Genomic DNA, 54,511 nt, shown 5'->3' with positions numbered 1-54,511 from the left:
GCCGCCGCTGACCGGATCGAGCTCGGCGCTGGACCGGCTGGTCGGCGACTCGGCGCCGATGCGCCAGGTGCGCGAGCTGATCGAGAAGGTCGCGCGCAGCATGGCGCCGGTGCTGCTCAACGGCGAGTCCGGCACCGGCAAGGAGCTGGTCGCCCGCGCGATCCACGACGTCAGCGCGCGCCGTCCGCAGCCCTTCATCGCCGTCAACTGCGGCGCGATCCCGGAACAGCTGCTCGAGGCCGAGTTCTTCGGCTACCGCAAGGGCGCCTTCACCGGCGCGACCGAGGACCGCGAGGGCTTCTTCCAGGCCGCGCAGGGCGGCACGCTGTTCCTGGACGAGATCGGCGACCTGCCGCTGGCGATGCAGTCCAAGCTGCTGCGCGCGCTGCAGGAGCGCTCGGTGCGGCCGGTCGGCGCGGTGGCGGAAATGCCGGTCAACGTCCGGCTGCTGAGCGCCACGCACAAGGACCTCGCCGCCGAGGTGGCGGGCGGGCGCTTCCGGCAGGACTTGTATTACCGGCTCAACGTGATCCAGATCCGCGTGCCGCCGCTGCGCGAGCGCATGGAGGACCTGGCGCCGATCAGCGCGCGCATCCTGCAGCGCATCGCCGCCGACGCCGGCGTGGCGCCGGTCCCGGTGCTGACGCCGGCGGCGCTGGCCACGCTGGCCCGCTACAGCTTCCCGGGCAACGTGCGCGAGCTGGAGAACCTGCTGCACCGCGCGCTGGCGCTGTCCAGCGGCGACGGCATCGACCTGGCCGACCTGGGCCTGCCCGACAGCGTGCTGGGCCCGGACGACGCGCCGGGGGAGGCCGCCTATGGCGCGCTGGACCCGGCGCTGGGCGCGGCGCTGCCGGCCGAGGCGCGCGGCGACGCGCCGCTGCCGCCGGACCTGGCCGTCTACCTGGACGAGGTCGAGAAGCAGATCCTGCTGCGGGCGCTGGAGCAGCACCGCAACAACCGCACCGCCGCCGGCGCGAGCCTGGGCCTGTCGCTGCGCCAGATGCGCTACCGGATGGCCCGGCTCGAGATCTCGATCGGCGGCGACGAGGCCTGACGGCCTCATCCCGGTCGCCTGCCGGCCGCCCGCGAAGCGCACGCGCCGCGCGCATTGCGACCATGACCCCACCGCCGGTGGCGACTACGGGAAGGTCCTAGGCGGTAGTTGTCCTAGCCGTCCGGGACAGGGCGCCGGACTGTCATCGAACCGCCATCGCCGCGAGCGCAGCAACCATCGGCGATTGCGGCGCAAACCCGCCGGGAACCCGCGCCGATGCTCGCGCTCGCGATGCGATGCGCCAATCCATCGGCATCGTGCGGCGCCGGGTCTCCGGGCTAGCCCAGCGCGTGGCGGGCGTCAAGCGGTGACGCCACTAGCGGTAGTTCCTTGAAGGTGCCGCGACCACTAGATATAGTGTTTTGCATGCTATCCTGCTGACTTCGCAAACACGGCGATGAATGCTCCTTCAGAAGTCTTGTCCGCGGTGCCGGCCCCCCAGCCGGAGGAGCGGAATCACCAAGCCAAGGCGCATCTTCAGCATCGCGAGCACCACCTGACCCCCTGATCGTTTGGCCCTTCGGAAAAGCCGGGCCGGGCGCAGCTTTTTTGTTTTTCGACACCAGAACAGACGAGGATCCCATGCAGACAGTCGCCACAACGACCGCTGAAACGGGCCTGGCGCAGGCTCCGCGCGAGTCCGCCGCCGCCGCTCAGGCCAGCTTCCCGCAGCACCAGATCATCCGCCGCAACGGCGCGGTGGTGCACTTCGAGCCGAGCAAGGTGGCCGTGGCGATGATGAAGGCGTTCCTGGCGGTGCATGGCACCAGCGGCGCTGCCTCCGCGTCCGTGCGCGAGACCGTCGACGCGCTGACCGACGCCGTGACGCGCGGCCTGCTGCGCTCGCGTCCGGCCGGCGGCACCTTCCACATCGAGGACGTGCAGGACCACGTCGAGCTGGCGCTGATGCGCGGCGGCCACCATGAAGTGGCGCGCGCCTACGTGCTGTACCGCGAGCGCCGCTCGCAGGAGCGCGCGCGCCAGGGCGAGCAGCAGCAGGCCGCCGTGCTGGAGTCCGGCATCTCGGTGACCGAGAACGGCGTGCGGGTCCCGCTCGACCTGAACAAGCTGGCCGCGCTGATCTCGTCGAGCTGCGAGAACCTGGGCGCCGACGTCAAGCCCGAGCCGATCCTGGCCGAGACCAAGCGCAACCTGTACGACGGCGTCCCGATGGACGAGGTCTACAAGGCCGCGATCCTGGCCGCGCGCACGCTGATCGAGAAGGACCCGGGCTACACCCGCGCGACCGCCCGGCTGCTGATGCACACGATCCGCAAGGAGATCCTGGGCGCCGAGTACACGCAGGCCGAGATGGCCACGCAGTACGCCGACTACTTCCCCGGCTTCATCAAGAAGGGCGTGCAGGCCGAGCTGCTCGACGAGAAGCTGCAGCAGTACGACCTGGCCCGCCTGGGCGCGGCGCTGAAGGCCGAACGCGACCTGCAGTTCGACTACCTGGGCCTGCAGACGCTGTTCGACCGCTACTTCCTGCACGTCGACGGCACCCGCATCGAGATGCCGCAGGCCTTCTTCATGCGCGTGGCCATGGGCCTGGCGCTGGGCGAGATCGACCGCGAGGCGCGCGCCATCGAGTTCTACGAAGTCCTGTCGACCTTCGACTTCATGAGCTCCACGCCGACGCTGTTCAACTCCGGCACGCGCCGCTCGCAGCTGTCGAGCTGCTACCTGACGACGGTGGCCGACGACCTGGACGGCATCTATGAAGCGCTGAAGGAAAACGCGCTGCTGTCGAAGTTCGCCGGCGGCCTGGGCAACGACTGGACGCCGGTGCGCGCGCTGGGCTCGCACATCAAGGGCACGAACGGCAAGTCGCAGGGCGTGGTCCCCTTCCTGAAGGTGGTCAACGACACGGCCGTCGCGGTGAACCAGGGCGGCAAGCGCAAGGGCGCGGTCTGCGCCTACCTGGAGACGTGGCACCTGGACATCGAGGAATTCCTCGAGCTGCGCAAGAACACCGGCGACGACCGCCGCCGCACGCACGACATGAACACGGCGAACTGGATTCCCGACCTGTTCATGAAGCGCGTCATCGAGGGCGGCGACTGGACGCTGTTCAGCCCGTCGACCTGCCCGGACCTGCACGACCTGTTCGGCAAGGCCTTCGAGGTCGCCTACACCGCCTACGAGGCCAAGGTCGACCGCGGCGAACTCAAGCTCTACAAGCGCATGCCGGCCCGCGACCTGTGGCGCAAGATGCTGACGATGCTGTTCGAGACGGGCCATCCCTGGATCACGTTCAAGGACGCCTGCAACGTGCGCAGCCCGCAGCAGCACGTCGGTGTCGTGCACTCGTCCAACCTGTGCACCGAGATCACGCTCAACACCAACGACAACGAGATCGCCGTCTGCAACCTGGGCTCGGTCAACCTGGCCCAGCATCTGAAGGACGGCAAGATCGACCAGGAGAAGCTGAAGAAGACGGTGTCGACGGCGATGCGCATGCTCGACAACGTCATCGACATCAACTACTACGCGGTCAAGAAGGCGCGCGACTCGAACCTGCGCCACCGTCCGGTGGGCCTGGGCATCATGGGCTTCCAGGACGCGCTGTACCAGCTGCGCGTGCCGTACGCCTCGGACGCCGCGGTGGAGTTCGCGGACCGCTCGATGGAAGCCGTCTGCTACCACGCCTACTGGGCGTCGACCGAGCTGTCCGCCGAGCGCGGCCGCTACAGCAGCTATCGCGGCTCGCTGTGGGACCGCGGCATCCTGCCGATGGACTCGCTGGACCTGCTGGCCGAGGCCCGCGGCGGCTACGTCGAGGTGGACCGCTCGTCGTCGCTGGACTGGGACGCGCTGCGCGCCAAGATCGCCCGTGACGGCATGCGCAACAGCAATTGCGTGGCGATCGCGCCGACGGCGACGATCTCCAACATCATCGGCGTGGACGCGTCGATCGAGCCCTGCTTCGGCAACCTGTCGGTGAAGTCCAACCTGTCGGGCGAGTTCACCGTGGTCAACGAGCACCTGGTCCGCGACCTGAAGAAGCTGGGCCTGTGGGACGACGTGATGGTCATGGACCTCAAGCACTTCGACGGTTCGCTGCGCCGCATCGACCGCGTGCCCGAGGACCTGAAGCAGCTGTACGCGACCGCCTTCGAAGTCGACACCGTGTGGCTGGTGGAGGCCGCCGCGCGCCGCCAGAAGTGGATCGACCAGGCGCAGAGCCTGAACATCTACATGGCCGGCGCGTCGGGCAAGCGCCTGGACGACACCTACAAGCTGGCGTGGCAGCGCGGTCTGAAGACCACCTACTACCTCCGCACGATGGGCGCGACGCATGCCGAGAAGAGCACCGTGCAGAACGCCGGCCAGCTCAACGCGGTGAGCAGCGGCGGCGGTGGCCTGAGCGCCGCGCCGGTCGCTTCGGCGCCGATCGCGGTCGCTCCGATCGCGGCATCGGCGGCGCCGGAACTCGGCGACGCGACGCCGGCGACCGACGTCGCGTTCTGCGCGATCGACGACCCCGGTTGCGAGGCCTGCCAGTAATCGAAACAGGTGGTGTCGGCGTCATGCGCCGACACCACCGACGCTCGCGATGCGAGTGTTCATCGATGTTTGCGGCGATCGGCGGATTTTTCCGCAACGCTTGCAAGCGATCGATGAACGCTTGATCCGACGCCCCGCCGCGCTCATCGAGAGGCGCGCAGCACACGGTCCCACGCGTCGAATGCGATGCGGACCAGCAACAGCGAAGCGGCGTCAAAGTCAAGAAGTCCTTTGTGTTTGAACACAACACTCCGATAATCCGCGACCATAGGAAGACCACCATGCTGGTTTGGGAAGAAGACCGTAAGCCTTCGAGCAACGCGCCGCAGTCGGGCGCATCGATCCACGCAGCGACGCAGCCCGTCGCGCGTGATGCCGCCGCCTCCGCGGCCGGCGCGGTGTCCTCTTCTTCGCCGTCGATCGCCGATGCCGCCGAGCGCCGCGTCAACGTCGCCGACAAGCGCATCATCAACGGCCAGACCGACGTCAACCAGCTGGTCCCGTTCAAGTACAAGTGGGCGTGGGAGAAGTACCTCGCCACCTGCGCGAATCACTGGATGCCGCAGGAAGTGAACATGTCCCGCGACATCGCGCTGTGGAAGGACCCGAACGGTCTGACCGAGGACGAGCGCCGCGTCATCAAGCGCAACCTCGGCTTCTTCGTCACCGCCGATTCGCTGGCCGCCAACAACATCGTGCTGGGCACCTACCGCCACATCACGGCGCCCGAAGCCCGCCAGTTTCTGCTGCGCCAGGCCTTCGAGGAAGCGATCCACACGCACGCGTACCAGTACATCGTCGAGTCGCTGGGCCTGGACGAGAGCGAGATCTTCAACGCCTATCACGAGGTGAAGTCGATCCGCGACAAGGACGAATTCCTGATCCCGTTCATCGACGCGATCATGGATCCGAACTTCGTCACCGGCACGCCGGAGAACGACCAGACGCTGCTGAAGTCGCTGATCGTCTTCGCGTGCCTGATGGAAGGCCTGTTCTTCTACGTCGGCTTCACGCAGATCCTGGCGCTGGGCCGCCAGAACAAGATGACCGGCGCCGCGGAGCAGTACCAGTACATCCTGCGCGACGAGTCGATGCACTGCAATTTCGGCATCGACCTGATCAACCAGATCAAGCTCGAGAACCCGCACCTGTGGACGCCGGAGTTCCGCGCGGAAATCAAGGCGCTGTTCCAGAAGGCCGTGGAGCTCGAGTACCGCTACGCCGAGGACACCATGCCGCGCGGCGTGCTGGGTCTGAACGCGGCCATGTTCAAGGGCTACCTGCGCTACATCGCCAACCGGCGCGCGACGCAGATCGGCCTCGAGGCGCTCTTCCCGAACGAGGAAAACCCGTTCCCGTGGATGAGCGAAATGATCGACCTGAAGAAGGAACGCAACTTCTTCGAGACGCGAGTGATCGAATACCAATCGGGCGGCGCCCTGTCCTGGGACTGATGAAGTCCGAGGCGGAGCGACCCTCGAGCATTGTTTGTTGAAGAAGAGATCAAGCTTGGCGATGCGCCGACCGACCGACATAGAAGCGGCGGAGACGCACCGCAACCCGATTCACCGCACCGCGGAGCGCAACTCCCGCGCGTCGTGGGTGGTGAATACCTGCACCGGCATCAACCGGTTGATGACGGGCAGGGCTATTTCCACTTGATCAAGGAGAACTGAAATGGCAACTGCGAAGAAGGCCGCTCCGGCCAAGAAGGCGGCTCCGGCCAAGAAGGCCGCTGCGAAGAAGGCTCCGGCCGCGAAGAAGGCCGCTCCGGCCAAGAAGGCGCCGGCCGCGAAGAAGGCCGCTCCGGCGAAGAAGGCCGCCCCGGCGAAGAAGGCTGCGCCGGCGAAGAAGGCCGCTGCCGCCAAGAAGGCTGCGCCGGCGAAGAAGGCCGCTCCGGCCAAGAAGACCGTGGCCGCGAAGAAGGCTGCTCCGGCGAAGAAGGTCGCTGCCGCCAAGAAGGCTGCTCCGGCCAAGAAGGTCGCCGCGAAGAAGGCTCCGGCCGCCAAGAAGGCTGCTGTCGCCAAGAAGCCGCCGATCAAGGCCACCGCTGCCAAGGCTGCGAAGCCCGCCGCGAAGAAGGCTGCGCCGGCCAAGAAGGCCGCTGCCCCGAAGAAGGCCGCTGCCAAGCCGGCCGCCAAGCCTGCTGCGAAGCCGGCCGCCAAGAAGGCTGCCGCTCCGAAGAAGGCTGCTGCCAAGCCTGCCGCTGCCCCTGCCGCCAAACCGGCCGCTGCTCCGGCGCCTGCCGCGAAGACCGCGCTGAGCCCGCAAGCCGCGTGGCCCTTCCCGACCGGCAACAAGCCCTGAGCTTGAACGATGACCGGGCCTTCGGGCCCGGTACATCGAAGCCCTCACAAACCCGGCTCCGGCCGGGTTTTTTCTTTTCCGGAGCCTCCAGGGCTTCCGGGGCGATCAGGGATAGAAGAGTTCGACCGAGTAGCCGCTGATCTTCAGCGCGCCACTGTCGAAGACCAGCTGCAGCTGCTGGTCGGCGCCGGCCGGCAGCGCGGCGCGGTCCGCCTGCATCTCCGCCGGCGACAGCATCCGGCGCACGACGAGCGTCCCGCTCGCGTCCGTCAGGCTGAGGTCCACCCACGGCTGCGCGACGTCCCAGTTGCTGCGGTTGCGCAGGCTGATGCTGAAGCGGTAGTGGTTGGCGGCGCCGGCCGGATTGAGGCTGCTGCTCTCGACGCTGAGCGCCTCGATGTGCTGCCAGGGCTTGAGCTCCTGGCCCATCGCCTGCGCGACCGACGCGAGCATCGGCTTCGTCGCCGGGTACTGCGCGGCGATGGCCTCGCGCGCATGCCACAGCAGCTGGCCCATCAGGCCGAGCGCGAGCAGCGTGGTCGCGCTGCCCAGTGCCAGGCGCACGCCGGGGCGGTTCCAGCGGCGCGCCGATTCGGCCTGGCGCATGAAGCTGGGCAACTGGTCCGGCAGCACGCTGGGCGCGCCGGGCGCGGAGGCCGCTTCGGCGGCGGCGCGCAGGGCCATCAACTCGGACTCTGCGGCGAGCACCGTCATCGTCGTCTCGGGGCTCGCCTCGGGCGCCCGCTCGCGGGGCTTGCGCCGGAACGGGTTCCACGAGCGCTTCGGCTTCGCGGCCTTGGCGGCGCGGCGGGCCTCGGCGATCGTGTCCTCGTCGGCCGGCATCATCGAGGAGGTCGGCTCGAGCGCCGGGTCCATCGACGGCTCGTTCGCGCGCAGTTGCGCCGCGGTGGCCGGGCTCAGCGCGAGCGTCACGTCGGGCCGCTCGTCGTCGTCGATCATCGGCGGCGGCAGCTCGTCTTCCTCGAAGCGCATGCCCTTGGGTTCGGGCAGGTGCGCGCGGGCGTCGGGTTCGGGCGGCTGCTCGAGGAAAGGCTCGCGGCGATCCTCGAGCGACGACTCGGCGAAGCTGGAGCCTTGGAAGCGCGCGGGCACGGGCTCGTCGATCGGGAGCTCGTCGTCGGGCACGCGCCGAGGCGGCGCGAACGGATTCAGCGCGTTGTCGTCGGCGGCGATCCAGCCGCTGTCGCGATGCGTGGGCGGCGGCTCGGGCGTGAAGGCCGGTGCCTGCGGCGGCATCGTCATCGGCGCCGGCGGCATCGGGGGCGGCAGCGGAGCGGGCTGGCTCGGCTGGAATTCGCCGTGATACGGCTGATAGGGCGGGGCCGGCACCGGAGCGGGCGGCGGCGGCGGCGCCTGACGGCGCTCGACCGGCGCGGGCTCGGCCGGCGCGCCGATCGGCGGCCAGGGCGGCGGGCTGTCGCGTTCGAGGTCGAACAGCTGCTCGCGGGCGTCGAACACCTCGGCGCAGCGGCCGCAGCGGACCCAGCCTTCGGAGACGCGCAGCTGGTCCTGCACCACCCGGAAGATGGTGCCGCAGGTCGTGCAGCGGGTCGCGAGATTCATGGGCGGGATGATGCCACGAAGCAGGGTCAGTCCTTGCCGCGAACCGACCCGGGGTGACACTCGGTCACCAGGGCGGCGATGGCGCGCAAGCGGCTGTTCATCGGGGTCGGCGGGCGTCGGGCCGGTCGGGCGGCGGGTGGTCCGGGACGGCTCAGGCGGTGCGCCGCGCGGTCATGAGGATCCAGCCGTCCTCGCTGTCCGCGACGTCGAGCGCGACGTACGGCGCATAGGCCGCCTTCAGCTCGTCGGCCTGGCGTTCGAGGATGCCGGCCAGCACCAGGTGGGCGCCGGGGCGCAGGTGGTTGCACAGCAGCGGCGCCAGCAGCTTCAGCGGCGTGGCCAGGATGTTGGCCAGCACCAGCGGGTACTCGCCCGAGGCCGCGTCCGGCAGCGCGGCGTTCAGCGTCACGCCGTTGTCCTTGGCGTTGTGCGTCGAGGCGATCAGCGCGGCCGGGTCGATGTCGACCGCGTCGATGTTCCTGCCGCCGAACAGGCCGGCGGCGATCGCGAGGATCCCCGACCCGCAGCCGTAGTCGAGCACGCGGTCCCAGCCGGCGGCCTCCGCGCCGTGGCGCGCGATCCAGCGCAGGCACATGCGCGTCGTCGGGTGCGTGCCGGTGCCGAAGGCCAGGCCCGGGTCCAGCCGCATCACCTGCTTGGCCTGCGCCGGCGCCTCGTGCCACGACGGCACGATCCAGAACTCCGGCGTGATCTCGACCGGCGCGAACTGCGACTGCGTCAGCCGGACCCAATCCTGCTGCGCGACGGTCTGGATCGACTGCACGTGGACGTCGGTGGCCCAGTCCTGCGCCAGGATCAGCGTCGCCGCCTCGGTCGCCTCGGCTTCGGCCGCGAACAGCGCCTTCACCACCGAGCGCTCCCAGCCCGCGCGCGGCGCGGGCATGCCGGGTTCGCCGAACAGCGCGCGCTCGGCGGGCGTGTCGGCGTCGGCGTCCTCGACCGACACGGCCAGCGCGTCGATCTCCATCAGCGCGTCGCTGACCGTCTCGACATCTTCCTCGCGGCAGATCAGCACGAGCTCATGCAGCAGGGGGTCGAGGGCGTGGTCTTCGCTCATGGCGGCTCCGGGACTTCGGTGGACTTCGGGGATCGGAAAAGGACAAGCCCCCAAGGCGGACTCGCGTCCGCGCCTGAGGGCCTGCGCATTGTCGCTCAGCGACGTGCGGGGAGGGCGCGCGGGTTCAGCGCTTGTGCGCCGCCATCCACTGCTCGAGGTAGTGGATGTCGGTGCCGCCCTCGATGAACTTGGCGTCGGCCATCAGCTCGCGGTGCAGCGGGATGTTGGTCTGGATGCCTTCGACGACGGTCTCCGACAGCGCGATGCGCATGCGGGCCAGCGCCTGCTCGCGGGTGTCGCCGTGCACGATGATCTTGCCGATCATCGAGTCGTAGTTCGGCGGCACGAAGTAGTTGGTGTACGCATGCGAGTCCACGCGCACGCCGGGGCCGCCCGGCGGGTGCCACATCGTGATGCGGCCGGGGGACGGGATGAACTTCACCGGGTCCTCGGCATTGATGCGGCACTCGATCGAGTGGCCGCGCATCGTGATGTTGCGCTGGGTGAAGGGCAGCTTCTCGCCGGCGGCGATGCGGATCTGCATCTGCACGATGTCGATGCCGGTCACCAGCTCCGTCACCGGATGTTCCACCTGCACGCGGGTGTTCATCTCGATGAAGTAGAACTCGCCGTTCTCGTACAGGAACTCGAAGGTGCCCGCGCCGCGGTAGCCCATCTTCTTGCAGGCGGCGGCGCAGCGGTCGCCGACGCGCTCGATCAGGCGGCGCGGGATGCCCGGCGCCGGCGCTTCCTCGATGATCTTCTGGTGGCGACGCTGCATCGAGCAGTCGCGCTCGCCCAGCCAGACGGCGTTCTTGTGGCCGTCGGCCAGCACCTGGATCTCCACGTGGCGTGGATGCTCCAGGAACTTCTCCATGTAGACCTGCGGGTTGCCGAAGGCCGCGGCCGCTTCGGCCTTGGTCATCTGCACCGCGTTGACCAGCGCGGCCTCGGTGTGCACGACCCGCATGCCGCGGCCGCCGCCGCCGCCGGCGGCCTTGATGATCACCGGATAGCCGACCGCGCGGGCGACGCGGACGATCTCCTTGGGGTCGTCCGGCAGGGCGCCCTCGGAGCCCGGCACGCAGGGCACGCCGGCCTTGATCATGGCCTGCTTGGCCGAGACCTTGTCACCCATCGTCCGGATGTTCTCCGGGGTCGGGCCGATGAAGGTGAAGCCGCTGCGCTCGACGCGCTCGGCGAAGTCGGCGTTCTCCGACAGGAAGCCGTAGCCGGGGTGGATCGCCTCGGCGTCGGTGACCTCGGCCGTCGCGATGATGGCCGGCATCGACAGGTAGCTCTGCGCGGACGGGGCGGGGCCGATGCAGACGGCCTCGTCGGCCAGCTTCACGTACTTCGCGTCGCGGTCCGCTTCCGAATACACGACGACCGACTTCACGCCCAGCTCGCGGCACGCGCGCTGGATGCGAAGGGCGATCTCGCCGCGATTCGCGATCAGGATCTTCTTGAACATCTCGGCTGCCTTACTCGATGATGATCAGCGCCTGGCCGAACTCCACCGGTTGGCCGTTCTCGATCAGGATCTTCGTGATCGTGCCGGTCTTGTCGGCTTCGATCTCGTTCATGATCTTCATCGCCTCGATGATGCAGATGGCGTCGCCTTCCTTGACCTGCTGGCCGACCTCGGCGAACGGCTTGGCGTTCGGGCTGGAGGCGCGATAGAAGGTGCCGACCATCGGCGACTTGACGGCGTGGCCGGTCTCGGCGGCCGGCGCGGGCGCCGCGGCGACCGGGGCGGCGGCCGGGACGGCCTGGGCCGCCTGCGGCGCGGCGACCATCTGCGGCGCCTGCATCATGGGCATGGCGGCCACGACGGGCTGGCCATCGGACTTGACGATGCGCACCTTGCCGTCGGCTTCGGTGATTTCAAGTTCAGAGATGTTTGACTCGGACACGAGGTCGATCAGGGTCTTGAGCTTGCGCAAATCCATATGAACTCTCCAACGGGGATCGGTTGTGGTCTTCGGTGATGTCTTCCGGTCCGCGACGGCATCGACGGACCGCGGCGCTCAGGGGGGCGAGGCCGGGCGGCTCAATTGCTCGATCGCGAACTGCAGCGCCAGCCGGTAGCCGGCGGGCCCGAGGCCGCAGATCACGCCTTGCGCGATCGCCGACAGGTAGCTGTGATGCCGGAACGGTTCGCGCTTGTGGATGTTGGACAGGTGCACCTCGACAAACGGCAGCGCCACCGCCGCCAGCGCATCGCGGATCGCGACGCTGGTGTGGGTGTAGGCCGCCGGATTGATGAGGATGAAGCGGGTGCCATCGGCGCCCGCCGCCTGAATGCGGTCCACCAGGGCCCCTTCGTGGTTGCTCTGGTAGCTCTCCAGAGCTACGCCGGCATCCTGCGCGATCTGGCGAAGATCTGCATCGATCTGCGCCAATGTGGCCGCGCCGTAGACCCCGGGCTCGCGGGTGCCGAGCAGATTGAGGTTGGGGCCGTGTAGTACCAGGACTTGCATTCAGCGACCGGTCCCGCCAATTAGAGCGAAGACACTAGAAGCGTAAAAGGGTGGACTTTACGCCTTTTGAGCCCAGATCCCGGCAGCATCCCAAAAATAAATGGCTTGACCGGCCCCAGGGCGCCCGCTATGGCCGAGGGCCCCTCCTTCTAGGGGTTGACCCGGAGTCAGGCCTTCAGGGAGCGCGCCATCTCGCGCAGTTCTTCCAGATGCGTGGCGCCCAACTTCCGCCAGATCGGTTCGCCTTGAGGACCGAAGGCCACGGTAAAGGGCAGTCCGCCCTTGGCGTTGCCCAGCGTCTTGGACAGGTCGGTGCCGGTGAGGCCGGCGAGCGCCACCGGGAACTTCAGCGGAAGCTTTTCCAGGAAACCGCGCACCGGCGTCGGCGCGTCGACCGCCAGGCCGAGCACCTGCCAGCCTTGCGCGGCGAACTCGTCGTGGAACTGATTGATCTCCGGCAGTTCCTTGACGCAAGGCGCGCACCAGGTGGCCCAGAAGTTCAGCAGCAGCGGCTTGCCGCGCAGATGCGCGGCCGGCTGGTAGGTCTGCTGGTCCAGGGTGTCGAAGCTGGCGTTCCAGAAGGCCGCGGCTTCCGCCGACAGCGGGCCGGACGCCGGACCGCCGGCCTGGGCCGCCTGGCGCTCATGGCGAAGGGCGAGGTAGGCGCCGCCACCCGCCGCCACCAGCCCGGCGGCTCCCAATCCCAGCACAGCGCGTCGTTGCATCAATCGTCCTTCGTCGTCATCAATTGCCGCAGCGCGGCCAGGTCGCCGCGATCGGTCCGGCCGCGGGCGTCGGGCTTGAGCGCGCCGCGCAGGTCGTCATGGTCCAGGATGGTCAGCGCCAGCGTGACCCGTTCATTCAGCGCGCGGCAGGGGACGTCCATGATCAGCTGGTCCACCAGGTCGCCGCGGGCATTGCGCGACTGGCCGACGTCGAAGTCGATGCCCTGGTTCAGCAGCGCGATCTCCGCCGATTTGCTGTCATCGCAGTACAGCTGCAGGTGGATGTTGGACAGCCGGGTCGCGGTGCCGCGCCAGACCGCGCCGCTCAAATGCGGCCGGAACTCGGCCAGGCGCTCCATCCAGACGGCGGCGACGTCGCGCAGCGCCTGCAGTTCGGCCGGCTGGGTGTCGGCGCAGAAGATGTCGAGGTACTCGCGGACCTGGTCCTCGAGTTCGTCGTTGGAGGGCAGCGCGGTGCGGGGCGGCAGGCCCAGCACCTTCAGCGCGCGGGACTTGGCCGGGCCGTAGTCCAGGCCTTCTTCCACCACCAGCCGGGCGGCGGCGGCGGCGATCTCGGTCGTCAGTTCGGGTGTCATGGCGGTCTCGTCGCTCGGCCGGAGGTCCGGCGCAAGCGCTCAGGGTACCTCGACCGCGTTCATCCGGGCTTCGATGGTGCCAGCCCGCCCGATCACATAGGGCGAACCTGGGCGTTTCTCGAACCGCTTCGGCGCCGGCAGCATCACCGCCAGCCGGGCGGCTTGGTTCGGGCCGAGCCGGGCGGCGTCGACGCGGTAATAGTGACGCGCCGCCGCCTGTGCCCCGAACACGCCTTCGCCCCACTCGACGTTGTTCAGGTAGATCTCCAGGATGCGCTGCTTGCTGAGCAGCGCTTCCAGCGTCAGCGTCAGCAGGAATTCCTGGCCCTTGCGGAACAAGGTGCGCTCCGAATTCAGGAACAGGTTCTTGGCCAGCTGCTGGGTGATCGTCGAGCCGCCGATGACCTTGGGCACCGGCGGCGCCTTCGTCGAATTGGCCTTGACGAGCCGGGCGGCGCGTTTGTCGGCCTGTTCCTGCGCGCGCTGGTTCTTGTCCCAGGCCTTCTCGAGCGCGTCCCAGTCGACGCCGCCGTGCTCGTTGAAGCCGGCGTCCTCGCTGGCGATCACCGCGCGCTTGAGGTTGCGGCTGATCTGCGCGTCGTCGACCCATTGCTGCGCCCACAGGATCTCGTGCTTCTCGCGCAGCAGGCGCAGCGCCTCGGAGCGCTGGAAGGTCGTGGACTGCGGCGACACCACCGCCATCAGCGCGATGCGCGCCGCGAAGAACAGCTGCAGGCACACCACGCTGACCACGAGCATGCCGACGAAACGCCAGAACTGCTTCATGCCGGCTCCTCAGGCGGCGGCCAGCCGGCGGCGCAGGTCCGCCAGCACCGTCGCGCTGTCCGGACGCACGCCGCGCCAGAGGTGGAAGGCCTCGGCGGCCTGCTCGACCAGCATGCCCAGGCCGTCCCGGGTCGCGCCGCCGGGGCCGGCCTGGTCGGCGGCCCAGGTCAGGAACGGCGCCGCGGACGGGCCGTACATCATGTCGACCGCCAGGCCGCCGCGCGCGAGCACCGCCGCGTCCGGATCCGGCAGCGGCAGGCCCGCGCCGCTGAGCGAGGCGCTGGTGCCGTTGATCAGCAGGTCGTGACGCCCGTCGGGCGCTGCGTCGTCGAGGCCGCCGGCGCTCAGGCGCACGCCGTGCTCGTCGGCCCAGGCGCGGTGGCTGTCGGCGAGGGCCAGCGCCTTGTCGGCGCTGCGGTTGACGATGCGGATCTCCGCCGGCCGGCCGACGATCAGGCTGCCGAGCACGCCGGCCGACGCGCCGCCGGCGCCGATCAGCAGCACGCGCTGGCCGCGCAGCGGGCGGGCGGCATTGCGCTCGATGTCGGCGACGAGGCCGGCGCCGTCGGTGTTGTCGCCGAGCCAGCCGCCGGCGGACTCGTCGTCGAAGCGCAGCGTGTTGACCGCGCCGGCGAGCTGGGCGCGCGGCGTGCGGCGGGCGGCGAGCCGGAAGGCGTCGAACTTGAACGGCACCGTCACGTTGCAGCCGCGGGCGCCCGAGGCGACGAAGGCGCGGATCGCCGCCTCGAACCCATCCAGCGGGCACAGCAGCCGTTCATAGACCAGCGACTGGCCGGTCTGCGCGGCGAACGCGGCGTGGATTTCCGGCGAACGGCTGTGCGCGACCGGGTTGCCGGCGACCGCGTAGCGATCGACGGCGGCGGAGGGGGACGGGGAGACGGGGGGCAGGGCGCTCATGCGGCTGTCTATATCTATATAGAGAGGGAGACGGGCGCGGGCAGCCCGCGCGTCAGGACGGCTGCGCGCTGAGTGTCGTCTCGAGGTTCTCGTCGCGGGTGAAACGGAAGCGCGAGGTGATCACCAGCAGTTCGGCGCCCTGGCGCATCTGCGTCGTGAAGCTGCCGAACGGCGCGCTGGCGCGGACGATCGCGACCGCGCGGCGGTCCAGCACCGAGTTGCCGGAGCTCTGCACGATGTCGGTCTCGACGACGCGGCCGCGGTAGTCGACGTGGATGTTCATCGTCAGCTCGCCGTAGAGCTTGCGGCCCTGGTAGGTCGGGAAGTCGCGGGTGCCGCGCGTCTCGATGCGGCGGCGCAACTGGTCGTAGTACTGGGCGTAGACGACCTCACGCGTGGCCGGGCTGACGTAGCGCTTCTTCGGCCGCGAGTTCTCGTCGTTGACGCGCTTCTCGATCTCGGCCAGCAGTTGCACCAGCTGGCGGCGGCGCTCGGCCTGCTCGCGCGCCTCGGGCGTGCCCTTGTCGCGCAGCGGGTCGGGCGCGGGGAGCAGGGCCAGCTCGCGCCGCACCTGCGTCAGCAGCTGTTCCTGCGCCACCTGCAGCTGCTGGATCTGGCTGTGCTGGACCTCGGTGCTGTCGCCGGTCTCCATCTTGGGCGACGGCGGCAGCGGCGAGGTGGCGCGCATGTCGGCGGCCATCTCGCCCCCGCCGGCCAGGTTGGCCTGCGCGAGCGCCTGTGCCTTCGCCGGCGCTTCCTGGCCGCGGGCGTTGACCAGCACGACCTCGAGCGGCGTGTCCTGGAACAGGCGGTCGAACTGGTCGGGCGCGACGAACTTCAGCGTCCCCAGGCCCAGGTGCACCCCGGCCGAGACGATCAGCGCGTATTGCAGGAGACTGAGCTTGGGCATCTTGGACACGGCGTCAGGACGCGGCGGGCGCGGGCGACGCGGCGCCGTCCTTCGGAGACTCGCCGCCGTCGGCGCCCTCGTCGTTGACGTCGATCGCCAGCGTCAGCACGCCGGCGGGTTCCTCGTCCTCCTCGTCCTCCTCGGACTCGTCGGCGGCGGGGGCCGCGTCGGCGTCCAGGCGCTCGACCAGGCTGGCGTGCACGTCCAGCGTCAGTTCGTCGAGCCCGGTGATGCGGACCTTCACATGCGTGTTGCGCGGCAGGCCGTCGCAGCCGAGCGCGCGGAACACCAGCGGCAGCTCGTCGGCGCGGACCAGGCCGTCCTTGAGCACGGCGGCGGTCAGCTCGGTGATGCCCTGCTGCTGCAGGTAGCGCAGCGTCCAGTAGCGCTCGATGCCGGACTGGAAGCCGTTGTAGGCGCTGTAGGCGGCGTCGAAGCCCGAGATGATCGAGAACAGCTGCGCGTCCTTGGGCTTGAACGGCGCGACCAGCGCGGCGGTGCGGCCGTGGCGGGCGCACGCGATGATCTGCCACTGGTTCACCAGGTCGACGTAGCGGCGCAGCGGCGAGGTCGCCCAGGTGTACTGCGCGACGCCCATGCCGGCGTGCGGCGCCGGCTTGGTGCCCATGCGCACCTTGATGCCGGGCGCCAGGCTGGCCTGGCTGCGGTAGATGCCGGGCACGCCGCAGTCGGCCAGGATCGCGCCCCAGCTCGAGTTGGCCAGGATCATGGCCTCGGCCACGATCAGGTCGAGCGCCGCGCCGCGCTGGCGCACGGTGATCGCGACCTGCTCGGTGCCGCCCGGCTCGACGCCGTCGTTGCCGACGAGGCGGAAGTTGTAGTCGGGCCGGTTGAAGGTCTCGGGCTTGCCGCGCACGACCTCGCGCTTGGCCTTCAGGTCCTTGGCCAGGCGGTAGGCGAAGGCCAGTTCCGGCGCGAAGTCGTAGTCGGCCGGGGCGGCGCCGGTCAGCGTCGCGTCGGTGATGACGTGGTCGAGCTTGTCGTGGCGCAGGTTGGCGGCGATCGGCACGCGCTCGAGCTTCGTCTCGCGGGCGGTGATCTCCAGCGTCGCCTCGTCCATCGTCAGGTAGATGCTGACGGCGGGGCAGTCGCGGCCCTCGATCAGCGTGTAGGCCTGGACGACGTCGTCGGGCAGCATCGTCAGCTTCCAGCCCGGCATGTAGACGGTGGAGAAGCGGTCGCGGGCGACCTTGTCGACCGGGGAGTCCGGCTGGATGGCCAGGCCCGGCGCGGCGATGTGCACGCCGAAGACCACGGTGCCGGAGCCCAGGCCCTGGACGGACAGCGCGTCGTCGATCTCGGTGGTGGCGGAGTCGTCGATCGAGAAGGCGCGCACGGCGGCCAGCGGCAGCTCGTCCTTGATCTCGGGCGCGGACAGCGGCGGGAAGTTCGTGCCCTTGGGGAAGTGCTCGAAGAGGAAGCGCTTCCAGTGGAACTGGTAGGGGCTGGCGATCGCGCCGGCGTCCTTGAGCAAGTCCAGCGGCGCCTTCTGGCTGCGCTTGGCGGCCTCGACGACGGCCTTGTACTCGGCGCCGTTCTTGTCGGGGCGGAACAGGATCTTGTAGATCTGGTCGGCGATCGGGGCGGGGCAGCGGCCCTGGGCGAGCTCGTCGGCCCATTGCTCGATCTGCGCGGCGATCTGCTTCTTGCGCTCGATGCCGAGCAGCGCGGCCTTGACGACGTCGGCGGGCGCCTTCTTGAACAGGCCCTTGCCCATGCGGCGGAAGTAGTGCGGCGCCTCGAAGAGCCGGAACAGCGCGCCGGCCTGCTGGCCGAGCGTGGCTTTCTCGTCGAAGTAGTCGCGGGCCAGGTCGCCGAAGCCGAACTCGCCTTCGGGGGCGAACTCCCAGGCCAGGTCGAGGTCGATCTCCTGGGCCAGCCGCTGGCCGTCCGCGACGAGTTCGGCCGGTGAGGGCTTGTCGAACTTGATCAGGACATGGGCGGATTTCACTTTGACGCGCTTGCCCGAATCGAGCTCGATCTGCATCGAGGATTCGGCTTCGGACAGGATGCGGCCGGCGAGGAATTTTCCGGCGTCTTCGAACAGGGCAAACATAGCGGCGGGATTGTCGCTGATCGTGGAGGGGGGACCGGATGGGTGCGCGTGGACGGCGTGTCAATTCGTTGTCAACACGCGGTCACGGCTCCTTCGCATACTGCGCGGCGCACTGTCCGACTTCATGCCGCCGCGCTTCCACACCCTCATCGCCGCGCAGTTCTTCTCCGCGCTGGCCGACAACGCGCTCCTGATCGTCGGCATCGCACTGCTGCGCGAGATGGGGCAGCCCGCCTGGTGGGCGCCGCTGCTCAAGCTGTGCTTCACGCTGGCCTACGTCGGCCTGGCGCCGGTGGTCGGACTGATCGCCGACGCATGGCCGAAGGTCGCGTTGATGACTTGCATGAATGGGCTCAAGGCGGTCGGTGTCGGCGCGATGGCGCTGGGGCTGGATCCGCTGCTCGCGTTCGGCATCGTCGGCACGGCCGCGGCCTGCTACGCGCCGGCGAAGTACGGGTTGATCACCGAGATCGTCCCGCCGACGAAGCTCGTCGCGGCCAATGGCTGGATCGAGGTGTCGGTGGTGTGCTCGGTGCTGCTGGGGACGCTGGTCGGCGGCCTGCTGGTGAGCCCGTGGTGGATGGCGGCGATCGGCGAACTGGGCGTGAGCCGGCCGCTGACCGCGTCCCTGTGCGCGCTGCTGGGCATCTACGGCGTGGCCGCCGCGCTGCAACTGCGCGTGCCGGAGAGCGGTATCCGCTACCCCACCCCGCCGCGACGCGCGAAGGACATCGTGCGCGATTTCCGGATCGCCAATCGCGCGCTGTGGCGGGACCGTCTGGGTGGCCGTTTGTCGCTGTCGATGACGACCTTGTTCTGGGGCGCTGGCGCGACGCTGCAGCTGGCTGTGCTGCAGTGGGCGCAGGACGTGCTGGGTTTGCGGTTGAACCAGGGGGCTTACCTGCAGGCGACGGTGGCGATTGGCGTGGTGGCGGGCGCGGGCCTGGCGGGGCGCTGGATCGCGCTGCATCACTCGTTGAAGGTGATGCCGCTGGGCCTGATGCTGGGTGGGCTGATGCTGGCCACGCCGTGGGTGACGTCGCTGGGCTGGGCGTTGCCGGCGATGGTGTTGGTGGGCGCGGTCGGTGGCGCGATGGTGGTGCCGATGAATGCGTTGCTGCAGCACCGGGGTGTGCAGATCCTGAGCGCGGGTCGTTCGATCGCGGTGCAGGGTTTCAACGAGAACCTGAGCATCCTGGTGATGCTGGGTGTCTACGCGCTGCTGCAGGCCCTGGGCGTGCCCTTGGTGTGGTTGATGAGCGGCCTGGGGATGTTCGTGTTCCTGTGCGTGCTGGTCCTGATGGTGCGGCGCCGCGTGCGTCACGAGACCCTGGTGCCTGGCGCTGCCGAAGGCGGCATCTCCGGTTGATCGAAGAGAAGGCTCGGTGCATCGCGGACGACGGGCACCCGCCCCGGGGGCGGTGTCCGCTTCCATGACTGACCAGGCGCGTTCTGTTTGAGGGTAGCGAGCCGAAGGTGAGCGGAGCGAGTTGAGCGCCGAAAGCGGTCACCGCCCCCGGGGCGGGTGTTCGTCGTCCGTTGCTCGAGAGGGGTTCAGAGCGCCCGCGCTTCCATCCTGGAGAGCTGGGACCCAGCCCGCAGCGCGATCGACGTCCCGTCGATGGCGGATGCGTAGACCTGTTCGATGCCTTGGACGATCCCGTCCCAATCGAGCGACTCCGCGCTGTCGCGAGCGGCGAGGCTCATGGCGCGCAGTCGTGGCAGGTCGTCGAGGAGGGCCAGCGTGCGCGCGTTGAAGGCGGCGGTGTCGTTGAACGGCGCGAGCCCGCCATTGACGCCGTCGCGTACGAGCAGTGCTGCCGCGGCGTACTGGTAGGCCATGACCGGGAGCCCACTGGCGAGGGCTTCGGGCGTGACGTTCCCGTAGGTTTCGGTGATGGACGGAAAGACGAACAAGTCCCCGCTCGCGTAGCACGCCGCGAGATCTTCCCCATGCCGCATCCCGGCGAAGACGACGTTGGACGAAGGCGGCAGCTGCTGCTCGAAGTCGGCGCGGGCGGGCCCGTCGCCGACGAGCACGAGCCTGGCGCGCGGATGGCGCTGACGCAACGCGGGCCAAAGGTCGACGAGCAACTGGAGGTTCTTCTCCGCCGCGAGCCGTCCCACATGGACGAGCACCGGATCGCCGGGCGCGGCGCCCCAGCTCTCGCGCAGCGCCTCGCTGCGATGCGACGGATGGAAGAGTTGGGTGTCGACGCCGCGGGCGATGACGCTGACGTGGCGGAAGCCCTGCGCCATCAGTTCGCCGGCGAGGGCCGCGTTGGGCACCATCGTCGAGTGGCAGCGGTTGTGGAACTTGCGCAGGTAGGCGAGCAGCGGGCGGCGCAGCCAGCCGATGCCGTAATGCTGGGCGTAGGCGTGGAAGTTGGTGCGGAACTCCGACACCACGGGCAGCTTGAGCTGCCGGGCGGCCTGGAGCGCGGACCAGCCCATCGGCCCTTCGGTGGCGATGTGGACGATGTCGGGGCGCTTGCTGGCCCAGAGGTTGACCAGCGTGCGCTTGGACACGACGCCCATGCGCAGGTGGGGATAGCGCGGCACCGGCAGACCGCGCATCAGGACCTCGTCGACCGGCGCGTCGGCCGGGACGGGCGCGCCCGCCGGCGCCTGGCGGGGGCGCAGCAGCTGGACCGCATGGTCCCGGGCCTGCAGTCCCTTGACGACGCACGCGATGCTGCGCGCGACGCCGTTGACCTCGGGCGGATAGGTCTCCGTCACCACCGCGACGCGGAAATGCCGCTGGCGCGTGGGGAGCTCGTCGACTTCGAGTTCGATCGGCGGGGTCGTCATGGCGCGGATGATGGGTGCCGAACGCAACAGTTCTGTGACGGTGCGAACCGTCATGCGCCTGAAACAGCGCTTGGACACAGTCGCCACGCGTCCGTCATCGATGCATCGCCGTACCGTCACGGCACTGCCATCGATCGGCGTCACGCTCCACCGCTCATTCACGCACGAGGCCCGCATGAAGGACTTTCTGGCACTTCTGAACGAACAGCGCTGGGACGACCACCGCTACTACCACCACTGCCGCATCAATCAGTCGCTGCACCTGCTGAGCGCCTGCTGCTTCGTGATCGCCTACGGGCTGCTGCTGGTCGACCCCGCGTGGGCCGCGCTGCTGGCCTGGGGCGTGTCGATGACCAGCCGCCAGGCGGGGCACTTCTTCTTCGAGCCCAAGGGCTACGACCACGTGAACCAGGCGACCCACGAGTACAAGGAAGAGATCAAGATCGGCTACAACCTGCGCCGCAAGATCGTCCTGATGGGGCTGTGGGCCGCGTCGCCGATCGCGCTGTGGCTGAAGCCGGGGCTGTTCGGCGTGTTCGAGCCGGCCACCAGCTTCATGGAGTATCTGCACCAGCTGGGCCTGGTGTGGTTCTGGATCGGCGTGGGCGGCCTGGTGTTCCGCGTGCTGCAGCTGGCGGTGATCCGCGACCTGCGCACCGGCCTGGCGTGGGCGACGAAGATCATCACCGACCCGTTCCACGACATCCAGCTGTACCACCGGGCGCCGTTGCAACTGTTGCGCGGAGAGCGGCTGGACCCGGCGCTGTGGCCCCGCGACGATGGGCACAATGCCGGCAACGGCGAACAGGCCGCCTGACCCCACCGCGCGCAGACGCGGGGCTCCGGCCGGCCCGCCCGGTCAAAGGAGTTCCCCGCATGTCCGCAGCTGAACGGCGCCCCAGGGCGCCGATGTCTTTGGTGCTGGCGGCTGTCGCCGTCGCGGTGCTGGCCGGCTGCGCCAGCCCGTTGCCCAACACCGGCAATCAACGGATCCTCGGCGGTCCGATCGTCTACACGAAGGTGGGCCACGGCGAGCCGACGGTGGTCTTGCAGTCCGGCCTGGGCGACGGACGCGATCCGTGGGGGCCGGTGGTGCAGGCGCTGCGCGCCGGGCACAGCGTCTTCGCCTACGACCGGCCCGGCTACGGCGAGAGCACGGCCACGCCGCCGACGCCGCGCAATCCCTGCGGCATCGCGACCGAACTGCACGGGCTGCTGCAGAGCGCGGGCGTCAAGCCGCCGTACGTGCTGGTCGGACATTCGATCGGCGGGCTCTACCAGTACGCGTTCTCGCGGCTGTATCCGGACGAAGTGGCGGGACTGGTGCTCGTCGACGCGACGCATCCGATGCATCTCAGACGGATGCAGGTCGAGGTGCCGTTGATGGCCAACGCGCTGGACAGCATGAGCCGGCGTGTCTTCCGCGGGATGATGCAGGCGGAGTTCCTGCAGCAGCAGGACTGCGTCGACGCGCTGCTGCCCAAGCCGCGGCCGGACGTGCCGGTGCGGGTGCTGACGCGGACCTCGTACTCGCCGATGGAGCAGGCGAGCGGGTTCGAGACGATGGTGCATGGCCTGGAGCCGAACTGGCTGCCGCTGGTGGGCGGCAAGGCGCTGCAGCCGGTGGAGGGCGCCGGGCACTACATCCAGCGCGACAAGCCGGAGGTCGTCGTGCAGGCGATCGAGGAGGTGGTCAGGGAGGCGCGGGAGCGGGCCCGTCCGCCGGCCGGTCCTTCCCCGGAAACAGCCCTCGGATCACCCCCAGGAACGCCGCCAGCACGCTGACGGTGACGCCGGTGGTGACGGCGATGAGGACGTGGTCGGACCACATTTCCAAGCCAGTGGCCGCCTTGGTCACGCCTTGAATGGACAGCAGGACCGTCCACATCCCGAGACAGGCCACGGCAAGCCCATATGCCTTGGCGGCGTAGAGCTGGCGCAACTGACGATTCGCCTGCATGTCCGCCGCCGCTTGCTCGGGGACGCCATCCCCTCGGATCGATCGGCTGGCGGGGTCATTCGCGGCGTCGCAGTCGCGCAGCTCGCTGGGAACATGCCTGGTCGCGACAGGCGCAGGGCTGGATTCGGCTTGTTGCGACATCGTTCACACCGTGGCGTCGTTGAGGATGGACTCGTGCGTGATCGGGCCGCCGTCGGGCGCGCCCTGGGACCAGGCAGAACCCGGCAGGTGCGTGAGGTCGGAGAGTGCCTGGGCCGACAGGTGGCCAAATCGCCGGATCACCGCATCGACCCATTTCCAGGAGCGGACATGGTCGGAGGGCAGCGTGGGGATTCGCCACCGCAGCGGGTCGTCGCTCCCCGACAGGATGCGCACGGTTTGAAAGACAGGCCGCGACCCGTAAGCCTTCAGCTGGTGCTGGATCGAAGGGAGGATCGGACCGGTCTCGCCCCGGATGAAGCAGTCCTCGAAGAATGGGAACCCTTCGACCTGCAGATGCCAAGCCTGCGCGAAGTACAGGAGCTTCTGAAGCTTCATCGACGACAGATCCTGAATGCGACCGGCGATGGCGCGTTCGATGAAGGCATTGGCGATGGAATAGGCGGAATACATGCGACGTCTCCTTCGGCACACGCGACAGCGCATGCCAGGCGGAGCAGTCTAGGAATCGCGATTCGCCAAAGACAGCGGGGCGCTCTGACATTCATCAATGAATGTCGGAACGCCCCGCTTCAGAGGGGAACCGTCAGCTTTCGTTCAGCCGACCCTCCGATCAGTCGTGGAGCCCCAGCGTCTCCATCAGCACCCGCCGCTTGATCGCCTGGTTGCTGGGCAGCGCCGGGCTGCTCCACCAGCCGCCGTCGCGCATCGCGCGAGCCGCGGCGACGACGCGGCGCTGCACCTCGTCGAAGTCCGCGTCGCTGAAGTCCAGGCTGAAGATCATCCGGCCCGTGCCCACCCAGCTCAGCGCCAGGCCCTGCTCGCGCAGGAAGTACTGCAGCATCCAGTTGTAGCGCGACGGCTCCGTGTAATAGAGCGTCCAGATCGAGGACATGTTGGCCGCGCGCAGCGGCAGCTGGTCCGCCTCCAGCGCCGCGTTCAAGCGGGCGCGGCGCGCGTCCTGCTGCGCGTCCTGCTCGTCGAGCTGGCGCAGCCGCTCCGGGTCCTCGAGCGCGTCCAGGAACACCGACATCGACCCCATCACGTACGGATGCGTGTTGAAGGTGCCACGGGCGAAGCAGATGTCGGCCGGGCGCTCGTCGCGGAAGCGCTTCATCCACGCCGCGCGGCCGCACACCACGCCGATCGGCAGTCCGCCGCCCAGCGTCTTGCCGTAGGTCACCAGGTCCGCCTGCACGCCGAAATACGCCTGCGCGCCGCCCGCGCCGAGGCGGAAGCCCATGAACACCTCGTCGAAGATCAGCGCGATGCCGCGCTCGGTGCAGACCTCGCGCAGCTCGCGCAGCCAGGCGGCGTAGGCCGCCTTGTCGTAGGACGCGCGGCGCGAGCTGTCCACCAGCGAGCCGTCGCCCGGCGCCGGCTTGTTCGGATGCAGCGCCTGCAGCGGATTGACCAGCACGCAGGCGATGTCGCGCCGCGTGCGCAGCACCCGCAGGCTGCGTTCGTGCATGTCGCGCAGCGTGTAGGTGCGCTCGGCCGGCAGCGGGTTGCCCGGGCCCGGCTGGGCCTCGTCCCACCAGCCGTGGTACGCGCCGCAGAAACGCACCAGGTGCGTCTTGCCGGTGTGGTACCGGGCCAGGCGCACCGCCTGCATCACCGCCTCGGTGCCCGACATGTGGAACGACAGCTGGTCCATCCGCGCATGCGCCAGCACGCGCCGCACGTTGTCCTCGACCAGCGGGTGGTAGACGCCGAGCACCGGGCCGAGCGCCTCGACGCGGCGGGCGCCCTCGGCGATGCAGCGGCGGTAGAAGTCGTAGCCGAACAGGTTCACGCCGTAGGAGCCGGCGAGGTCGAGGAAGCGTTCCCCGTCGGCGTCGGTCAGCCAGTGGCCGTCGCTGGCCACCATCACCGGGCCCAGCGGCAGCTCGCGCTGCACCAGCGGGCTGAACGGCGGCGGCACCCGGTAGCTGCTGGTGAACTGCAGGTCCGGCAGCGACGGCTTCATCGCCTGCGTCGCGGCGATGCTGCGCGCATGCCGCGACTTCAGCGTGCGCGACAGCGCGGCGAAGCTCGAGCGCCGCTGCGCGACGATCGCCTCGGGCGCGTCGTCGGCGCTGAAGAAGCGGGCGTCGTCGAAGCGCTGCGTCTTCATCAGCCGCGCCAGCCGCACCGCCATCCGCGAGTGGCCCGCCAGCGACGGGTGTTTCGCCCGCGACAGCTGCAACCGGCGCCACCCGGTCGGCGCGTAGTAGAGCGCCAGCAGCCCCGCCGCGGCGGCGGCCACGGGCAGCAGGTCGAAGGTGAAGAACGTCGTGGACATGGGCATGGACCTCCGGAGCCTCGTTCAGCTGTCACACAGCATTGGCAAATTACGGAGATATGTATCCGACGGAATTGACATGTCCATGAAATCGGCGCGCTGGATCGATCGGCTGACCCAGCAGGAAGACCTCAACTTCCTCCTCACCAACCGGGTGCCGCGCCTGGCGCTGACGCGCTTCATGGGCTGGTACAGCCGCATCGACAACCCCTGGCTGACGCGGCTGAGCGTCGCGGTCTGGCGGCTGTTCACCGACCTGGACCTGAGCGAGGCCGACCCCCCGGCGCACGGCTACCGCTCGCTGCGCGACGTCTTCACGCGCCGGCTGAAGCCGGGACGCCGCACCGTCGACACGACGCCAGGCACGATCGTCAGCCCCTGCGACGCGATCGTCGGCGCCCACGGCCGGGTCGAGCGCGGCATGGCGCTGCAGGCCAAGGGCATGGACTACCGCATCGCCGAGCTCTTCGGCGACGCCACCCGCGCCGCGCCCTACCTGAACGGCACCTACCTGACGCTGCGGCTGACCTCCGCGATGTACCACCGCTTCCACGCGCCGGCCGACCTGCGGATCCAGCGCGTGACGCACATCACCGGCGACACCTGGAACGTCAACCCGATCGCGCTCAAGCGGGTCGAGCGCCTGTTCTGCCGCAACGTCCGCGCCGCGATCGAGTGCACGCTGCCCGACGGCACGCCGGTGGCGCTGGTGCCGGTGGCGGCGATCCTGGTGGCCAGCCTGCGGCTGCACGCGCTGGACCTGACGCTGCGGCCGGACCATCCGGGGCCGCACCGCTTCGACGTCGGCCACGACCACGCGCGCGGCGAGGAGATGGGCTGGTTCGAGCAGGGCTCGACCATCATCGTGTTCCTGCCGCCCGGCGTGAACCTGTCGCCGAGCTTGCAGACCGGCGCCCGCCTTCGCATGGGTGACGTCATTGCCCATCTACCATCCGCGGATGGCGACGAATGACCTTCCGCAGCCCGTGCGCGGGCTGGACGCCCCGTACGGCGGCGACGAGCACGGGCTGATCTGCGGCTTCTGGATCCACCCGGAGCGGCCGACCGAGGCGCTGCCCACGCTCGCCCAGGCGCAGGCGCGGCTGGCGCGGCCCGAGGGCGGCTTCCTGTGGCTGCACCTGAACCTGGCACATGCCGGCGCGCTGCCCTGGCTGCGGCGCAACGCGGCGCTGGCCGAGAGCTTCGACGAGGCGCAGCAGCAGGGCTCGCGCTCCTCGCGCATCGAGCGCGTCGGCGACCACCTCTTCGCGGTGCTCAACGACGTGACCTTCGATTTCGCCTTCGACGTCGGCGACGTCTCGTCGCTGTGGATGCAGGTCAGCGAGCACCTCGTGCTGAGCGTGCGGCGCGCGCCGCTGCGCTCGGTGGACCGGCTGCGCATGGCGATCAAGCGCGGCGACCGGCCGCGTTCCAGCGTCGCGCTGCTGGACCACCTGCTGCGCGACCAGGCCGACGAGCTGCAGCGCATCGTGCGCCAGGCCACCGAGCGCGTGGACGACATCGAGGATGCGCTGCTCGCCGGCCGCCACGTCGGCCATGAGACCGAGGTCGCCGCGCTGCGCCGGCTGATGGTGCGGCTGCAGCGGCTGCTGGCGCCGGAACCGAGCGCGCTGCTGCGGATGCTGTCCAACCCGCCCGAGTGGGTGGCCGAGCAGGACAAGCAGCAGCTGCAGCAGGCGAGCGAGGAATTCGCGCTGGTGCTGCGCGACATCCAGGCGCTGCAGGAACGCATCCGCGCGGTGCAGGACGAGACCTCGGCCCGGGTCGCGCAGGAGAACAACCAGACGCTGTACGTGCTGACGATGGTGACGGTGCTGGCGCTGCCGATCAACCTGATCAGCGGCCTGTTCGGCATGAACGTCGGCGGGTTGCCGCTGCTCGAGGACAAGCACGGGTTCTGGGTCGTCGTCAGCATGATCGTGTTGTTGACGGTGGTGTTGACGGTGCTGGTGCTGCGCGCGACGGGCCGGAGAAAGTAGTCGGCCACGCGGCGCGGGCGCTCCTTGATCGAGCCGGGCGCGATCGGCGCTGGATGCATTGGCGCAGACCGCGGATCCTGCGGCGATAGCCGCCGGGAATGCCCGTCCCGTCGATTGGCATGGGACGCGGGGCGCCGCGCTTTCACAATCCGCGCGACCTCACGATGCCTTCGCGCTCCGATGCCTGCTTTCCGTCCGCCGCGGCGCTCGCCCCGCCATTCGTCCCGCCGCTCGCCGGCTCGCTTCCTCGTTCACGCCGCGCTCGCGGTCGTGCCGCTCGTCGCCTCGTTCGGCGCCGCCGCGCAGTCCTGCGAGGCGCCCGGCCCCGCGCCGGCGCTCGGCGCGCGCATCGCGTCGATCGCGATGGCGGAGTACCAACGCTTCAACGGCCATCGCATCGATGCCCACGGGCGGCTGTGGAAGTTCGGCTCGGTGGAGACTGAGACCGAGCCGCTGCGCGCCGCCGAGGGCGACGCGGCGCCGCCCGCCGACCGCTACGCGTGGCGGCGCGTCTGGACCTACTGGCAGACGCTGGAGCAGCACCGGCCCGGCACCGCCGGCCATCGCGACTTCAAATGGGCGCCGTCGCTGCTCGACGACCCCGCGTCCGCGTCACCGAGCCGTGTCGAGTCCGTCGGTGCGCTGCTGGCCGCCGTGCCCGCCGACGCGCCGCGGGCCGAGCAGCTCCGCGAGGCGCTGGTGCGCGCCGCCATCGCCGACTCGCCCTGGTCCGGCGCCTTCATCTCGTTCGTCATGCACGAGGCCGGCCTGAGCGACCAGGCCTTCCACTTCGCCGGCGCGCACGCGGTCTACATCGCCGGCGCGCTGCGCGACGAGCCCGGCTACGCGTTCCGTGCCTGCGACATCCGGCGCACGGCGCCGCGGGTCGGCGATTTGATCTGCTACTCGCGCGGGCAGCGGGTGCTCGAGACCTTCGCCGACTGGCAGGCGCGCGCCGGCGAACTCGACGGGCGCACCAAGTCGCATTGCGACGTGGTGGTGTCGGTCGATCCGAAGGCGCTGAAGATCGAGTCGATCGGCGGCAACGTGCTGCAGGCCGTCACGCGGCGCCAGCTGATGGTCAACGAGGCGGGGCTGCTCGCCCGGCGCCACTACGCCGGCGCGCCGATGAACCGGCCCCGGCCCGGCAGCCCGTGCGCCGAGGACGCGAGCTGCGAGAAGTCCGACCTGAACCAGCAGCACTGGGGCGTGCTGCTGCAGCTGCGCTGACGAGGCGAGGTGTTGACGAGGCGAACTGGCGACGTTGACGTTGCCGTCGCGCCGAAGGAGCGGGGGGCGCGTCGACGTCGCGTTGGCGCCGCCCGTGCCGCCTCAGAGACCCAGGAACGCGGTGAGCTCGTCGAGGTGGTCGTCGAAGTCCGCGAGCCCGTGGTCGCCGCCCTCGAGCAGCTTGATCCGGCAGGCCGCGTAGCGCGCCTGCATCTCGCGCCAGTCCAGCACCTCGTCGCCCTTGGCGATCACCGCCATCATCCGGTCGGGGAACGCGAGCTCGCCGGCGTCCAGCGCGCGGAGCTCGTCGACGAACCCGGGCTGGAAGTAGAAGTGCTCCTCGGGGTTTTGCCAGCAGGTCTGCTCGCCGATGTAGTTCGCGAGGTCGCGGGCCGGGTCGACCGCCGGATTCAGCAGCGCGGTCCGCGCGCCGGTGCGCTGCGCGACCCAGGTGGCGTAGAAGCCGCCGAGCGAGCTTCCCATCACCGCCATCGTGTCGCGCGGCCAGTCGCGGACCAGCGCCTCGACGAGCGCCATCGCCTCGCGCGGCGACGGCGGCAGCTGCGGACTGGCGAACACCAGGTCCGGCCGGTGGTCCGCGGTCCAGCGCGCCATCCGCTGCGCCTTGGCCGACCGCGGCGACGAGCGGAAGCCGTGCAGGTAGAGCAGGTGGGTGCGGCGCGCGGGCGCGGGGGAGACCGGCGGGAAGGGGTGGTCGCTCATGGGCGGGCAGTGTAGGCGCGCGCCCTCCGCCATCCGGGCGGGTCACTTCCGGCACGGGTGCCGGGCTGGGCGATCATCGCCAGGCGCGCGGTTCGCGAGGATCGCGCGCTCGTTAGTGCGCATTGACGCGGGGGCCCCCGCCCCGCACATTGCCCGCTTCACCGGGGCGCACGCGGCAAGAGGACCGCGGCGCCCGCTTTCTCAACCGGGCCCGGCCGGACACCCCGGACGGACCGCCGACACCACAGATCCATGATCAACAGGGACACGATCCAGCTGACGGCCATCGCGGCCGCGGCGCTGCTGCTGACCGCCTGCGCCACCCCCGGCACGACCGGCACCTCCACCGCCTCCGCGCCGGCCGCCCAGGCCGCGCAGCCGCCGGCCTCCGCCGCCTCGGGCGCGCCGGGCCAGCCCGGCGGCCCGTCGCCGATGACCGCGCGTCCCCCCGCCGACCCGACCGCGCCCAAGCCCTTCGCCGAGGTCAGCCGCGACGCCAAGCGCGACGACGGCCTGTTCCCCATCCTGCGCAAGGACGAGAAGGTCTGGCTCGAGATCCCGCGCGCGATGCTGAACAAGCCCTTCCTGTTCACCATCAACATCTCCAGCTCCATCGGCGAACGCGGCTTCTACGCCAGCCAGATGGGCCCGGACGTGCTGGCCGAGTGGCGCCGCATCGGCAACACGATCCAGCTGGTGGCGCTGAACACCGAGTTCCGCGCCGAGGGCGGCGGCAAGCGCGCCGCCGAGGAAGCGTTCTCGCCCAGCCTGCTGGCCGCCGGCCCGGTCGCCAGCGCGGACCATCCGGAGCGCAAGGCCTTCCTGGTCGACGCCGCGATGCTGCTCAGCGACATCCCCGGCATGTCCACGCGGCTGGAGATGGCCTACCGGCTGCCCTACAACGTCGACCGCGCCAACTCGCACTTCGAGCTGACCCGCGCCGACGAGCAGCTGACCACGCTCAACGCCAAGGTCCACTACTTCACGCCGCGCATCCCGGCGCCGCCGCTGGTGGCCCCGCCGGTGCCGGTGCCCACGCCGCCGCAGGCGCTGCCGGACCCGCGCTCGATGTTCATGGGCTTCGTCTACAACTTCCGCGCGCTGCCGGCCGAGCAGATGGCCGCCCGCCGCGCCGACGGCCGGCTGGGTCACTTCACCCAGACCTTCACCGACCTGAGCGACGACCTGAAGGCCAACCCGCGGGTGCACTACATCAACCGCTGGCGCCTGGAGAAGAAGGATCCGGCGGCGGAGCTGTCCGAGCCGGTGCAGCCGATCGTCTACTGGATGGACAAGAACATCCCGCCGAAGTACCGCCCCGCGGTCGAGGCCGGCATCCTGGAATGGAACAAGGCCTTCGAGAAGATCGGCTTCAAGAACGCGGTCGTGGCCAAGCAGCAGCCCGATGACGCCGACTGGGACAACATGGACGCGTCGCACGCGTCGATCCGCTGGTTCGTCGGCTCGGACGTGGGCTTCGCGATCGGCCCGAGCCACGTCGACCCGCGCAGCGGCGAGATCCTGGACGCCGACATCGGCATGAGCGACGTGTTCGCCCGCGGCGGCCGCGCCTTCATCAGCGAGGACGCGCCGCGCGGCATGAACGGCCAGATGGTGTCGTCGCTGGCCGAGGAAGCGCAGGCGCTGGCCGCGCTGAACAAGGGCTGGCGCGAGGGCCGCAACGCGACCTACTGCACCTACGCGCACGACGCGGCGTCGGAGATGGACTTCGCGCTCGACATCCTCGAGGCCCGCGGCGAGATCGCCCCCGACAGCCCCGAGGCCGACGCCTTCATCCAGGCGCGGATCAAGGACGTGATCATGCATGAGGTGGGTCACACGCTGGGCCTGAAGCACAACTTCAAGGCCTCGACGCAGGTCTCGCAGGCGCAGCTCAAGGACAAGGCCTGGACCGACACGCACGGCATCTCGGCCTCGGTGATGGACTACAACGCCTACAACATCCCGCTCGAGGGCGAGGCGCCGACCACCTACAACAACACCACGCTGGGCGCCTACGACTACTGGGCGATCGAGTACGCCTACAAGCAGGTGCCGCGCGAGCAGGAAGGCGCCGAGCTGGGCCGCATCGCCGCGCGCAACACGCAGCCGGGCCTGGCCTACGCGGACGACACCGACGCCGGCGGCTTCGGCCCGTTCGACGGCATGGACCCGACGATCAACCGCTTCGACCTGGGCGACGACCCGCTGGCGTACTTCCGCAAGCGGCTCAAGCTGACGCAGGAGCTGTGGACGCGGGTGCAGAGCCGTCCGGCGCTGTCCTCCGACGATCCGCTGCGCCAGCGCCGCCAGCTGGCCGCGGGCTTCAACCAGCTGGCGCGCGCGTCGGACCTGGTGGGCAAGTACGTCGGCGGCATGTACACGCACCGCGACGTGCCGGGCTCGGCGGTCGCGGCGATGCGCCCGGTCGATCCGGCCAAGCAGCGCGAGGCGCTGCGCTTCCTGGCGCAGGGCATCTTCAGCGCCGACAGCTTCCGCTTCAAGCCGGAGTTCATGACCTCGATCACGACGGACTACGTCGAGTTCATGCGGGCGGGCTTCGTCAACATCCCGGCGGCGGTGGCGCGGGTGCAGCTGGGCTCGCTGGACCGCCTGCTGCAGGCGCAGACGGCGATCCGCCTGATGGAACTGCCGAACTACGTGCCGGCGTCGCAGCGCAAGGGCCTGATCTCGATCAACGAGGTCTACGGCACGCTGCAGGCCTCGATCTGGAGCGAGCTCAAGACCGGCGCCGAGATCGACCCGCTGCGCCGCAACCTGCAGCGCGAGTACCTGCGCCGCCTGCAGGCCAACCTGACCAAGGGCGGCGCGGCGTCGGGGCAGTTCGCCGATGCCTACGCGATGCTGCGCCTGCACGCGGTGCAGCTGCAGGGCGACCTGCGCGCCGCGCAGGGCAAGGGCTCGCCGGAAACGCGCGCCCACCTGGCCGAGAGCCTGGACATGCTCAGCAGCGTGCTCAAGGCGACGATGACGCGCACCTGAGCGCGCGATCGGGCGGCGGCTCCGGCCGCCGTTTCGCCCAGGCAGGAAGCCCGGGCGACAAGGACAAAGGGCCGGCGAATGCCGGCCCTTTGCGTTGGGTCCCGCGATCCGTCGCGGGTCGGGAAGATCGTCAGTGCGGGTCGCCGACCGGATACCGCCGCTCGGCGGCCACGATGTCCCAGACGGCGATGAACATCGCCGCGATCAGCGGGCCGATCACGAAGCCGTTGATCCCGAACACCGCCATCCCGCCCAGCGTCGACAGCAGCACGACGTAGTCCGGCATCTTGGTGTCCTTGCCCACCAGCAGCGGCCGCAGCAGGTTGTCCACCAGCCCGATCACCAGCGTGCCGAACAGGATCAGCCCCACGCCCGAGGCGATCTGCCCGGTCGCCAGCAGGTAGATCGCCACCGGCGCCCACACCAGCGCCGCGCCCACCGCCGGCAGCAGCGACAGGAAGGCCATCAGCACCGCCCACAGCACCGGCGCGTGGATGCCCAGCACCCAGAACGCGAAGCCGCCCAGCGCGCCCTGGATCGCCGCGACCGCGATGTTGCCCTTGACCGTCGCGCGGATCACCGTCCGGAACTTCTCGCCGAGCTGGCGCTTGTACGAGTCCTGCAGCGGCAGCGCGTCGCGGATGCGCAGCGACAGCTGCTCGCCGTCGCGCAGCAGGAAGAACAGCAGGTAGAGCATCACGAAGAAGCTCACCAGGAAGTCGAAGGTGTCCTGCCCGAAGCCCAGCGCCTTGGTCGCCATGAACTGGCTGCCCTGGTTCAGCGCGCTGCCCAGCTTCTCCTGCAGGTTGGACAGGTCGTGCAGGCCGAGCCGCTCCAGCACCTCCAGCAGCCAGGCCGGCAGCGCCGCGTAGACCTGCGCCACGTAGGTGCCGAAGTTGAACTTGCCCGACTTCACCATCTCGAAGACGACCGCCGCCTCGCGCACCAGCGCGCCCATCACGTAGGTCAGCGGCAGCACCACCAGCAGCAGGATCACCAGGATCGTCAGTCCCGAGGACAGCCCGGTACGCCGCGTCTTGCGCAGCAGCCGCCGGTACAGCGGCTGGAACACGATGGCCAGCGCCACCGCCCACAGCACCGCGCTCAGCATCGGCCACAGGATCCAGCCGAACGCCACCGTCACCAGCGCCAGCAGGCACAGGAAGGACCGGTTCTGCAGCGCGGGCACCAGCTTGCCAGGACCACTCATCGTGTCGTCGCTCCTCGAGTCGTTGGGGCGGGGGGAGGGCAGGCGCCATGCCTGCGTCCCTCCGCGGGGGGCGCTTGCGCGCGCGGGGCGCAGGATCGCCGGTTTACTTCAGCGCGTCCAGCAGCTTCTCGTGGATGCCGCCGAAGCCGCCGTTGCTCATGCACAGCACATGGTCGCCGGGCCGGGCCGCGCGCTTGACCATCGCCACCAGGTCGTCGACGTCCGCGCCGACCAGTCCCTGCTCGCCCAGCGGCGCCAGCGCCTCGCGGGCGTCCCAGCTCAGGCCGTCCTGGTTGCAGAAGCTCAGGTCCGCCTCCTCCAGCGCCCAGGGCAGCTGCGCCTTCATCGTCCCGAGCTTCATCGTGTTGGAGCGGGGCTCGAACACCGCCAGGATCCGTTCCTGCGGCGCGATGCGCCGGCGCAGGCCGTCGATGGTCGTGTGGATCGCCGTCGGGTGGTGGGCGAAGTCGTCGTAGACCTTCACGCCGCCGGCCTCGCCGCGCAGTTCCAGCCGGCGACGCACGTTCTTGAAGCCGCCCAGCGCCTGCGCCGCCTGCTCCGGATCGACGCCGACATGCTCCGCCGCGGCGATCGCCGCCAGCGCGTTGAGCTGGTTGTGCTCGCCCAGCAGCTCCCAGGTCACGTGGCCGACCTTCAGGCTGCCGCGCAGGACGTCGAAGGACTGGGGCTCGCCGCGGGCGCGCAGCGCGCCGGGTTCTTCCTTGCGCGCGCCGAAGCGTTGCACATCGCTCCAGCAGCCGCGCGACAGCACCCGCTGCAGCGATTCCTCGCGCGCGTTCACCACCAGCCGGCCCGACGCCGGCACCGTCCGCACCAGGTGGTGGAACTGGGTCTCGATCGCCGCCAGGTCCGGGAAGATGTCGGCGTGGTCGTGCTCGAGGTTGTTCAGGATCGCCGTGCGCGGCCGGTAGTGGACGAACTTGCTGCGCTTGTCGAAGAAGGCGGTGTCGTACTCGTCGGCCTCGATGACGAAGCACTTGCCGCCGCCCAGCCGCGCCGAGACGCCGAAGTTCTGCGGCACGCCGCCGATCAGGAAGCCGGGCGCGAGGCCGGCCGATTCCAGGATCCAGGCCAGCATCGAGGTCGTCGAGGTCTTGCCGTGCGTGCCGGCCACCGCCAGCACGTGTTTGCCCTGCAGCACGTGCTCGGCCAGCCATTGCGGGCCGCTGGTGTAGGGCAGGCCGGCGTCCAGGATCGCCTCCATCAGCGGGAAGCGGCCCTCCGAGGAGCGCGTCACCACGTTGCCGATGACGAACAGGTCCGGCTTCAGCGCCAGCTGCTCGGCACCGAAACCCTGGATCAGCTCGATGCCCAGCGCCTCGAGCTGCGTCGACATCGGCGGATAGACGTTGGCGTCGCAGCCGGTCACCGTGTGGCCGGCCTCGCGCGCGAGCGCCGCCAGGCCGCCCATGAAGGTGCCGCAGATGCCAAGGATGTGGATATGCATGTCTCTCTCTCAGCTGCTGTACCAAGCGGTAAGCAAGCGTAATGCCTGTCGCGAAACGAAAAGATCGCGACAACCCGGCCCGGGAATTGCCGGGGCGGGCCCCGCCGACGCCGCTCAGCGCAGGGCGCGGCGGGCGGCGTCCAGCGTGGCGTCGATGTCGGCATCGGTGTGCGCGGCGGACACGAAGCCCGCCTCGTACAGCGCCGGCGCCAGGTACACACCGGCATCCAGCATGCCGTGGAAGAAGCGGTTGAAGCGCTCCTTGTCGGTGCTCATCACCGTCGTGTAGTTCTGCGGCAGCTCCTGCATCAGGAAGAAACCGAACATGCCGCCCTCGTTATCGGCGCTGAAGGGCACGCCGTTCTCGGCCGCCACCGCCTTCAGGCCGTCCACCAGCCGGCGCGTGCGCGCCGACAGGGCCTCGAAGAAGCCGGGTTTGCGGATCTCGCGCAGCGTGGCCAAGCCGCAGGCGGTGGCCACCGGGTTGCCCGACAGCGTGCCGGCCTGGTAGACGCCGCCCAGCGGGGCGAGATGGCGCATGATCTCGCGGCTCGCGCCGAAGGCCGCCAGCGGCATGCCGCCGCCGATGACCTTGCCGAACACGCTGATGTCGGGCACGAAGCCGGGGATCAGGTCGGCGTACACGCCCTGCGCGCTGCGCAGCCCGACGCGGAAGCCGGTCATCACCTCGTCCAGCACCAGCAGCGCGCCGTGCTGGCGGCACAGCTCGCGCAGCCGGGTCATGAAGGGCACGCTGGCGCGCACGAAATTCATGTTGCCGGCGATCGGCTCGACGATCACGCAGGCCAGTTCGGCGCCGTGCAGCGCGAAGGCCTCGTCCAGCTGGGCGACGTTGTTGTATTCCAGCACGATGGTGTGCTGGGCCGTCGCCTCGGGCACGCCGGCCGAGGTCGGATGGCCGAAGGTCGCCAGTCCCGAGCCCGCCTTCACGAGCAGGGCGTCGGTGTGGCCGTGATAGCAGCCCTCGAACTTGATGAACTTGTTGCGCTGCGTCGCGCCGCGCGCCAGGCGGATCGCGCTCATCGTGGCCTCGGTGCCGGAGCTGACCAGGCGGACCTGCTCGCAGCTGGGCACCAGCGACAGGATCTCCTCGGCCAGCTCGACCTCGCGCTCGGTCGGCGCGCCGAAGGAGAAGCCCTCCAGCACCGCTTTCCGGACCGCCTCGACGACCGCCGGATGGCCGTGGCCCAGGATCATCGGGCCCCAGGAGCCGATGTAGTCGATGTAGCGCTTGCCGTCGGCGTCCACGATGTGCGCGCCTTCGCCGCGCGTGATGAAGCGCGGCGTGCCGCCGACGGCGCGGAACGCGCGCACCGGGGAATTGACGCCGCCGGGAATGACGCGCTGGGCGCGGGCGAACAGGGTCTCGTTCTGGCTCATATCGGAATTCCGGTACTGCAAGGCAATCGGATGCAGGAAAAACGGCGAGGGCGCCGCGCGGGCGCCCTCGAGGGTCTCAATGGATGCGGCGGGGGCCGCGGCTGGGCGGCTCCTCGATCGTCATCTCCTCGGCCGGCGCCGCGGTGGCGTCTTCCTCGCCTTCCTCCCCGGGCGGCAGCGCCCAGAAGAAGCGGTCCGGCACCACGTTGCCCATGCCCGGGCGGAAACCCGCCTCCAGCGACTGGTCCAGGAAGGCCAGCGCCTCGCCCACGGCGTCGTGCGGCTCGGAGCCGACCGACAGCAGCGCCGCCAGCGCCGCCGACAGCGTGTCGCCGGAGCCGACGAAGCTGGCCTCGAAGCGCTCGAACTTCTCGCCGGTGATCGCGCCCTGGGCGTTCGCCAGGACGTTGTCGATGTACTGGTTGGGCAGCTGGATGCCGGTCACCAGCACGTGCGCGGCGCCATGCTGCTGCGCAGCAACGGCCAGTTCGCGCGGCGAGGCCGGGCGGTCGGCGTCCCAGTCCGGGAGCAGGCAGTCGATCAGCGTCTTCTGGTTGCCCACCAGCACCAGCGTCTGCGGCAGCACCAGCTCGCGGAACGCGTCCAGGTAGCTCTGCTGCTGTTCCTCGTCCAGCCAGGAGATGCTGGGCAGGTAGGCCACCAGCGGCACGTCGGGGTAGTCCGACAGCACCTCGGCGACCGAGGACACGCCCTCGGCGCTGCCCAGGAAACCGACCTTCCAGGCGGCGACCGGGACGTCCTCGAGGATGGAGCGGGCCTGCTCGACGATGCAGTCGCCGTCCAGGGTCTGGTGGTCGAAGACCTCGGCCGTGTCGCGCATCACGATGGCGGTGACCACCGGCAGCGCATGGGCGCCCATGGCGGCGATCGTGGCCACGTCGCCGGCGCTGCCGCCGGCGCCGCTGGGGTCGGACGCGTTGAAGCTCATCACGCAGGCCGGCGGCGGGGAGTCCTGATCGTCGATGGCGGCGGCGTCCTGGGGATCTTGTTGGTGCGGGTCTGGGCGGCTCATGGATGGTCGGCGCGAAGCCGTGAACTGATGCACGTAACGTGAAGAAGCACCGCAATCGACTGTTGTTTCATCGGTACTTCCGCCCCCCGGGTGGAACCGGGGGCGTGGCTACAATCTTTCGATCATTGTAGTGATGCAAAGTCAACCCATCGTGAGCGAAGCAAGGACCTGGATGTGCCTGATCTGCGGCTGGATCTATGACGAGGCCGCGGGCGACCCCGAACACGGAATCGCCGCCGGCACGCGCTGGGAGGATGTCGACATGAACTGGACCTGTCCCGAATGCGGCGCCCGCAAGGAGGACTTCGAAATGGTCCAGATCTGACCCGCACATCGACGGTTCGCAAGCGCCCGGCGCTTCGATCATCCCGGCGGACCCTCAGGGCGCCTCGCTTGTCGCGAGCCTGAAATTTCTCTGACAACCAACATCTGAACAATACGGAGAACAGCTTGGATTCGAGCGCGAGCCCCCGCATGGCGACCAAGGTGCTGGTCATCGACGACAGCAACACGATCCGCCGCAGCGCCGAGATCTTCCTGAAGCAGGGCGGCCACGAGGTCGTGCTGGCCGAGGACGGTTTCGACGCGCTGGCCAAGCTGAGCGACTATCAGCCCGATCTCGTGTTCTGCGACATCCTGATGCCACGCCTGGACGGCTACCAGACCTGCGCCATCATCAAGCGCAATCCGCAGTTCTCGTCCGTGCCGGTGATCATGCTGTCGTCCAAGGACGGGCTGTTCGACAAGGCCCGCGGACGCATGGTGGGCTCGCAGGACTACCTGACCAAGCCGTTCACGAAGGACCAGCTGCTGCAGGCCGTGCAGCAGCACCGCAGGGCAGGCTGACCGTCGCGACCGGCGGCTTCCCCACCACGACCCAACACGACATTCAACGACGCTCACGCCAGGCTCGACCGACGAATCCATCGACGCGAATCGACGCGAGCCGCGCAAGAGGGAGATCCCATGCCCATCCACAAGATCCTGCTGGTCGACGATTCGAAGACCGAGCTGCACGCGCTGAGCGACATGCTGACCAAGCGCGGTTTCGCCATCCGCACCGCCGAGAACGGCGAGGAGGCGATGAAGCGCCTGGCCGAGGAAAAACCCGACCTGATCCTGATGGACGTGGTCATGCCCGGCCAGAACGGCTTCCAGCTGACCCGCGCGATCACCCGCGACGAGCGCTACGCCGACGTGCCCGTGATCATGTGCACCAGCAAGAACCAGGAGACCGACAAGGTCTGGGGCATGCGCCAGGGCGCGCGCGACTACGTCGTCAAGCCGGTCAAGGCCGACGAGCTGCTGGCCAAGATCAAGGCGCTGGGCTGACACCATGGCCAACAAGCAAGCGCTGCGCGAACTTCAACAACGGCTGGCGCAGCGCATGCAGGCGGCGCGCGAGGCGCCGCAGGCCGCGAGCTGGCTGGCGGTGGAGTGCGCGGGCCTGGGCCTGCTGCTGCCGCTCAAGCAGTCCGGCGAGATCTTCACGCCGGTGCCGCTGCAGGCGGTGCCCTACACCCAGCCGTGGATGCTGGGCGTGGCCAACCTGCGCGGCGGCCTGCACACGGTGGTGGACCTGGCGGCCTTCCTGGGCCTGCGCGGTCCGGTCCCGATGACCTCGGCCCACCGGATGGTGTCGGTCAATCCGGAACTGGGCATCAACTGCGCGCTGCTGGTGGACCAGCTGCTGGGGCTGCGCGGCGACGAACAACTGCAGGCCGAGCCCGACGCGCCCGGCCATCCCGATTTCGCTCCTGCCCGCATGCGCGACGGGCAGGGCCGGCGCTGGCAAGTGCTGGACCTGGATGCGCTGACGCAGCATCCGCAATTCCTGCGCATTGTGTTGAACTGAAAGCCGGCCGACGGTTCCGTCCGCGGCGCCGAATCGACGAACGAGATCAAACGAGGGTGAGATGAGCTTCCTGGACAAGATCAAGAACAAGGGCAAGAACGAGGGCAACGACGAGGTCGAGGCCGGCCCCAGCACCGAGCAGTCCGGCTCGGTGCCGGCGGACACGCAAGACTTCCAGCCTTCGATCATCACGGCGGCCCAGCCCACGCCGGAGTTCCAGGACACGTCCGCGGGCTACCAGCCCTCGGCGTCCGCCCCGGACCCGACGCCGATGCCGGCCGTCGTCAAGCAGCCCGAGCAGCGCCGCACCGGCCTGTTCACTGCGCTGGTGGCGATCGGCGTGATCGGCACGGCCGCGACGGTGTCCTGGTCGCTGGTCAGCTCCAACCGCTCCGCGGCGCAGGTGCGCGGCGCCGGCCAGGCCGCGACGCAGTCGCAGCGGCTGGCCAAGGCGGTCTCGACCGCGCTGCTGGGTAACAAGAACGCGTTCCCGGAAATGAAGGAAGCGTCGGAGATCCTGACCGGCGTGATCGGCTCGCTGCGAGACGGCAGCGGCGACCTGGCCAAGGCGCCGGGCTCGGTCGACACGCTGATCGAGAAGATCGACCCGATGGTCGCGCGCGCCGACAAGAACACCAAGGTGATGCTGGCGCAGGAGAAGGTGCTGACGCAGGTCGGCGCCGCGCTGCGCGCGATCAACCGCCAGTCGTCGGACCTGCTGGAAAGCGCCGAGGCGGTGGCCTCGCTGTCGCTGCAGAGCTCGGCCCCGACCGGCGAGGTCGCCGCGGTCGGCCAGCTGGTCATGCTGACCCAGCGCATCGGCAAGTCCGCCAACGAGTTCCTGACGCAGGAAGGCGTGAGCCCCGAGGCCGTGTTCCTGCTGGGCAAGGACCTGAACGCGTTCCGCGAGATCGCCCAGGCGCTGCTCAACGGCAACCCCGAGCTGCGCCTGAACGGCGCCAAGGACGCGCAGGTCCGCGAACGCCTGAAGGTGCTGCTGACGCAGTACGACCAGACCCGCTCGCAGGCCACCGCCATCCTGTCCAACCTGCAGGGCCTGGTGTCCGCGCGGGAAGCGCAGACGGCGATCCTCAATGACTCGGAAGTGCTGCGCAAGGACCTGGACGACCTGAGCCAGGGCCTGGAATCCGCCGGCGGCCTGAACCCGCTGGTGCTGATCGCGATGGTGGCGTCGCTGGCGCTGCTGGTCGTCGGCGCGCTGGGCTTCCTGCGGCTGTACGTGTCCGACCAGGCGCGCCGCGCCCAGATGGCCGAAGAGCAGCGCCGCGAGGCCGAGGCGCAGGAGCAGGAGGCCAAGCGCGTCAACGACGCCAACCAGGCCGCGATTCTGCGACTGATGAACGAGCTGCAGACGGTGGCCGAGGGCGACCTGACGCACCAGGCGACCGTGACCGAGGACATCACCGGCGCGATCGCCGACTCGGTGAACTACACCGTGGAAGAGCTGCGCACGCTGGTGCACCAGGTGCAGACGACGGCGGTCCGGGTGACGGACACGACCGCGCAGGTCGACCAGACCTCGACCGAGCTGCTGGCCGCCTCGACCGAACAGCTGCACGAGATCCGCGCCACCGGCGAGGCCGTGCTGCAGATGGCGCACCGGATCAACGACGTGTCCGCGCAGGCGCAGCAGACCGCCGACGTGGCCCGCCAGTCGCGGGAAGCGGCCGAGCAGGGCCTGCAGGCGATGCAGAACAACATCGGCGGCATGAACCAGATCCGCGACCACATCCAGGAGACGTCCAAGCGCATCAAGCGCCTGGGCGAGTCCTCGCAGGAAATTGGCGAGATCACCGAGCTGATCTCCGACATTACCGAGCAGACCAACGTGCTGGCGCTGAACGCGGCCATCCAGGCGGCGTCCGCCGGCGAAGCCGGTCGCGGCTTCTCGGTGGTGGCGGAAGAAGTGCAGCGGCTGGCGGAACGCTCCGCCGACGCGACGCGCCGGATCGCGGCGCTGGTCAAGACCATTCAGACCGACACGCACGACGCGGTGGCCGCCATGGAGCGCTCCACGCTGGGCGTGGTCGAGGGCACGAAGCTGTCCGACGCGGCCGGCCGCGCGCTGGAAGACATCGACTCGGTGTCGCGTCGCCTGGACGACCTGATCGGCCAGATCTCGTCGGTCGCGCAGAACGAGGCGCGCGCCGCCAACGAGGTCGGCGCCAACATCCAGCACATCTTCGCGGTGACGGAGCAGACCTCCGACGGCACGCGTTCGACGGCGCAGATGGTGCACGAGCTGTCGCGCTCGGCCGAGGCGCTGAAGCAGTCGGTGGCCCGGTTCAAGGTGTCCTGACCGGGACACCCGCCCCGGCAGGCCAGGGATCGACCCGCACCGCGACGACATAAAAGACAGAACACAGAGCGAGCATGGACCTTACGCGCGAATCCGAGTTCCCCGCCGACCTGAGCCCCTTGGCCTGGGTCCAGGAGGAGCTGCGCCGTACGCTGGAATCGGTGCACAAGGCCCTTCGCCGGGTGCTGCGCGATACCGATGCGCGGTCGACCACCCTGGGCGGCGACGGCCAGCCCAGCCCGGCGCTGCAAGGCGCGGCGCAGCAGATGCACCAGGCGGCCGGCGTGCTGTCGGTGGTCAGCCTGCCGGCGGCCGCGCACCTGCTGCGCGCCGCCGAGGCGACGCTGTTCCGCCTGGCGGAGAATCCCGCCGGCGTGACCATCGCCGAGGTCGAGGCCGTCGAACGCGCCGACTTCGCGGTGCTGGCGTTCATCGCCAAGACCCTGGCCGGCGGCCAGCCGAGCTCGCTCGCGCTGTTCCCCGCCTACCAGACGCTGCAGGAACTCAACGGCGCGGGCCGCATCCACCCGGCCGACCTGTGGACCGAGGAATTCCGCTGGCGCGAGCTGCCGCTGGACCGCAACGTCCGCGCGCTGACGCCCGAGCAGATGCGCGCCCCGTTCGAGGCGCTGCTGCTCAAGCAGATGCGCTCGCCCGCGCCGGGCCAGGGCAAGCTGCTGAGCGACCTGTGCGCCGGGCTGGCGCTGACGCAGTCGCAGCCCAACGCGCGCACGCTCTGGATGCTGGCCGCGGGCCAGTTCGAGGCGCAATCGCGCGGCCTGCTGCCGGTGGACACGCTGGTCAAGCGGCTGGGCTCGCGGCTGCTGGCGCAACTGCGCGCCGGCTCCGACGCCGCGCCGTCCGAGCGCCTGGCCAAGGACCTGCTGTTCTTCTGCGCCGCCGCGAAGCACGCGGAGCCGGGCGCCGCGCCGCGCCTGGACGCGGTGCAGCAGGCCTATGGCCTGGTCGAGCCCGCCGAGGTCGACTACCGCGACGACACGCTGGGCCGCATCGATCCGAACTGGGTCGCCGCCGCCAAGAAGCGCGTCGCCGCGGCCAAGGAATCCTGGGCCTCCGCCGCCGAAGGCGAAACCCACCGCCTGGGCGGCCTGGACGAGCAGTTCGCCCATGTCGCCGAGTCGCTGCACAAGCTGTTCCCCAGCGGCGAGGTGCTGGGCGACACGCTGCGCCGCGCCGTCGTGACGACGCTGCGTTCGGGCCGCGCGCCCGAACCGGCGCTGGCGATGGAGATCGCCACGTCGATGCTCTACCTGGAGGCCGCGCTCGAGGACGAGGCCTTCGACCAGCCCGAGCAGGGCGAGCGCGTGAAGAGCCTGGCCCGCCGCATCGAGTCGGTCGGCCACGGCGACGCGCCGCTGGCGCTCGAGCACTGGATGGAGGAGCTCTACCGCCGCGTCGCCGACCGGCAGACGCTGGGCTCCGTCGTCCATGAACTGCGCGCCAGCCTGTCCGAGGTCGAGCGCCAGTGCGACGAGTATTTCCGCGATCCCGCCAAGCGCGACCTGCTGATCCCGGTGCCGGGCCAGCTGCAGGCGATGCGCGGCGTGTTCAGCGTGCTGGGCCTGTCGCAGGCCGCGCAGGCGACGCTGCGCATGCGCGACCAGGTCGACGAACTCGCCAACACCGAGGTCGACCCGTCGCTGGCCGGACCGCGCGCCCAATTCGACCGGCTCGCCCACAACCTGGGCGCGCTGGGTTTCCTGATCGACATGCTGAGCGTTCAGCCGCAGCTGGCCAAGCGCATGTTCCGCTTCGAGGAAGACACCGGGCTGCTGCAGTCGCTGGTCGGCCGCGAGAGCGAGCAGCGCGCCCACGCGCAGGAGCTGGCCGCCGCCGAGGCCGCGGCGCATCCCCAGCTGCTCGACCAGCTGCAGGCGACGGCCCAGGCCGTCGCGCAGGGCGAGCGTCCGGCCGAGGAGCTGGCGCGCGACCTGGAACGGATCTCCCACGAAGCCCGCGCCGCCGACGACCTCGGCCTGGCGCAGGCGGCGCAGCAGGCGCAGCAGCAGCTGCTGTCGGCCGGCGACGCCGCCGCGGGCAGCCACGCGGCCGAGTCGCTGCAGCAGTTCATCGAGGCCGCGGCCCCGGTGGCGCCGCCGGCGCCCGCGCCCAGCGCCCCGATCCCGCAGGCCGAGGAAGCCATCGACGAGGAGATGCTGGGCATCTTCCTGGAAGAGGCGGCCGAGGTCGTGTCGACCGCCCGCGACGCGCTGGCCGCGCTGGCGCGCAACGCCGGCGACAAGGAACAGCTGACGACGGTGCGCCGCGCGTTCCACACGCTCAAGGGCAGCTCGCGCATGGTCGGGCTCAACGAGTTCGGCGAAGCCGGCTGGGCCTGCGAGCAGCTGTACAACCACCGCCTGTCGGAGCATCCGCAGGCCGATTCGGACCTGCTGCGCTTCAGCAACGAGGCGCTGGACGCGTTCCAGGCCTGGGCCGCGGCGATCGGCGAAGGCCGTCCGCACGGCTTCCACAGCGCGCCGTTCCGCGCGGCGGCCGATGCGCTGCGCCTGGAGAACCGCTACACGCCGCTGGCGGTGTCGGCCGAGCCGGTCGAGGCCCCCGCCGCGCCGGTGGCCGAGCTGCCGGAACTGATCGAGGTCGCGGAGATCGTCGACCTCGCCCCGTCCGCCGACGCGCCGGAGGTGATCGAGCTGTCCGAGGTGCCGGAGGTCCATGAGATCCCGGTGGCCGAGACCGCGCACGAGGTCGACCTGTCGGGCCTGTCCGTGCTGCCGGAACTGTCGCTGGCCGACGAAGTGGCCGCGCCGGCCCCGTCCGCCGACGAGCAGGCCGCGCTGGACCTGCTGGCGACGCTGGACGCGGAACCGGCCACGGCGGCGTCCGCGCTGCCGTCGCTGGACCTGCCCGCGCTGGATCTGCCGGGCCTGGACGTGCCGCCGCTGCCGGTGGCCGACCTGGGCGTGGTCACCGCGATCGACGCGGGCGCGCCGGACGCGCTGTCGCTGGAGTTCCCGGGCGCCATGCCCGAGCTCACCCAGGCGGTGCCGGAACTGGTGTCGAGCGTCGACCTGGACGCGCTGTCCGCGGCCGACCTGCCGGCGATGACCGCCGAGCCGCCGGTGCTGGACACGACGATGTCGCTGCCCACGGTGGCGGACGTCGTCGACGCGTCGACGCTGCTGGAGCCGGTCACGCCCGAGGCGCCCGCCGCCGTCGAGCCGCCGGCCTTCCACGAGGAACCGACGCACCTGCTGGAGCCGACGCTCACGCAGGCCGACGAGGTCACCGCCACGATGGAGCTGCCGGCCGGTTGGCCGGAGGACGCGCCGCTGGTGGAGATCGAGGCCACGACGCCGATGCCGCTGGACGACCTGCCGGTCGAGCCGGCCGCCGAGGCGCCGTCGCTGGACCTGCTGGACCTGTCGGACCTGAACACCGGGCCGGTCGCCGCGATCGATCCGGCCTCGATGCCGGACCTGTCGCTGACGCTGGACCTGGGCGAGGAACTGGTCGCCGCGCCGGCGACGGACGTGGCGCCCGAGGCCCCGGCCGCGGACGCGTCCTTCCCGGACGAGGCCACCCTGGACCTGAGCGACCTGGGCGACCTGCGCGAGCCCGAGTCGGCCACGCCGCCCGAGGGCCTGTCCCCGCGCAGCCTGACCGACCTGGACCTGCCCGACCTGAACCTGGACGCGCCGGCCGAGCCGGTGCCGCATGCGCCGCCGGCGCTGAGCCTGGTGGGCGGCACGGCCGTGCCCGCCCCGCTGGCCGAGGACCTGGTCGAGGACCTGTCCGCCGAGGACAACGACGATGGCGTCAAGGTCATCGGTCCGCTGCGCATCAGCATCGCGCTGTTCAACATCTTCCTGAACGAGGCCGACGAGCGCTCGCGCCGCCTGCAGGTGGAGCTGAGCGAATGGTCGCTGCTGCCCCAGTCGCCGCTGCCGCAGGACGCGGAAGCGCTGGCGCACGGCCTGGCCGGCAGCGCCGCGACGGTCGGCTTCGACGACCTGTCGACGCTGGCGCGTTGCCTGGAGCACGCGCTGGGCCGCGCCCAGGGCCATGAGGTCGCCGATCCGACGCTGTTCCAACGCGCCGCCGACGAGATCCGCCGCCTGCTGCACCAGTTCGCCGCCGGTTTCCTGAAGGAAGCCGATGCCGGCCTGCTGGCCGAGCTGCAGGCCTTCGAGCCGGGCGCCGCGCTGCCCGACGGCCATGCCGACAGCGACGAGGGCCTGCTGGCCATGTCGCTGGAGGAGGTCTCCACCTCGGCGCTGCCGCCGGGGCTGCTGGACCTGCCGGTCGCACCGGTTGCACCGGTCGCGCCGGGCCTGCCCGCCACGGCCGCCTCCTTCCACCAGGCCGCCGAGGCGTCCGCCGACGATTTCGACTTCAGCCAGCCCGACCAGATCGAGCCGGAACTGATGCCGATCTTCGAGGAGGAGGCCGAGGACCTGCTGGGCGAGCTCCACGGCGCGCTGCGCGAATGGGCGGCCCAGCCGGCCGACACCAGCCGCGCCGCCGCCTGCATGCGGGTGCTGCACACCTTCAAGGGCGGCGCCCGCCTGGCCGGCGCGATGCGCCTGGGCGAGGAAGCGCACCGCCTGGAATCGCAGATCGAGCGCCTGGTCGGCGACGGCGAGCCGCGCTACGAGCAGCTCGTCGCGCTGCAGGACGCGGGCGACGGCCTGGAGCACAGCTTCAAGACGCTGCAGCGCACCTGGCGCGATCCGGCGCCGGTGGTGCCGGCCCCGATGGCGCCGTCCGCGCCCGCCGCGCCGATCGCCGACCTGCCCGCGCCGATTCCGGCGACCGAGGCGGTCGAGACCGTGCAGGCGCCCGCCGAAGGCTCCGACGCGATTCCCGCGCCGGCCGGCGATGCCGTGGCCGAGCAGGAAGCCGCTCAAGCCGCGGAAGCGGCCGAGCTGGTCGAGCCGGTCGAGCCGGTCGAGCCGGTCGTCGAACCCGTGGCCGAGCCCGTCGCCGAGGCGCCGGTGGAGGCGCCGGTCGCCGCCGCCGAGCCGGAAGCCGTCGTCGAAGCGCCGGTCGCCGAGCCCGTCGTGGCCGCGCCCCCGCGCGACCTCGAGATCGACTGGGCCCACTTCAGCGAGGTCGCCGAACTCGGCCAGCCGCTGGAAAGCGCCCCGGTCGCGCCGGCCGCGCAGGTGCGCGTCCGCGGCGTGCTGCTGGAGCGCATGGCCGCGCTGTCCGGCGAGGTGTCGATCCGCCGTGCCCGCCTCGAGTCCGAAATGGGCCAGATGCGCACGTCGCTGTCCGACCTCGACGACAACCTGGAGCGCCTGCGCACCCAGCTGCGCGAGCTGGAGCTGCAGGCCGAGGCCCGCATCGCCGCCCGCCAGGAAGCGGCGCAGGCCAGCGGCAAGGACTTCGACCCGCTCGAATTCGACCGCTACACCCGCTTCCAGGAACTGACCCGGATGCTGGCCGAGTCCGTCAACGACGTGGCGACGGTCCAGCGCGGCCTGCAGCGCAACGTCGCGGCCGGCGAAGACGAACTGGCCGCCCAGTCGCGGCTGACGCGCGAGCTGCAGGACGACCTGCTGCGCACGCGGATGGTGGAGTTCGACAGCAGCATGGCCGAGCGCCTGCATCGCGTCGTCCGCCAGGCCGCCCGCGAGAGCGGCAAGCAGGCGCAACTGGAGATCCGCGGCGGCGGCGTCGAACTGGACCGCGCGGTGCTGGAGCGCCTGACCGGCGCCTTCGAGCACCTGCTGCGCAACAGCGTCGTGCACGGCATCGAGACGCCCGAGGTCCGCCAGCAGGCGGGCAAGGCGCCGGCCGGCCGTATCGTGCTGAACCTGCACCAGGAAGGCAACGAGATCCAGGTCCGCTTCAGCGACGACGGCGCCGGCCTGAACCTGGCCCGCATCCGCGCCCGCGGCGAGAGCCAGGGCCTGATCCAGCCGGGCCAGGACCTGACCGACGCCCAGCTGATGGACCTGGTCTTCGAGCCGGGCTTCTCGACGGCCGAATCGCTGACCGAGATGGCCGGCCGCGGCGTCGGCATGGACGTGGTCCGTTCCGAGGTGAACACGCTGGGCGGCTACGTGCTGACCGAGTCGACCGCGGGGCAGGGCGCCAGCTTCGAGCTGCGCGTGCCGCTGACGACGGCGCTGACGCAGGTCGTCGTGCTGCGCTACGGCGACCGCAAGGTCGCGGTGCCGGCCAGCCTGATGCTGTCGGTGCAGCGGCTGTCGGTCGACCAGGTCGAGCAGGCCTACGCCGACGGCGCCCTGATGGCCGCCGGCGAGCGCATGCCGTTCTACTGGCTCGGCGGCCTGATGCACCACAGCGACCGCGGCGTCCCGCACGGCAAGACGATGCCGGTGGCGCTGGTCCACAGCGCGCAGCAGCGCCTGGCGCTGCACGTCGACGAGGTGCTGGGCAACCAGGAAGTCGTCATCAAGAACCTGGGCCCGCAGCTGATGCAGGTGCCCGGCCTGGCGGGCATCAGCCTGCTGGCCTCGGGCGATGTCGCGCTGATCTACAACCCGGTCGCGCTGGCCAACCGCTACGGCCATGCCGCGCAGCAGCGCGTGCACGACGCCGACGCGGCGCGCCAGGTGGTCGTGGAGGAGGCGGCGCAGGCGCTGCCGCCGCTGGTGATGGTCGTGGACGACTCGCTGACCGTGCGCCGCGTCACGCAACGCCTGCTCGAGCGCGAGGGTTATCGCGTGCTGCTGGCCAAGGACGGCCTGGACGCGATGGAGCGCCTGGGCGGCGACGAACTGCCGGCGGTGGTGCTGTCGGACATCGAGATGCCGCGCATGGACGGTTTCGACCTGGTCCGCAACCTGCGGGCGGACACGCGCCTGGCGGGCCTGCCCGTGATCATGATCACGTCGCGGATCGCTCAAAAACACCGGGACTATGCACAACAACTCGGAGTCGACGATTACCTGGGCAAGCCCTATGACGAAGAGCACCTGCTGGGGCTGATCGCCCGATACACTTCGCACCATTCCGCCGGCCAGCCGGCAAGGGCGTAGCGTCCGGAGCTCCCGGACATCGGTCGAAGCCGGCGCCAATCCCCTCCCGCCGCCAAGCCGTAAACACCATGTCCGGGGTCGTCGATCATCTAGCCGAGCTGACGGGCTTCCGTGACCGTGACGTCATGGACGTCACGCTCGTCACCGCGTTGCGCGACCTGCTCAACGGCCCGGCCGCCGCGGTGGCGATCTACCGCTGCGTCGGCGAACCCGGCCAGCAACGCTGGCTGACCCGCGCCCGGCTGCATGCCGACGACGCGGTCGCCACCGCCGACTCGCTCTGGGTCGACCCCGATTCCCTGCCGGCGCTGGCCGAGCATCCCCGCCGCCTCGAATGCCTGACGCAGCGCAGCGTGCTGCAGCAGCGCGAGAACAACGAGTGGGTCACGCTGTTCCCGCTGGCCACCGAGCGCGAGGTCGTCGGCGTGCTGGAACTGCACACCGCGCGCCGCCTGAAGGCCGACGCGCAGCGGATGGTGTCCAGCGTGCTGCGGATCTATCACAACTTCCAGGGCCTGCTGGACTACAGCGAGCGGGACACGCTGACCGGCCTGCTCAACCGCAAGACCTTCGACGAGAGCTTCCTGAAGGCCGTGTCCGAGCTGCCGATGCGCAGCCTGGCGGCGCAGGACGAGCACGGCGAGGACCGCCGCCATGCCGCGGTGCATCCGCGCTACTGGCTGGGCGTCATCGACATCGACCACTTCAAGTCGATCAACGACCGCTTCGGCCACCTGATCGGCGACGAGGTCCTGCTGCTGCTGTCGCGCCTGATGCGCAGCAGCTTCCGCTTCAACGACCTGCTGTACCGCTTCGGCGGCGAGGAATTCGTCGTGCTGATGCGCTGCGAGGACGAGCCCGACGCGGCCCATGCCTTCGAGCGCTTCCGGCTCAACACCGCGCAGTACGCGTTCCCGCAGGTGGGCCGCATCACGGTGAGCATCGGCTTCACGCAGATCCGCGCGGGCGACTCGCCGGCCGCGGCCTTCGAGCGCGCCGACAAGGCCGTCTACCACGCCAAGGGCGCCGGCCGGAACCAGGTGCAGAGCCACGCGACCCTGGTCGCGCAGGGCACGATGTCCGAGGCCAGCCACCTGAGCGACGTCGAGCTCTTCTGAGCGGCGGCGGTCAGCCTCCGGCCGCATCGGGTCCCACGAGGCCCCATGAGGCCGCGCCAGGCCGCTTCCCATCGATGTTTCCTCCGGGCAAGTCCTGACCCCCGCCGTACGCCGCCGGGCAGCCGCCTTGCCGCTCCCCGGGGCGGCGTGGCGTTCCCGGCACGCGACCCATGAGCCGGGACTTGCTTTTCCCGCGCCACCCCTCTAGCGTTAGGCCCGTGTGAGCGCGCCCCGCCAGAGGGACGCCGCACGACGCCCCCGATGCCTGGGGAGCGGGAGAGGCGCGACGAGTCGTCGCGGTGTCGAATGCAGTGGGGCGGACGCCCGTGCCGTTGTCATCGGTTGAGCATCGTCGTCCGCAGGGTGGTGTGAACACGGGCAAGGACGCCTGACCTTCCATGCGCTTGCTGACCTTTCCGGTGGCTGCGGGCCTGTTGCTGGCCGGCTGCGTCGCCTTCGTGGCCACCGCTTACGGCGAGTACCGCAGCCTGGGCGAACTCACGCGTCAGGAGGCGGGCCGCGCCCATGCGCTGCGCACGCAGCAGCTGATCTCCGATCTCAACGGTCTGCTGATCGACCTGGAGACCGGCACGCGCGGCTTCCTGATCACTGGCGACGCCGCCTTCCTGCAGCCCTACGAGCGCGCGATCCGCGACCTGGACGCGAGCTACGCCGAGCTCAAGGACGCGCTGGCTCGCTCGGGCGACGCGCAGGAGCAAGCCTTCGCGCGGCTGGACCGCTTCATCGCCGAGCGCCGCCGCCAGGTCGACAGCCATGTCGAGAACCGCTGGCGCCTGGGCGACGCGGCGCTGAAGGACCGCCAGGCCTATGTCGCGGGCAAGCAGCTGATGGACGAGATCCGCGGCGAGCTGGGCCGCTTGAAATCCTTGCAGCAACGACGGATCGACGCCATCGAGTCGGCCGTCCTGGTCCAGACCCGGGAGACCACGTTGCTGGCGCAGGTGCTGCCGCTGGCCGGCGGCGTGCTGGTCGCCGCGGCGATGGCCGCGCTGTGGATCGAGCGCGAGCGCCGCGACCAGGCCGAACGCGCGCTGCGCGACAGCCACGCGAAGCTGGAGGGCGCCGTCGCCGAACGCACCCGCGAGCTCAGCGACGCGGTCGCGCGCATCCAGAGCTTCGCCGCGGAGCTGGACGCCAGCGTCGAGGCCGAGCGGCGCCGGCTCGCCCGCGAGGTGCACGACCAGCTCGGCCAGCTGGGCACGGCGGCGAAGATGCTGGCGCTGTCGATGGCGCGCAAGGTCGCGCCGGCCAAGGAGCCGATGCACGAGGAGATGCTGGCCATCGCCGACGAGGTCATCGGCACCGCGCGGCGCATCGCCAACGCGCTGCGGCCGCCGCTGCTGGACGATTTCGGCTTCGCCGCCGCGGTGCAGCATTACGTGCAGGGCCTGCAGCGCCAGAGCGAGCTGATCGTGGACGTCGACCTCGCGCCGGACGAGGCCCTCACGCCCGAGCAGCACAACCAGCTGTTCCGCCTGCTGCAGGAGGCCGCGACCAACGTGCTGCGGCACGCGCAGGCGCAGCAGCTGACGATCGAATCCCGCCTCGAGGACGGGGCCTACCAGTTGCGCATCGAGGACGACGGCATCGGGCCGGGCCACGTGCGGGCCGACGCGTCCGGGCTGCGCAACATGCGGGAGCGCGCCGTGCTCGCCGGCGGGGAGATGACGTTCGGGCCGGCGCCCCGGCGCGGCACGCGGATCGAGGTCCGGGTGCCGGTCGGCGGCGCGGCGGACGGAGGGGAGGCGCGGGACGCCTCGGACCGGGAGAACGAGGAGGGCTGGGATGAGGTTTCTGATCGTTGACGACCACCCGATCATGCGGCTCGGGGTCAAGCAGTTGATCCAGGGCCATTGGCCGCACGCGGTGATCGACGAGGCATCCACCATCGCCGAGGCGCTGCAGCGCGGCCAGGCCAACAAGCCCGACGCGCTGGTGCTGGACCTGTCGCTGCCCGACGCCAGCGGCACCGAGGGCGCCAGCCGCATGCTGCGCGCGCTCAAGGGCGTGCCGGTGCTGGTGCTGAGCCTCAACGCGGAATCGGCCTACGCCGCGCGGCTGCTGCAGATGGGGGTGTCGGGCTACCTGCCCAAGGACAAGGCCACCGAGGAGCTGACCGTGGCGCTGCAGCGCCTGCTGCAGGGCGGGCGCTACGTCACCGCGGCGATGGCGGACCACCTGCTGGGCCTGCTCAGCGGCGCGTCCCCGGACCAGCTGCCGCACGAGCAGCTCTCGGCGCAGGAGCACCGCGTGATGCTGCTGATCGCCGCGGGCAAGACGCCGGCGGAGATCGCCGACACGATGCACCTGTCGGCCAAGACGGTCGGGACCTACCGGGCGCGGATCCTGGAGAAGACCGGCTGGCGCAACAACACCGAGCTGACCAAGTACTGCGTCCAGCACGGGCTGACGGACATCCAGTGAGCGGCCGGAGGCTGTAGGTGATCGCCGGACAAACCCTGCGGAACGACCCCGACACCAGCTTGGGCGGGGTGCCGCTGCTGCGCGCGGGGGGCCTCGCGCAAGATGCCGGACAGGCGGTGACGACCGGTCGCCGCCGAGTTCCGGAGAACCCCTTCATGGACATCTTTCTCGTCGAGGATTCGTCAGCCATCCGCCGGCTCCTGGCACGCCGGCTCGAGGACATGGCGGGCGTGCGCGTCGTCGGCGAGGCGGATTCCGCGCCGCAGGCGATCGCGCTGATCGACTGGCTGCAGCCCGACACCGTGCTGCTGGACATGACGCTGCTGGTGGGCACCGGCGTGGACGTGCTGCGGGCGCTGCGCCGCAAGGGCTACCAGGGCCGCATCCTGATGCTGACGCACCATGCGATGGACGCCTACCGCGACATGTGCATGAAGGCCGGCGCCGACGGCTTCTACGACAAGGGCAGCGGCCTGGAGACGCTGTTCGGCGACCTCGACGAGCTGCTGCAGAGCGAGCGCGCCGCCGGCCGGCAGTCGCTGCCCTCGCCGCTGCTGCGCGACGCCGCCACCGGGCTTCTGGGCCAGGTGGCGCTGCTGGAGCGGCTGGACCAGGTGTTGCGCATGGTCAACGCCGACGCCGGCAAGGTGGCCGTCACCGTGGTCGTGCTCAAGGGCCTGGAGGCGCTGCTGCGCAGCCAGGGCGTGCAGGCGGCGGCGCCGGTGCTGGTGGAGATCGGCCGGCGGATGTCGGGCTGCGCCGGCCCGGCCGACCTGCTGGCGCGCCATGCCAACGAGCAGTTCGCGCTGGTCGTCGCGCGCGCCGGCTCGGCGCAGGAGGCCGAGGCGATGGCCGCGCGCATCCGCGACGCGCTGGCGCTGCCCTTCGACCTGGGCGGCCATCCGGTGAAGCTCGACAGCCATGTCGGTGTCGCCCTCTATCCCCGCGACGCGGTGTCCGCGCGCGGGCTCCTGGTCCTGGCGGAGTCGCGCGCCCACGGCGCCCGGCTGCCCGAGCGCGGCAGCGCCGTCGTGCACTGACGGGACGCGGATGCGGCGCGACAGGACCTTTCCCCAGGCACCGTCGTCCGCCCGGCTGCCGGTCCTGTTCGTCGCGGCCGCCACGGCCGGCCTCGGGATGGGTCCGCTCACGGACCCGGCGCGCGCCGGCACCGCCACCAACACGCTGACCTCGCAGACCACCGTCTCGACGGCCTGCAACGTGTCGGGCTCGACGCTGAGCTTCGGTGGCGCGATCAACCCGATCGGCACGGTGCCGGTGGACGCGACCTCGACGCTGACGATCGAGTGCACCGCCGCCACGCCCTACACCGTGGCGCTGAACGCCGGGCTCAACGCCGGCGGCGCCGCCAACTTCTCGACGCGCCGGATGATCAACGGCGCCAACACGCTGGGCTACCAGCTCTACGTCGACAGCGGCCGGGCCTCGGTCTGGGGCAACGGCACGGCGGGCAGCGTCGTCTACAGCGGCAACGGCACGGGCGGCGTCCAGAGCGTGACCATCTACGGCCGGCTGCCGTCGCTCACCGGCACGGTGCCCGGCACCTACACCGACACGGTGACCGTCACCGTGACGTACTGACATCGGCGGCCACGGGAAAGGGGCCGCGACACGATCACGACGGCTCGGGGCGGCCGGAACGCTCCCAGGGAGAGACATCGGACAACAACACAGGAGAAGCCGATGAACACGATCCGACACGCGCTGGCGAGCGCCCTGGCGGCCGCGGCGCTGGCGCTGGCGCCGATGGACGCGGCCCGGGCGGCCGACGTCAGCCTGATGCCGGTGAACGTGCAGCTGTCGCGCACCAGCGACCGCGCCACGGTGCAGGTGCAGAACAACGGCAACGAGGCGGTGACGATGCAGGCCGAGGGCATCCGCTGGACGCGCCAGAACGGCCAGGACCTCGACGGCCCGACGACCGACCTGCTGGTCAATCCGCCGATCTTCACGCTGCAGCCCGGGCAGATGCAGGTGCTGCGGGTCGGGCTGCGGCGTCCGCCCGACCTGGAGCAGGAGGCGACCTACCGCATGGTGCTGCGCGAGGTGCCGGTGCCGCGCGCCTCCGACGGCAACCAGGTCACCGGCGCGGTGCGCGTGCTGGTGGCGCTGCGGGTGCCGGTCTACGTGGCGCCGAACCAGGTCCGGCGCGACGCGGCCTGGAGCGTGCAGCGCGCCGCCGGCGGCGAGACGGTGGCCACCGTGACCAACGCCGGCAACGTCCACGTGAAGGTCAGCGAGCTGCGCCTCACCGCCGCCAACGGCGAGGTGAAGGCGGTGCCGGTGCAGGGCGCGCAAAGCGTGGTCTTCCCCGGCGAGCAGCGCAGCTTTCGCATTCCCACGCCGGCGGGACCGCCCGGCAGCCTGCAGGTCGTCACCGACCAGGGACTGCAGCAGGTCACGGCCGGTGCGCCGGCCAAGTGACGCGCGCCTGCTGCCGGTCG

44 protein-coding genes are annotated in these 54,511 nt (G+C 70.4%); 24 read left to right on the top strand and 20 right to left on the bottom strand.

Annotation, left to right across the window (positions count from 1 at the left end):
* The 5 genes from N5D62_RS22005 to N5D62_RS21985 form a co-directional block, all read left to right on the top strand.
* Positions 1-1,057: sigma-54 dependent transcriptional regulator (locus N5D62_RS22005; RefSeq protein WP_279760034.1), on the top strand; the 1,057-nt coding region annotated here is incomplete at its 5' end.
* Positions 1,058-1,639: 582 nt separating this feature from the next.
* Positions 1,640-4,567, top strand: coding sequence for a ribonucleoside-diphosphate reductase subunit alpha (locus N5D62_RS22000; protein ID WP_279760033.1), 2,928 nt, complete (start codon positions 1,640-1,642; stop codon positions 4,565-4,567).
* Positions 4,568-4,848: 281 nt separating this feature from the next.
* Positions 4,849-6,021 carry a ribonucleotide-diphosphate reductase subunit beta gene (locus tag N5D62_RS21995; protein WP_279760032.1) on the top strand — a complete coding sequence of 391 codons (1,173 nt, stop codon included), beginning with the start codon at positions 4,849-4,851 and terminating at the stop codon, positions 6,019-6,021.
* Between the two features lie 61 nt (positions 6,022-6,082).
* Positions 6,083-6,229 (top strand): hypothetical protein, encoded by a 147-nt coding sequence (locus tag N5D62_RS21990; RefSeq protein ID WP_279760031.1) that lies wholly within the window; start codon positions 6,083-6,085, stop codon positions 6,227-6,229.
* Positions 6,230-6,244: 15 nt separating this feature from the next.
* On the top strand, positions 6,245-6,874 hold the full coding sequence (locus N5D62_RS21985; protein WP_279760030.1) for a histone: 630 nt from the start codon (positions 6,245-6,247) through the stop codon (positions 6,872-6,874).
* A 105-nt stretch (positions 6,875-6,979) separates the two neighbouring features.
* On the opposite strand, the gene N5D62_RS21980 is transcribed toward N5D62_RS21985, so the two are convergent.
* The 11 genes from N5D62_RS21980 to N5D62_RS21930 form a co-directional block, all read right to left on the bottom strand.
* Positions 6,980-8,458 carry a zinc-ribbon and DUF3426 domain-containing protein gene (locus tag N5D62_RS21980; RefSeq protein ID WP_279760029.1) on the bottom strand — a complete coding sequence of 493 codons (1,479 nt, stop codon included), beginning with the start codon at positions 8,456-8,458 and terminating at the stop codon, positions 6,980-6,982.
* A 151-nt stretch (positions 8,459-8,609) separates the two neighbouring features.
* Positions 8,610-9,506 (bottom strand): 50S ribosomal protein L11 methyltransferase, encoded by an 897-nt coding sequence (gene prmA, locus N5D62_RS21975; protein ID WP_279760036.1) that lies wholly within the window; start codon positions 9,504-9,506, stop codon positions 8,610-8,612.
* A 154-nt stretch (positions 9,507-9,660) separates the two neighbouring features.
* Positions 9,661-11,010, bottom strand: a complete 1,350-nt coding sequence (gene accC / locus N5D62_RS21970) for an acetyl-CoA carboxylase biotin carboxylase subunit (RefSeq protein WP_279760028.1) — start codon at positions 11,008-11,010, stop codon at positions 9,661-9,663.
* A gap of 10 nt (positions 11,011-11,020) precedes the next feature.
* Positions 11,021-11,488 (bottom strand): acetyl-CoA carboxylase biotin carboxyl carrier protein, encoded by a 468-nt coding sequence (gene accB / locus N5D62_RS21965; protein ID WP_279760027.1) that lies wholly within the window; start codon positions 11,486-11,488, stop codon positions 11,021-11,023.
* A gap of 78 nt (positions 11,489-11,566) precedes the next feature.
* Positions 11,567-12,019 carry a type II 3-dehydroquinate dehydratase gene (gene aroQ, locus N5D62_RS21960; RefSeq protein WP_279760026.1) on the bottom strand — a complete coding sequence of 151 codons (453 nt, stop codon included), beginning with the start codon at positions 12,017-12,019 and terminating at the stop codon, positions 11,567-11,569.
* A 167-nt stretch (positions 12,020-12,186) separates the two neighbouring features.
* Positions 12,187-12,744 (bottom strand): TlpA disulfide reductase family protein, encoded by a 558-nt coding sequence (locus N5D62_RS21955; protein ID WP_279760025.1) that lies wholly within the window; start codon positions 12,742-12,744, stop codon positions 12,187-12,189.
* Positions 12,744-13,340, bottom strand: coding sequence for a hypothetical protein (locus tag N5D62_RS21950; protein WP_279760024.1), 597 nt, complete (start codon positions 13,338-13,340; stop codon positions 12,744-12,746). The genes N5D62_RS21955 and N5D62_RS21950 overlap by 1 nt, the downstream gene beginning before the upstream one ends.
* 39 nt (positions 13,341-13,379) lie before the next feature.
* On the bottom strand, positions 13,380-14,126 hold the full coding sequence (locus N5D62_RS21945) for a transglycosylase domain-containing protein (protein ID WP_279760023.1): 747 nt from the start codon (positions 14,124-14,126) through the stop codon (positions 13,380-13,382).
* Between the two features lie 9 nt (positions 14,127-14,135).
* Positions 14,136-15,044 carry a shikimate dehydrogenase gene (gene aroE / locus N5D62_RS21940; protein WP_279760022.1) on the bottom strand — a complete coding sequence of 303 codons (909 nt, stop codon included), beginning with the start codon at positions 15,042-15,044 and terminating at the stop codon, positions 14,136-14,138.
* A gap of 52 nt (positions 15,045-15,096) precedes the next feature.
* On the bottom strand, positions 15,097-15,954 hold the full coding sequence (locus tag N5D62_RS21935; RefSeq protein WP_279760035.1) for a TonB family protein: 858 nt from the start codon (positions 15,952-15,954) through the stop codon (positions 15,097-15,099).
* Positions 15,955-15,967: 13 nt separating this feature from the next.
* Entirely contained in the window at positions 15,968-18,031 is a 2,064-nt protein-coding gene (locus tag N5D62_RS21930; RefSeq protein WP_279760021.1) for an RNB domain-containing ribonuclease, read from the bottom strand.
* A 124-nt stretch (positions 18,032-18,155) separates the two neighbouring features.
* On the opposite strand from N5D62_RS21930, the gene lplT reads away from it, so the two are divergent.
* Entirely contained in the window at positions 18,156-19,400 is a 1,245-nt protein-coding gene (gene lplT / locus N5D62_RS21925) for a lysophospholipid transporter LplT (RefSeq protein ID WP_279760020.1), read from the top strand.
* Between the two features lie 185 nt (positions 19,401-19,585).
* On the opposite strand, the gene N5D62_RS21920 is transcribed toward lplT, so the two are convergent.
* Positions 19,586-20,986: a glycosyltransferase family 1 protein gene (locus tag N5D62_RS21920; protein WP_279760019.1), complete on the bottom strand. Its 1,401-nt coding sequence runs from the start codon at positions 20,984-20,986 to the stop codon at positions 19,586-19,588.
* A 31-nt stretch (positions 20,987-21,017) separates the two neighbouring features.
* Between N5D62_RS21920 and N5D62_RS21915 the strand changes: the two genes are divergently transcribed.
* Positions 21,018-21,659 (top strand): hypothetical protein, encoded by a 642-nt coding sequence (locus tag N5D62_RS21915; RefSeq protein WP_279760018.1) that lies wholly within the window; start codon positions 21,018-21,020, stop codon positions 21,657-21,659.
* Between the two features lie 59 nt (positions 21,660-21,718).
* Positions 21,719-22,627: an alpha/beta hydrolase gene (locus tag N5D62_RS21910; protein WP_279760017.1), complete on the top strand. Its 909-nt coding sequence runs from the start codon at positions 21,719-21,721 to the stop codon at positions 22,625-22,627.
* Here N5D62_RS21910 and N5D62_RS21905 read toward each other — a convergent pair.
* The 3 genes from N5D62_RS21905 to N5D62_RS21895 form a co-directional block, all read right to left on the bottom strand.
* On the bottom strand, positions 22,536-22,943 hold the full coding sequence (locus N5D62_RS21905; RefSeq protein WP_279760016.1) for a hypothetical protein: 408 nt from the start codon (positions 22,941-22,943) through the stop codon (positions 22,536-22,538). The two genes, N5D62_RS21910 and N5D62_RS21905, sit on opposite strands and share 92 nt — an antisense overlap.
* 3 nt (positions 22,944-22,946) lie before the next feature.
* The gene (locus N5D62_RS21900; RefSeq protein WP_279760015.1) at positions 22,947-23,414 is read right to left on the bottom strand and encodes a Panacea domain-containing protein; all 468 of its coding nucleotides are present in this window, start codon (positions 23,412-23,414) and stop codon (positions 22,947-22,949) included.
* A 160-nt stretch (positions 23,415-23,574) separates the two neighbouring features.
* Positions 23,575-25,245: an aminotransferase class III-fold pyridoxal phosphate-dependent enzyme gene (locus N5D62_RS21895; RefSeq protein ID WP_279760014.1), complete on the bottom strand. Its 1,671-nt coding sequence runs from the start codon at positions 25,243-25,245 to the stop codon at positions 23,575-23,577.
* Positions 25,246-25,324: 79 nt separating this feature from the next.
* Here N5D62_RS21895 and asd point away from each other — a divergent pair, with 79 nt between their 5' ends.
* The 3 genes from asd to N5D62_RS21880 all read left to right on the top strand — a co-directional run bounded on the left by asd (position 25,325) and on the right by N5D62_RS21880 (position 28,475).
* Positions 25,325-26,218 (top strand): archaetidylserine decarboxylase, encoded by an 894-nt coding sequence (asd, locus tag N5D62_RS21890; protein WP_279760013.1) that lies wholly within the window; start codon positions 25,325-25,327, stop codon positions 26,216-26,218.
* Positions 26,205-27,245, top strand: a complete 1,041-nt coding sequence (locus N5D62_RS21885) for a transporter (protein ID WP_279760012.1) — start codon at positions 26,205-26,207, stop codon at positions 27,243-27,245. Before asd ends, N5D62_RS21885 begins: the two co-directional genes overlap by 14 nt.
* Positions 27,246-27,425: 180 nt before the next feature.
* Complete coding sequence (locus tag N5D62_RS21880; RefSeq protein WP_279760011.1) at positions 27,426-28,475, top strand: DUF2272 domain-containing protein; 1,050 nt, start codon at positions 27,426-27,428, stop codon at positions 28,473-28,475.
* Positions 28,476-28,577: 102 nt separating this feature from the next.
* On the opposite strand, the gene N5D62_RS21875 is transcribed toward N5D62_RS21880, so the two are convergent.
* Positions 28,578-29,198 carry a YqiA/YcfP family alpha/beta fold hydrolase gene (locus N5D62_RS21875; protein WP_279760010.1) on the bottom strand — a complete coding sequence of 207 codons (621 nt, stop codon included), beginning with the start codon at positions 29,196-29,198 and terminating at the stop codon, positions 28,578-28,580.
* A gap of 252 nt (positions 29,199-29,450) precedes the next feature.
* On the opposite strand from N5D62_RS21875, the gene N5D62_RS21870 reads away from it, so the two are divergent.
* Positions 29,451-32,201: a zinc-dependent metalloprotease gene (locus N5D62_RS21870; RefSeq protein ID WP_279760009.1), complete on the top strand. Its 2,751-nt coding sequence runs from the start codon at positions 29,451-29,453 to the stop codon at positions 32,199-32,201.
* 130 nt (positions 32,202-32,331) lie between these two features.
* On the opposite strand, the gene N5D62_RS21865 is transcribed toward N5D62_RS21870, so the two are convergent.
* The 4 genes from N5D62_RS21865 to N5D62_RS21850 all read right to left on the bottom strand — a co-directional run bounded on the left by N5D62_RS21865 (position 32,332) and on the right by N5D62_RS21850 (position 37,313).
* The gene (locus N5D62_RS21865; protein WP_279760008.1) at positions 32,332-33,411 is read right to left on the bottom strand and encodes an AI-2E family transporter; all 1,080 of its coding nucleotides are present in this window, start codon (positions 33,409-33,411) and stop codon (positions 32,332-32,334) included.
* A 103-nt stretch (positions 33,412-33,514) separates the two neighbouring features.
* Positions 33,515-34,879, bottom strand: coding sequence for a UDP-N-acetylmuramate:L-alanyl-gamma-D-glutamyl-meso-diaminopimelate ligase (gene mpl, locus N5D62_RS21860; protein ID WP_279760007.1), 1,365 nt, complete (start codon positions 34,877-34,879; stop codon positions 33,515-33,517).
* A gap of 114 nt (positions 34,880-34,993) precedes the next feature.
* Positions 34,994-36,280, bottom strand: a complete 1,287-nt coding sequence (hemL, locus tag N5D62_RS21855) for a glutamate-1-semialdehyde 2,1-aminomutase (protein WP_279760006.1) — start codon at positions 36,278-36,280, stop codon at positions 34,994-34,996.
* Between the two features lie 76 nt (positions 36,281-36,356).
* The gene (locus tag N5D62_RS21850; RefSeq protein ID WP_279760005.1) at positions 36,357-37,313 is read right to left on the bottom strand and encodes a bifunctional hydroxymethylpyrimidine kinase/phosphomethylpyrimidine kinase; all 957 of its coding nucleotides are present in this window, start codon (positions 37,311-37,313) and stop codon (positions 36,357-36,359) included.
* A gap of 133 nt (positions 37,314-37,446) precedes the next feature.
* Here N5D62_RS21850 and N5D62_RS21845 point away from each other — a divergent pair, with 133 nt between their 5' ends.
* The 12 genes from N5D62_RS21845 (at position 37,447) to N5D62_RS21790 (ending at position 54,491) form a co-directional block, all read left to right on the top strand.
* Positions 37,447-37,638: a rubredoxin gene (locus N5D62_RS21845; RefSeq protein WP_084452486.1), complete on the top strand. Its 192-nt coding sequence runs from the start codon at positions 37,447-37,449 to the stop codon at positions 37,636-37,638.
* Positions 37,639-37,787: 149 nt separating this feature from the next.
* On the top strand, positions 37,788-38,159 hold the full coding sequence (locus tag N5D62_RS21840) for a response regulator (RefSeq protein ID WP_279760004.1): 372 nt from the start codon (positions 37,788-37,790) through the stop codon (positions 38,157-38,159).
* Positions 38,160-38,279: 120 nt separating this feature from the next.
* Positions 38,280-38,645, top strand: a complete 366-nt coding sequence (locus tag N5D62_RS21835; RefSeq protein ID WP_279760003.1) for a response regulator — start codon at positions 38,280-38,282, stop codon at positions 38,643-38,645.
* A gap of 4 nt (positions 38,646-38,649) precedes the next feature.
* Positions 38,650-39,168: a chemotaxis protein CheW gene (locus N5D62_RS21830; RefSeq protein WP_279760002.1), complete on the top strand. Its 519-nt coding sequence runs from the start codon at positions 38,650-38,652 to the stop codon at positions 39,166-39,168.
* Between the two features lie 61 nt (positions 39,169-39,229).
* Entirely contained in the window at positions 39,230-41,488 is a 2,259-nt protein-coding gene (locus N5D62_RS21825) for a methyl-accepting chemotaxis protein (protein WP_279760001.1), read from the top strand.
* A 74-nt stretch (positions 41,489-41,562) separates the two neighbouring features.
* The gene (locus N5D62_RS21820; RefSeq protein ID WP_279760000.1) at positions 41,563-48,483 is read left to right on the top strand and encodes an Hpt domain-containing protein; all 6,921 of its coding nucleotides are present in this window, start codon (positions 41,563-41,565) and stop codon (positions 48,481-48,483) included.
* Between the two features lie 125 nt (positions 48,484-48,608).
* Positions 48,609-49,601, top strand: coding sequence for a GGDEF domain-containing protein (locus N5D62_RS21815; protein ID WP_279759999.1), 993 nt, complete (start codon positions 48,609-48,611; stop codon positions 49,599-49,601).
* A gap of 398 nt (positions 49,602-49,999) precedes the next feature.
* Entirely contained in the window at positions 50,000-51,427 is a 1,428-nt protein-coding gene (locus N5D62_RS21810) for a CHASE3 domain-containing protein (RefSeq protein ID WP_279759998.1), read from the top strand.
* Positions 51,408-52,046 carry a response regulator transcription factor gene (locus tag N5D62_RS21805; RefSeq protein WP_279759997.1) on the top strand — a complete coding sequence of 213 codons (639 nt, stop codon included), beginning with the start codon at positions 51,408-51,410 and terminating at the stop codon, positions 52,044-52,046. The genes N5D62_RS21810 and N5D62_RS21805 overlap by 20 nt, the downstream gene beginning before the upstream one ends.
* A gap of 155 nt (positions 52,047-52,201) precedes the next feature.
* Positions 52,202-53,086 (top strand): response regulator, encoded by an 885-nt coding sequence (locus tag N5D62_RS21800; protein WP_279759996.1) that lies wholly within the window; start codon positions 52,202-52,204, stop codon positions 53,084-53,086.
* A gap of 97 nt (positions 53,087-53,183) precedes the next feature.
* Positions 53,184-53,648 carry a spore coat U domain-containing protein gene (locus N5D62_RS21795; protein WP_279759995.1) on the top strand — a complete coding sequence of 155 codons (465 nt, stop codon included), beginning with the start codon at positions 53,184-53,186 and terminating at the stop codon, positions 53,646-53,648.
* A gap of 102 nt (positions 53,649-53,750) precedes the next feature.
* Positions 53,751-54,491 (top strand): fimbria/pilus periplasmic chaperone, encoded by a 741-nt coding sequence (locus N5D62_RS21790; RefSeq protein WP_279759994.1) that lies wholly within the window; start codon positions 53,751-53,753, stop codon positions 54,489-54,491.
* Positions 54,492-54,511: the final 20 nt, after the last annotated feature.

Source organism: Mitsuaria sp. GD03876, assembly GCF_029840635.1.
Classification (GTDB): domain Bacteria; phylum Pseudomonadota; class Gammaproteobacteria; order Burkholderiales; family Burkholderiaceae_C; genus Roseateles.
The sequence above is the reverse complement of the archived record's forward strand: the minus strand, read 5'-3'. Positions and strand labels throughout refer to the sequence as shown.

Bases quoted from the DNA above. Each gene is read 5' to 3' on its own strand.
- N5D62_RS22000 (WP_279760033.1), top strand. From the start codon at position 1,640: ATGCAGACAGTCGCCACAACGACCGCTGAAACGGGCCTGGCGCAGGCT.
- N5D62_RS21995 (WP_279760032.1), top strand. From the start codon at position 4,849: ATGCTGGTTTGGGAAGAAGACCGTAAGCCTTCGAGCAACGCGCCGCAG.
- N5D62_RS21990 (WP_279760031.1), top strand. From the start codon at position 6,083: ATGCGCCGACCGACCGACATAGAAGCGGCGGAGACGCACCGCAACCCG.
- N5D62_RS21985 (WP_279760030.1), top strand. From the start codon at position 6,245: ATGGCAACTGCGAAGAAGGCCGCTCCGGCCAAGAAGGCGGCTCCGGCC.
- N5D62_RS21980 (WP_279760029.1), bottom strand. From the start codon at position 8,458: ATGAATCTCGCGACCCGCTGCACGACCTGCGGCACCATCTTCCGGGTG.
- accC (WP_279760028.1), bottom strand. From the start codon at position 11,010: ATGTTCAAGAAGATCCTGATCGCGAATCGCGGCGAGATCGCCCTTCGC.
- accB (WP_279760027.1), bottom strand. From the start codon at position 11,488: ATGGATTTGCGCAAGCTCAAGACCCTGATCGACCTCGTGTCCGAGTCA.
- aroQ (WP_279760026.1), bottom strand. From the start codon at position 12,019: ATGCAAGTCCTGGTACTACACGGCCCCAACCTCAATCTGCTCGGCACC.
- N5D62_RS21955 (WP_279760025.1), bottom strand. From the start codon at position 12,744: ATGCAACGACGCGCTGTGCTGGGATTGGGAGCCGCCGGGCTGGTGGCG.
- N5D62_RS21950 (WP_279760024.1), bottom strand. From the start codon at position 13,340: ATGACACCCGAACTGACGACCGAGATCGCCGCCGCCGCCGCCCGGCTG.
- N5D62_RS21945 (WP_279760023.1), bottom strand. From the start codon at position 14,126: ATGAAGCAGTTCTGGCGTTTCGTCGGCATGCTCGTGGTCAGCGTGGTG.
- aroE (WP_279760022.1), bottom strand. From the start codon at position 15,044: ATGAGCGCCCTGCCCCCCGTCTCCCCGTCCCCCTCCGCCGCCGTCGAT.
- N5D62_RS21935 (WP_279760035.1), bottom strand. From the start codon at position 15,954: ATGCCCAAGCTCAGTCTCCTGCAATACGCGCTGATCGTCTCGGCCGGG.
- N5D62_RS21930 (WP_279760021.1), bottom strand. From the start codon at position 18,031: ATGTTTGCCCTGTTCGAAGACGCCGGAAAATTCCTCGCCGGCCGCATC.
- lplT (WP_279760020.1), top strand. From the start codon at position 18,156: ATGCCGCCGCGCTTCCACACCCTCATCGCCGCGCAGTTCTTCTCCGCG.
- N5D62_RS21915 (WP_279760018.1), top strand. From the start codon at position 21,018: ATGAAGGACTTTCTGGCACTTCTGAACGAACAGCGCTGGGACGACCAC.
- N5D62_RS21910 (WP_279760017.1), top strand. From the start codon at position 21,719: ATGTCCGCAGCTGAACGGCGCCCCAGGGCGCCGATGTCTTTGGTGCTG.
- N5D62_RS21905 (WP_279760016.1), bottom strand. From the start codon at position 22,943: ATGTCGCAACAAGCCGAATCCAGCCCTGCGCCTGTCGCGACCAGGCAT.
- N5D62_RS21900 (WP_279760015.1), bottom strand. From the start codon at position 23,414: ATGTATTCCGCCTATTCCATCGCCAATGCCTTCATCGAACGCGCCATC.
- N5D62_RS21895 (WP_279760014.1), bottom strand. From the start codon at position 25,245: ATGTCCACGACGTTCTTCACCTTCGACCTGCTGCCCGTGGCCGCCGCC.
- asd (WP_279760013.1), top strand. From the start codon at position 25,325: ATGTCCATGAAATCGGCGCGCTGGATCGATCGGCTGACCCAGCAGGAA.
- N5D62_RS21885 (WP_279760012.1), top strand. From the start codon at position 26,205: ATGGCGACGAATGACCTTCCGCAGCCCGTGCGCGGGCTGGACGCCCCG.
- N5D62_RS21880 (WP_279760011.1), top strand. From the start codon at position 27,426: ATGCCTGCTTTCCGTCCGCCGCGGCGCTCGCCCCGCCATTCGTCCCGC.
- N5D62_RS21875 (WP_279760010.1), bottom strand. From the start codon at position 29,198: ATGAGCGACCACCCCTTCCCGCCGGTCTCCCCCGCGCCCGCGCGCCGC.
- N5D62_RS21870 (WP_279760009.1), top strand. From the start codon at position 29,451: ATGATCAACAGGGACACGATCCAGCTGACGGCCATCGCGGCCGCGGCG.
- N5D62_RS21865 (WP_279760008.1), bottom strand. From the start codon at position 33,411: ATGAGTGGTCCTGGCAAGCTGGTGCCCGCGCTGCAGAACCGGTCCTTC.
- mpl (WP_279760007.1), bottom strand. From the start codon at position 34,879: ATGCATATCCACATCCTTGGCATCTGCGGCACCTTCATGGGCGGCCTG.
- hemL (WP_279760006.1), bottom strand. From the start codon at position 36,280: ATGAGCCAGAACGAGACCCTGTTCGCCCGCGCCCAGCGCGTCATTCCC.
- N5D62_RS21850 (WP_279760005.1), bottom strand. From the start codon at position 37,313: ATGAGCCGCCCAGACCCGCACCAACAAGATCCCCAGGACGCCGCCGCC.
- N5D62_RS21845 (WP_084452486.1), top strand. From the start codon at position 37,447: ATGCAAAGTCAACCCATCGTGAGCGAAGCAAGGACCTGGATGTGCCTG.
- N5D62_RS21840 (WP_279760004.1), top strand. From the start codon at position 37,788: ATGGCGACCAAGGTGCTGGTCATCGACGACAGCAACACGATCCGCCGC.
- N5D62_RS21835 (WP_279760003.1), top strand. From the start codon at position 38,280: ATGCCCATCCACAAGATCCTGCTGGTCGACGATTCGAAGACCGAGCTG.
- N5D62_RS21830 (WP_279760002.1), top strand. From the start codon at position 38,650: ATGGCCAACAAGCAAGCGCTGCGCGAACTTCAACAACGGCTGGCGCAG.
- N5D62_RS21825 (WP_279760001.1), top strand. From the start codon at position 39,230: ATGAGCTTCCTGGACAAGATCAAGAACAAGGGCAAGAACGAGGGCAAC.
- N5D62_RS21820 (WP_279760000.1), top strand. From the start codon at position 41,563: ATGGACCTTACGCGCGAATCCGAGTTCCCCGCCGACCTGAGCCCCTTG.
- N5D62_RS21815 (WP_279759999.1), top strand. From the start codon at position 48,609: ATGGACGTCACGCTCGTCACCGCGTTGCGCGACCTGCTCAACGGCCCG.
- N5D62_RS21810 (WP_279759998.1), top strand. From the start codon at position 50,000: ATGCGCTTGCTGACCTTTCCGGTGGCTGCGGGCCTGTTGCTGGCCGGC.
- N5D62_RS21805 (WP_279759997.1), top strand. From the start codon at position 51,408: ATGAGGTTTCTGATCGTTGACGACCACCCGATCATGCGGCTCGGGGTC.
- N5D62_RS21800 (WP_279759996.1), top strand. From the start codon at position 52,202: ATGGACATCTTTCTCGTCGAGGATTCGTCAGCCATCCGCCGGCTCCTG.
- N5D62_RS21795 (WP_279759995.1), top strand. From the start codon at position 53,184: ATGGGTCCGCTCACGGACCCGGCGCGCGCCGGCACCGCCACCAACACG.
- N5D62_RS21790 (WP_279759994.1), top strand. From the start codon at position 53,751: ATGAACACGATCCGACACGCGCTGGCGAGCGCCCTGGCGGCCGCGGCG.